Annotated in this window: 60 protein-coding genes and 1 other annotated feature (1 of these 61 running past the window's edge); of the genes, 48 read left to right on the top strand and 12 right to left on the bottom strand. The window is 35.3% G+C overall.

Annotation, left to right across the window (positions count from 1 at the left end):
- The 9 genes from C7P63_RS07895 to dinB form a co-directional block, all read left to right on the top strand.
- Positions 1–299, top strand: partial view of a glycine C-acetyltransferase gene (locus C7P63_RS07895; protein ID WP_243640823.1) — the 3' end only. 907 nt of this gene lie to the left of the window's left edge; 299 of the gene's 1,206 nt are visible here — the last part of the coding sequence; its start codon lies beyond the left edge, outside the window; it ends in the stop codon at positions 297–299.
- Between the two features lie 28 nt (positions 300–327).
- Positions 328–1,278: an L-threonine 3-dehydrogenase gene (locus C7P63_RS07890; RefSeq protein WP_125943630.1), complete on the top strand. Its 951-nt coding sequence runs from the start codon at positions 328–330 to the stop codon at positions 1,276–1,278.
- A gap of 128 nt (positions 1,279–1,406) precedes the next feature.
- Entirely contained in the window at positions 1,407–2,816 is a 1,410-nt protein-coding gene (gene pepV, locus C7P63_RS07885) for a dipeptidase PepV (protein ID WP_125943629.1), read from the top strand.
- Positions 2,817–2,904: 88 nt separating this feature from the next.
- Positions 2,905–4,833 (top strand): OPT family oligopeptide transporter, encoded by a 1,929-nt coding sequence (locus C7P63_RS07880; RefSeq protein WP_125943628.1) that lies wholly within the window; start codon positions 2,905–2,907, stop codon positions 4,831–4,833.
- Complete coding sequence (locus C7P63_RS07875; RefSeq protein WP_243640822.1) at positions 4,817–5,191, top strand: PqqD family protein; 375 nt, start codon at positions 4,817–4,819, stop codon at positions 5,189–5,191. Before C7P63_RS07880 ends, C7P63_RS07875 begins: the two co-directional genes overlap by 17 nt.
- Before the next feature lie 38 nt (positions 5,192–5,229).
- A complete protein-coding gene (locus C7P63_RS07870) occupies positions 5,230–6,087 on the top strand; it encodes a YitT family protein (protein ID WP_125943626.1) in 858 nt (285 codons plus the stop codon).
- A gap of 89 nt (positions 6,088–6,176) precedes the next feature.
- Complete coding sequence (gene yjeM / locus C7P63_RS07865; protein ID WP_125943625.1) at positions 6,177–7,688, top strand: glutamate/gamma-aminobutyrate family transporter YjeM; 1,512 nt, start codon at positions 6,177–6,179, stop codon at positions 7,686–7,688.
- 152 nt (positions 7,689–7,840) lie between these two features.
- Complete coding sequence (udk, locus tag C7P63_RS07860) at positions 7,841–8,509, top strand: uridine kinase (RefSeq protein WP_125943624.1); 669 nt, start codon at positions 7,841–7,843, stop codon at positions 8,507–8,509.
- Positions 8,510–8,570: 61 nt separating this feature from the next.
- Positions 8,571–9,677 (top strand): DNA polymerase IV, encoded by a 1,107-nt coding sequence (gene dinB / locus C7P63_RS07855; protein ID WP_125943623.1) that lies wholly within the window; start codon positions 8,571–8,573, stop codon positions 9,675–9,677.
- A 35-nt stretch (positions 9,678–9,712) separates the two neighbouring features.
- Here dinB and C7P63_RS07850 read toward each other — a convergent pair whose 3' ends face one another.
- The 5 genes from C7P63_RS07850 to yjeM (C7P63_RS07830) form a co-directional block, all read right to left on the bottom strand.
- Entirely contained in the window at positions 9,713–10,114 is a 402-nt protein-coding gene (locus C7P63_RS07850) for a hypothetical protein (protein ID WP_125943622.1), read from the bottom strand.
- 1 nt (position 10,115) lies between these two features.
- Positions 10,116–10,604, bottom strand: coding sequence for a YueI family protein (locus C7P63_RS07845; protein WP_125943621.1), 489 nt, complete (start codon positions 10,602–10,604; stop codon positions 10,116–10,118).
- A gap of 12 nt (positions 10,605–10,616) precedes the next feature.
- Positions 10,617–11,330 (bottom strand): beta/alpha barrel domain-containing protein, encoded by a 714-nt coding sequence (locus C7P63_RS07840; RefSeq protein WP_207853015.1) that lies wholly within the window; start codon positions 11,328–11,330, stop codon positions 10,617–10,619.
- 135 nt (positions 11,331–11,465) lie between these two features.
- Positions 11,466–12,701, bottom strand: coding sequence for an aminopeptidase (locus C7P63_RS07835; protein WP_165863803.1), 1,236 nt, complete (start codon positions 12,699–12,701; stop codon positions 11,466–11,468).
- Positions 12,702–12,740: 39 nt separating this feature from the next.
- Positions 12,741–14,246 carry a glutamate/gamma-aminobutyrate family transporter YjeM gene (yjeM, locus tag C7P63_RS07830; protein WP_125943620.1) on the bottom strand — a complete coding sequence of 502 codons (1,506 nt, stop codon included), beginning with the start codon at positions 14,244–14,246 and terminating at the stop codon, positions 12,741–12,743.
- Between the two features lie 310 nt (positions 14,247–14,556).
- Between yjeM (C7P63_RS07830) and C7P63_RS07825 the strand changes: the two genes are divergently transcribed.
- From C7P63_RS07825 to C7P63_RS07815, 3 genes are all read left to right on the top strand, one after another.
- Positions 14,557–15,573 carry a class I SAM-dependent methyltransferase gene (locus C7P63_RS07825; RefSeq protein WP_125943619.1) on the top strand — a complete coding sequence of 339 codons (1,017 nt, stop codon included), beginning with the start codon at positions 14,557–14,559 and terminating at the stop codon, positions 15,571–15,573.
- 29 nt (positions 15,574–15,602) lie between these two features.
- Complete coding sequence (locus C7P63_RS07820) at positions 15,603–16,784, top strand: acetate/propionate family kinase (RefSeq protein ID WP_125943618.1); 1,182 nt, start codon at positions 15,603–15,605, stop codon at positions 16,782–16,784.
- A 148-nt stretch (positions 16,785–16,932) separates the two neighbouring features.
- On the top strand, positions 16,933–17,499 hold the full coding sequence (locus C7P63_RS07815) for a GNAT family N-acetyltransferase (protein WP_125943617.1): 567 nt from the start codon (positions 16,933–16,935) through the stop codon (positions 17,497–17,499).
- Positions 17,500–17,523: 24 nt separating this feature from the next.
- On the opposite strand, the gene C7P63_RS07810 is transcribed toward C7P63_RS07815, so the two are convergent.
- Both C7P63_RS07810 and C7P63_RS07805 read right to left on the bottom strand, forming a co-directional pair.
- Positions 17,524–18,051, bottom strand: coding sequence for an LURP-one-related/scramblase family protein (locus C7P63_RS07810; RefSeq protein ID WP_125943616.1), 528 nt, complete (start codon positions 18,049–18,051; stop codon positions 17,524–17,526).
- Between the two features lie 45 nt (positions 18,052–18,096).
- Positions 18,097–18,975, bottom strand: a complete 879-nt coding sequence (locus C7P63_RS07805) for a Cof-type HAD-IIB family hydrolase (RefSeq protein ID WP_125943615.1) — start codon at positions 18,973–18,975, stop codon at positions 18,097–18,099.
- Between the two features lie 121 nt (positions 18,976–19,096).
- Between C7P63_RS07805 and C7P63_RS07800 the strand changes: the two genes are divergently transcribed.
- From C7P63_RS07800 to C7P63_RS07785, 4 genes are all read left to right on the top strand, one after another.
- Entirely contained in the window at positions 19,097–19,774 is a 678-nt protein-coding gene (locus tag C7P63_RS07800; protein ID WP_125943614.1) for a uracil-DNA glycosylase, read from the top strand.
- A gap of 92 nt (positions 19,775–19,866) precedes the next feature.
- A complete protein-coding gene (gene pta, locus C7P63_RS07795; RefSeq protein WP_125943613.1) occupies positions 19,867–20,850 on the top strand; it encodes a phosphate acetyltransferase in 984 nt (327 codons plus the stop codon).
- 135 nt (positions 20,851–20,985) lie between these two features.
- On the top strand, positions 20,986–21,453 hold the full coding sequence (tsaE, locus tag C7P63_RS07790; protein ID WP_125943612.1) for a tRNA (adenosine(37)-N6)-threonylcarbamoyltransferase complex ATPase subunit type 1 TsaE: 468 nt from the start codon (positions 20,986–20,988) through the stop codon (positions 21,451–21,453).
- Positions 21,454–21,456: 3 nt separating this feature from the next.
- Entirely contained in the window at positions 21,457–21,969 is a 513-nt protein-coding gene (locus tag C7P63_RS07785; RefSeq protein ID WP_125943611.1) for a GNAT family N-acetyltransferase, read from the top strand.
- 69 nt (positions 21,970–22,038) lie between these two features.
- On the opposite strand, the gene C7P63_RS07780 is transcribed toward C7P63_RS07785, so the two are convergent.
- Complete coding sequence (locus C7P63_RS07780) at positions 22,039–22,818, bottom strand: exodeoxyribonuclease III (protein ID WP_125943610.1); 780 nt, start codon at positions 22,816–22,818, stop codon at positions 22,039–22,041.
- Positions 22,819–22,987: 169 nt separating this feature from the next.
- Here C7P63_RS07780 and murB point away from each other — a divergent pair, with 169 nt between their 5' ends.
- The gene (murB, locus tag C7P63_RS07775; RefSeq protein ID WP_125943609.1) at positions 22,988–23,890 is read left to right on the top strand and encodes a UDP-N-acetylmuramate dehydrogenase; all 903 of its coding nucleotides are present in this window, start codon (positions 22,988–22,990) and stop codon (positions 23,888–23,890) included.
- A gap of 112 nt (positions 23,891–24,002) precedes the next feature.
- Positions 24,003–24,551, top strand: a complete 549-nt coding sequence (locus C7P63_RS07770) for an NADPH-dependent FMN reductase (protein ID WP_125943608.1) — start codon at positions 24,003–24,005, stop codon at positions 24,549–24,551.
- A gap of 43 nt (positions 24,552–24,594) precedes the next feature.
- On the opposite strand, the gene C7P63_RS07765 is transcribed toward C7P63_RS07770, so the two are convergent.
- Positions 24,595–25,632, bottom strand: coding sequence for a M42 family metallopeptidase (locus tag C7P63_RS07765; RefSeq protein ID WP_125943607.1), 1,038 nt, complete (start codon positions 25,630–25,632; stop codon positions 24,595–24,597).
- Between the two features lie 181 nt (positions 25,633–25,813).
- Between C7P63_RS07765 and C7P63_RS07760 the strand changes: the two genes are divergently transcribed.
- The 10 genes from C7P63_RS07760 to C7P63_RS07715 all read left to right on the top strand — a co-directional run bounded on the left by C7P63_RS07760 (position 25,814) and on the right by C7P63_RS07715 (position 35,182).
- The gene (locus C7P63_RS07760) at positions 25,814–26,341 is read left to right on the top strand and encodes a dCTP deaminase/dUTPase family protein (protein WP_125943606.1); all 528 of its coding nucleotides are present in this window, start codon (positions 25,814–25,816) and stop codon (positions 26,339–26,341) included.
- 93 nt (positions 26,342–26,434) lie between these two features.
- Positions 26,435–27,808 (top strand): DNA repair protein RadA, encoded by a 1,374-nt coding sequence (gene radA, locus C7P63_RS07755; protein ID WP_125943605.1) that lies wholly within the window; start codon positions 26,435–26,437, stop codon positions 27,806–27,808.
- 17 nt (positions 27,809–27,825) lie between these two features.
- Positions 27,826–28,965 (top strand): PIN/TRAM domain-containing protein, encoded by a 1,140-nt coding sequence (locus tag C7P63_RS07750; RefSeq protein WP_424580149.1) that lies wholly within the window; start codon positions 27,826–27,828, stop codon positions 28,963–28,965.
- A 317-nt stretch (positions 28,966–29,282) separates the two neighbouring features.
- Complete coding sequence (gene gltX, locus C7P63_RS07745; protein WP_125943604.1) at positions 29,283–30,755, top strand: glutamate--tRNA ligase; 1,473 nt, start codon at positions 29,283–29,285, stop codon at positions 30,753–30,755.
- Positions 30,752–30,963: a binding site (T-box leader), on the top strand. (Overlaps the previous gene by 4 nt.)
- Positions 30,964–31,040: 77 nt before the next feature.
- A complete protein-coding gene (gene cysS / locus C7P63_RS07740; protein ID WP_125943603.1) occupies positions 31,041–32,459 on the top strand; it encodes a cysteine--tRNA ligase in 1,419 nt (472 codons plus the stop codon).
- The gene (locus C7P63_RS07735) at positions 32,452–32,856 is read left to right on the top strand and encodes a Mini-ribonuclease 3 (RefSeq protein ID WP_125943602.1); all 405 of its coding nucleotides are present in this window, start codon (positions 32,452–32,454) and stop codon (positions 32,854–32,856) included. The genes cysS and C7P63_RS07735 overlap by 8 nt, the downstream gene beginning before the upstream one ends.
- Entirely contained in the window at positions 32,856–33,698 is an 843-nt protein-coding gene (rlmB, locus tag C7P63_RS07730; protein ID WP_125943601.1) for a 23S rRNA (guanosine(2251)-2'-O)-methyltransferase RlmB, read from the top strand. Before C7P63_RS07735 ends, rlmB begins: the two co-directional genes overlap by 1 nt.
- On the top strand, positions 33,699–34,217 hold the full coding sequence (locus tag C7P63_RS07725) for an NYN domain-containing protein (protein WP_125943600.1): 519 nt from the start codon (positions 33,699–33,701) through the stop codon (positions 34,215–34,217).
- A gap of 102 nt (positions 34,218–34,319) precedes the next feature.
- Positions 34,320–34,895 (top strand): sigma-70 family RNA polymerase sigma factor, encoded by a 576-nt coding sequence (locus tag C7P63_RS07720; RefSeq protein WP_125943599.1) that lies wholly within the window; start codon positions 34,320–34,322, stop codon positions 34,893–34,895.
- Positions 34,896–34,948: 53 nt separating this feature from the next.
- On the top strand, positions 34,949–35,182 hold the full coding sequence (locus C7P63_RS07715) for a Veg family protein (protein ID WP_125943598.1): 234 nt from the start codon (positions 34,949–34,951) through the stop codon (positions 35,180–35,182).
- Positions 35,183–35,365: 183 nt separating this feature from the next.
- On the opposite strand, the gene C7P63_RS07710 is transcribed toward C7P63_RS07715, so the two are convergent.
- A complete protein-coding gene (locus C7P63_RS07710; protein ID WP_125943597.1) occupies positions 35,366–36,133 on the bottom strand; it encodes a class A sortase in 768 nt (255 codons plus the stop codon).
- Between the two features lie 190 nt (positions 36,134–36,323).
- On the opposite strand from C7P63_RS07710, the gene C7P63_RS07705 reads away from it, so the two are divergent.
- The 5 genes from C7P63_RS07705 (at position 36,324) to acpS (ending at position 41,802) form a co-directional block, all read left to right on the top strand.
- Positions 36,324–37,103 (top strand): hypothetical protein, encoded by a 780-nt coding sequence (locus tag C7P63_RS07705; RefSeq protein ID WP_125943596.1) that lies wholly within the window; start codon positions 36,324–36,326, stop codon positions 37,101–37,103.
- A gap of 84 nt (positions 37,104–37,187) precedes the next feature.
- The gene (locus tag C7P63_RS07700; RefSeq protein ID WP_125943595.1) at positions 37,188–38,237 is read left to right on the top strand and encodes a D-alanine--D-alanine ligase; all 1,050 of its coding nucleotides are present in this window, start codon (positions 37,188–37,190) and stop codon (positions 38,235–38,237) included.
- A 92-nt stretch (positions 38,238–38,329) separates the two neighbouring features.
- Complete coding sequence (locus tag C7P63_RS07695) at positions 38,330–39,712, top strand: UDP-N-acetylmuramoyl-tripeptide--D-alanyl-D-alanine ligase (protein ID WP_125943594.1); 1,383 nt, start codon at positions 38,330–38,332, stop codon at positions 39,710–39,712.
- A 120-nt stretch (positions 39,713–39,832) separates the two neighbouring features.
- Complete coding sequence (gene cshA, locus C7P63_RS07690; RefSeq protein ID WP_125943593.1) at positions 39,833–41,368, top strand: degradosome RNA helicase CshA; 1,536 nt, start codon at positions 39,833–39,835, stop codon at positions 41,366–41,368.
- 74 nt (positions 41,369–41,442) lie between these two features.
- The gene (gene acpS, locus C7P63_RS07685; protein ID WP_125943592.1) at positions 41,443–41,802 is read left to right on the top strand and encodes a holo-ACP synthase; all 360 of its coding nucleotides are present in this window, start codon (positions 41,443–41,445) and stop codon (positions 41,800–41,802) included.
- A 35-nt stretch (positions 41,803–41,837) separates the two neighbouring features.
- On the opposite strand, the gene C7P63_RS07680 is transcribed toward acpS, so the two are convergent.
- A complete protein-coding gene (locus C7P63_RS07680; RefSeq protein WP_125943591.1) occupies positions 41,838–42,206 on the bottom strand; it encodes a hypothetical protein in 369 nt (122 codons plus the stop codon).
- A 459-nt stretch (positions 42,207–42,665) separates the two neighbouring features.
- Between C7P63_RS07680 and C7P63_RS07675 the strand changes: the two genes are divergently transcribed.
- The 13 genes from C7P63_RS07675 to C7P63_RS07615 all read left to right on the top strand — a co-directional run bounded on the left by C7P63_RS07675 (position 42,666) and on the right by C7P63_RS07615 (position 55,172).
- The gene (locus tag C7P63_RS07675) at positions 42,666–42,884 is read left to right on the top strand and encodes a YdbC family protein (protein ID WP_125943590.1); all 219 of its coding nucleotides are present in this window, start codon (positions 42,666–42,668) and stop codon (positions 42,882–42,884) included.
- Between the two features lie 19 nt (positions 42,885–42,903).
- Positions 42,904–43,788 carry a YicC/YloC family endoribonuclease gene (locus C7P63_RS07670; RefSeq protein ID WP_125943589.1) on the top strand — a complete coding sequence of 295 codons (885 nt, stop codon included), beginning with the start codon at positions 42,904–42,906 and terminating at the stop codon, positions 43,786–43,788.
- 78 nt (positions 43,789–43,866) lie between these two features.
- The gene (gmk, locus tag C7P63_RS07665; RefSeq protein ID WP_125943588.1) at positions 43,867–44,481 is read left to right on the top strand and encodes a guanylate kinase; all 615 of its coding nucleotides are present in this window, start codon (positions 43,867–43,869) and stop codon (positions 44,479–44,481) included.
- A 4-nt stretch (positions 44,482–44,485) separates the two neighbouring features.
- Positions 44,486–44,785 carry a DNA-directed RNA polymerase subunit omega gene (rpoZ, locus tag C7P63_RS07660; protein WP_125943587.1) on the top strand — a complete coding sequence of 100 codons (300 nt, stop codon included), beginning with the start codon at positions 44,486–44,488 and terminating at the stop codon, positions 44,783–44,785.
- Between the two features lie 137 nt (positions 44,786–44,922).
- Positions 44,923–47,352: a primosomal protein N' gene (gene priA, locus C7P63_RS07655; protein WP_125943586.1), complete on the top strand. Its 2,430-nt coding sequence runs from the start codon at positions 44,923–44,925 to the stop codon at positions 47,350–47,352.
- Positions 47,353–47,364: 12 nt separating this feature from the next.
- The gene (def, locus tag C7P63_RS07650) at positions 47,365–47,859 is read left to right on the top strand and encodes a peptide deformylase (RefSeq protein WP_125943585.1); all 495 of its coding nucleotides are present in this window, start codon (positions 47,365–47,367) and stop codon (positions 47,857–47,859) included.
- The gene (fmt, locus tag C7P63_RS07645) at positions 47,852–48,793 is read left to right on the top strand and encodes a methionyl-tRNA formyltransferase (RefSeq protein WP_125943584.1); all 942 of its coding nucleotides are present in this window, start codon (positions 47,852–47,854) and stop codon (positions 48,791–48,793) included. Before def ends, fmt begins: the two co-directional genes overlap by 8 nt.
- Positions 48,793–50,163: a 16S rRNA (cytosine(967)-C(5))-methyltransferase RsmB gene (rsmB, locus tag C7P63_RS07640; protein ID WP_125943583.1), complete on the top strand. Its 1,371-nt coding sequence runs from the start codon at positions 48,793–48,795 to the stop codon at positions 50,161–50,163. Before fmt ends, rsmB begins: the two co-directional genes overlap by 1 nt.
- A gap of 13 nt (positions 50,164–50,176) precedes the next feature.
- A complete protein-coding gene (locus tag C7P63_RS07635; RefSeq protein WP_125943582.1) occupies positions 50,177–50,929 on the top strand; it encodes a Stp1/IreP family PP2C-type Ser/Thr phosphatase in 753 nt (250 codons plus the stop codon).
- The gene (pknB, locus tag C7P63_RS07630) at positions 50,926–52,833 is read left to right on the top strand and encodes a Stk1 family PASTA domain-containing Ser/Thr kinase (protein WP_125943581.1); all 1,908 of its coding nucleotides are present in this window, start codon (positions 50,926–50,928) and stop codon (positions 52,831–52,833) included. Before C7P63_RS07635 ends, pknB begins: the two co-directional genes overlap by 4 nt.
- A gap of 109 nt (positions 52,834–52,942) precedes the next feature.
- Positions 52,943–53,839 carry a ribosome small subunit-dependent GTPase A gene (gene rsgA / locus C7P63_RS07625; protein WP_125943580.1) on the top strand — a complete coding sequence of 299 codons (897 nt, stop codon included), beginning with the start codon at positions 52,943–52,945 and terminating at the stop codon, positions 53,837–53,839.
- 27 nt (positions 53,840–53,866) lie between these two features.
- Positions 53,867–54,517: a ribulose-phosphate 3-epimerase gene (gene rpe, locus C7P63_RS07620; RefSeq protein ID WP_125943579.1), complete on the top strand. Its 651-nt coding sequence runs from the start codon at positions 53,867–53,869 to the stop codon at positions 54,515–54,517.
- Positions 54,501–55,172, top strand: coding sequence for a thiamine diphosphokinase (locus C7P63_RS07615; RefSeq protein WP_424580148.1), 672 nt, complete (start codon positions 54,501–54,503; stop codon positions 55,170–55,172). Before rpe ends, C7P63_RS07615 begins: the two co-directional genes overlap by 17 nt.
- An 83-nt stretch (positions 55,173–55,255) precedes the next feature.
- Here the strand turns inward: C7P63_RS07615 and rpmB are convergent, their stop codons facing one another.
- Complete coding sequence (gene rpmB / locus C7P63_RS07610) at positions 55,256–55,444, bottom strand: 50S ribosomal protein L28 (protein ID WP_125943577.1); 189 nt, start codon at positions 55,442–55,444, stop codon at positions 55,256–55,258.
- 263 nt (positions 55,445–55,707) lie between these two features.
- On the opposite strand from rpmB, the gene C7P63_RS07605 reads away from it, so the two are divergent.
- Positions 55,708–56,070, top strand: coding sequence for an Asp23/Gls24 family envelope stress response protein (locus tag C7P63_RS07605; protein WP_125943576.1), 363 nt, complete (start codon positions 55,708–55,710; stop codon positions 56,068–56,070).
- A gap of 37 nt (positions 56,071–56,107) precedes the next feature.
- Positions 56,108–57,671 (top strand): DAK2 domain-containing protein (locus tag C7P63_RS07600; protein WP_133306826.1); only part of this gene is annotated, 1,564 nt, incomplete at its 3' end.

Genomic DNA, 57,671 nt, shown 5'->3' with positions numbered 1-57,671 from the left:
AAGATTTATGGGATAACGCTAACTACTTTAAAGAAAAATTACAAGCAATTGGCTATGACATTGGTAAATCTGAAACACCAATCACACCAGTTATTTTAGGAGATGAATTATTAGCTCAAAAATTCTCTAAAAAATTAATTGAAAATGGTGTTTATGTAAAACCAATCGTATTCCCTACAGTACCAATGGGAACAGGGCGTGTACGTAATATGCCAAACGCAGCTCATACTAAAGAAATGTTAGATGAAGCCATTGCAATTTATGAAAAAGTTGGTAAAGAACTAGGTATTATCAAATAAACGACGGAATTTTGGAGGGATTTTGGGAATGAAAAAAGTATTAGTAACAGGCTGTTTAGGTCAAATCGGTTCAGAATTAGTTATGCGTTTAAGAAAAGATAATGGTATGGATAGCGTGATTGCAACAGATATTAGAAAAGTAGAAGGCAATCCAGTAGTAGAAGAAGGTATTTTTGAAGTATTAGATGTTTTAGATGCTGATAAAATGCTAGATCTTGCTAAAAAATACGAAGTGGACACAATTGTTCACCTAGCTTCTCTATTATCTTCAGTAGCAGAAGAAAAACCTCAAGTTGCTTGGCATATTAATATGACTGGTTTAGTAAATGCCTTAGAAGTAGCAAGAGAACTTAATCTTAAATTCTTTACACCAAGTTCTATCGGCTGTTTTGGTAAAGGAACTCCTGCTGACAATACACCACAAGATACTATTCAACGTCCGTCAACTATGTACGGTGTAACAAAAGTTTCAGGAGAGTTACTATGTGACTACTACTATACTAAATATGGAGTAGATACAAGAGGAGTTCGTTTCCCAGGACTTATTTCTTACGAAACACTTCCAGGTGGGGGAACGACTGACTACGCTGTTGAAATTTATTACAAAGCGATTGAAAAAGGACACTACACATCACCAATTGGCAAAGGTACTTATATGGATATGATGTATATGCCAGATGCTATTGATGCGATTGTTAAATTAATGAACGCTGATCCAGAAAAACTTGTTCACCGAAATGCTTTTAATATTTCAGGTATGTCATTTGAACCAGAAGAAATCAAAGCATCTATTCAAAAATATATGCCAGATTTTGATATGGATTACGATGTAAGCGAAAAATTACAAGGTATTGCTAATTCATGGCCAAACTCTTTAGACACAACTTGTGCTCAAGAAGAATGGGGATTTGCACCGCAATATGATTTAGATGCAATGACCAAGGACATGTTAGATAAATTAGGTAAAAAATTAGGCTAATTAGGCTAATTTTAAATAGAAGGATATAAGGAGGGTTGGGGCAACATTTATTCCGGTCCGTTTAAAAAGGACATGAACTTATTTCATATTTCATAGCAGTGAAAACTATTTAGAAAGAAGGAAAAGGCATGACAACAATTAATTGGGAAAAGGAAGTTGACTCACGTAAAGATCAATTAATGAAAGACTTAGATGATCTTCTTCGTATCGATAGTGTAAAGGATTTAGCTAATAAATCAGATGAATTTCCAGTTGGACCTGGACCTACAAAAGCATTGCAAAAATTCTTAGAATTTGGTGAACGTGATGGTTTTGTAACTAAAAATATTGAAAATGTTGCTGGACATATTGAATTTGGTGATGGAGATGAAACATTTGGTATTTTAGGACACGTTGACGTTGTTCCTGTTGGCGATGGCTGGGAAACTGACCCATTTGTTCCAGTTATTAAAGATGGTAAACTTTATGCTCGTGGTTCAAGCGATGATAAAGGGCCTGTTATGGCAGCTTATTATGGTCTTAAAATTATTAAAGAATTAGGCTTACCAGTTTCTAAAAAAGTGCGCTTTATTGTAGGTGCTGATGAAGAAAGTGGTTGGTATTGTATGGATCGTTACCGTGCTAGCGAAACAATGCCAGATTTTGGTTTCTCACCAGATGCTCAGTTCCCAATCATTAACGGTGAAAAAGGAATTGCTTCTTATATTCTTTCATTCCCAGATGTTCCTAAAAAAGATGGGGATTATGTTTTAGAAGAAATGAACTCAGGTATTGCAGCTAACATGGTACCTGGTGACGCAACAGTGAAAGTAACTGTTAAAAATGGCGACATCAATGAGATGAAAGCAGCTTTTGAAAAATATATTGCAGACAATAAATTAGGCGGCGAAGCTCAAATCGATGGACAAGTTATCACTATTAAATTAGTTGGTAAACAAGCTCACGCTCAAAATCCAAAAGCAGGTATTAACTCTGCTACTCATTTATGCAACTTCCTATCTGACTATGCTTTTGATGGAAAAGATGCAGCATATATTAACAATACAGCTAAATTCTTACATGATGATTACCAAGGTAAAAAAGTAGGAATTGACCATGTAGATGAAACAATGGGAGAATTAACTTCAAGTCCTAACATGTTCCGTTACGGTTTAGGCGATGAACCAACAATTTTAACTAACGTTCGTTTCCCTAAAGGATCAGGTGTAGATAAAATTGTTGAGCAAGTTAAAGCTCATGTAACAGAAGCTCATGTTGAAGCAGCTCCTGGTGCTCAAGATCCACACTACACACCAGTTACAGATCCAATGGTTAAAACATTCTTAGACACTTATGAAAAATACACAGGTGAAAAAGGAGTAGAAAAAACAATTGGTGGCGGTACTTACGCTCGCTTATTCGAACGTGGTTGTGCTTACGGCGCGTTATTCCCAGGACGCGAAGATGTTATGCACCAAGCAAATGAATATATGTATGTAGAAGATATTTATAAAGCAGCTGTTATTTATGCAGATGCAATCTATCAATTAATCAAATAATAAAATACATAGGAATGGTTGGGGCACTTTAAAAGTCAGTGTCCCAATTCGTTCTTATGATAACTGATTAAAAATGGAGGAAAAAAACATGAAGAAATTGTCGAAAGATGCCTACGGTGGTGTAGACGGAAAAGATTACGTTCCTTATGTTCCTGATGGTAAACACCAGAAGAGTGGTGGAACCCTTGTTCTTATTTTTGGGATTTTATTAGCTATTATATTTGCGGCTTCAACAGCTTACTCTGGTATGAAAGTAGGGTTAACTGTTGCAGCAGGAATTCCTGGTTCAATTATTGGTTCTGGTTTAGTAGCAATGTTTGTTAAGTCAAAAAGTATTTTAAGTAAAAACATTTTATCAGGGATGTCAACCGGTGGCGAGTCGATTGCTAGTGGGATGATTTTCGTATTACCTGCTGTTATTTTAATTGGTGGTCATGTGAATTTTATTCATGGGGTCATTATTGGGATAGCTGCGGTACTATTCAGTATTGGTGCAACAACATTAGTTCAAGACTACTTGTTGGTTCAAGAACATGGTCGCTTAGTATATCCTGAAGCTATGGCTATTTCTGAATCATTAGTTGCATCAGATGCTGGAGGAGATTCTCTTAAAAATATGGGAATCGGTTTTGCAATTAGTGGGGTATTAACTTCTTTAACTGGTTCAGTTTTCGGTGTAGTGAATAACGTAGTAAGTTATGTAAGTAATGGTTTTTATAAATGTAAAATGGAAATTGAAGCTAACCCAATGCTTTCAGGGATTGGCTTTATTGTAGGGTTAAAAGTAGCAGTAACAATGTTTGCTGGATCTATTTTAACTAACTTTGCTATTATCCCATTGATTGGTTACTTTACAGAATTAGCTAATGCTAATGCAACTGTTTGGGATTCTGCTAATTTATTAGTAAGTGAAGTAACTGTTAATGAAATTTCTGGCTCTTATACAAAATATATTGGGGCAGGTATGATGATTAGTGGTGGATTAATTGGAGCTATTCAATTGATTCCAACTATTTATACATCTATCTCTCAAACTTTAAAATCAAGAGATAAAGATGGCGATAGTGATGCATCTAGTATTATTGTTCTTTTAGCAGGGATTGTATTAACTTTTGTAGGTGGCTTCATTATTTCAGGAAGTGCATCTGTAGCTATTGTTGGAGCTATTTTATCAATTGTTTTAAGTATGTTATTTGCAATTGTATCTGGTCGTTTAACTGGGGTTATCGGTACTTCTAACTTACCAGTATCCGGTATGACTATTGCATCTTTAGTTATTATGACGCTTGTTTTCTTAGTAATGGGTTGGACAACAGATGCTCATAACGTTACATTGTTAATGTTTGGAACATTTGTTGTAGTAGTAATTGCCGTTGCTGGTAGTTACATGCAATCACAAAAAGCAACCTTTATCATGGGTGGTAGCTCTAAAGAAATGAGAAAATATTTCATGATTTCAGGTATTGTTGGTGTGGTAGTAGTTATTGGAATTATCCAATTATTAGCACCACAAATTGCTATTACTGGTGAAGAAGCACCATTTGCAGTGCCACAAGCTAACTTAATTGCTACATTAACTTCAGGTATTATGCAAGGTAAATTACCATGGCTAATGGTTATTGTGGGAATTGTGTTAGGAATTGTTTTCTTCTTACTAGACTTATCTGTTATGAGTTTAGCAGTAGGAGCTTATCTTCCAATTTCAACTACTTCTATTATTTTAATTGGGGCACTTGTTCGTGTCTTAGTTGAAAAAATTAGTAAAGATGATGCAGTTCGTGAAGAACGCGTTACTAACGGAATTAGTTTATCTTCAGGATTGATCGCTGGAGGTTCTATCATTGGGTTAATTGGTATTATCTTACAAGTTTCTAAAGTGATTACACCAGGAACTCCTTCAGGATTCTTAGGTGGAAATAGTGGTGCCTACTTACTATTAGTTCTTTTAGTAGTGTTAAGTATTTTACCAATACTGAAAACACGAAATGAGGGAACTTCTAGTGAAAGTGACAAATAAAAAGCCTAAAGTGTATGATGCAACAGAGGATCCTTATCTTAATTTGATTTTTATGAAAAATCCAAACATAAACTATCAAAAAAAAGAAGGCCAGATTGTTGTGACAAAAAAACAAAATCATTGGACGCAGCGTTTTTTTAGAAAATTATATTTTAAAATTCCTGAACAAACTTATATTACTCTAGATAAATATAGTAGTTTTGTCTTTGAACAAGTAGATGGTTCTAAGACGGTTCGGGAAATAGGTCAAGAGTTAGCAGCTCAGTATGATGAAGCTAGTGCTCAGTTATATGACCGTCTCATTTTATATCTGAATTATTTGGATAAAGAAGAAAATTGGATTCAATTAGTTAAATAAAAATTTCTGATAATTTTATAGTAAGGCAAGGTGATCGAATGAAAGATTCGAAAACATTCAACATGCTATATCGCTTTGTCATTGCTAGTTTATACGGTATTTTGTCGGCAGTAGGATTGAACTTTTTCCTGCTGCCGGCAAAAACTTATTCTAGCGGTATTACAGGTATAGCGCAATTAATCACGTCATTTATGAAGAATATGGGATTTGCAACAGATGTTGCCACTTTTGTTTTGTTACTTAATATTCCATTAATTATTGTTGCTTGGTTTAAACTAGGAAAATCCTATACTTTTTTTAGTATTTTAGCCGTAGCTACCAATGTTATTGCTTTAAAAGTAGTTCCTATTCAACAAATTGTTGGAGAAAGATTTACAGCTGCAGCCTTTGGGGGAGCTATGCTTGGTACAGGGGTAGGATTGTGTTTTAGAAATGGTTTTTCAACTGGTGGTACGGATATTATTGTGATGTTAATCCGTCAAAAAACAGGGCAAAAAGTAGGATTTATCAATAATATTATCAATGGAAGTATTTTAGTTGTAGCAGGTATCGCTTTTGGTTGGAGTTCTGCTTTATATAGTGTTATTGCTATTTTTACGGCTAGCTTCATGATTGATTATTTTTATATTCAACAACAGCGAATTACTGTGACAATTTTCTCTAAACATCCAGAAAGATTTATGGAGGCTTTAAAACATTTCTTACACGGAGCAACGGTTTGGAATGGAACAGGACTTCATACGGGAGAAGACACCTCGGTGATAACAACTGTTATTTCTAAATACGATTTAAATGAATTAGAGCGAATTATTCACTTAACTGATCCAGAAGCATTTGTTAATATTCAGCCCACTTCATCTCTTTTGGGGCGCTTTCAATCAAGTGATGATTTTTAATGAAACACTCATTCTTTATTAATGAACATTTGTTATGATTAACTATGTATAAAAATACAAAAAAAGGTTTTTAAGAAAGGTGGTTAATCATGTCAAAAGAAACTAAAAAGCTGACGCTAATTGGCTTAATATTAATGATTTTTACATCAGTTTTTGGTTTTGCTAATGCCCCGGTTGCTTTTTATCGTATGGGATATGCTGCGATACCTTGGTATATTTTTGCAGCTTTAGCATTTTTTATTCCTTATGCGTTAATGATGGCAGAATACGGAGCAGCCTTTAAACATGAAAAAGGTGGAATTTATTCATGGATGGAACAATCAGTTGGACCATTGTATGCATTTATTGGAACTTTTATGTGGTTTACGTCTTACATTATCTGGATGGTGGGGATTTCTTCTAAAGTATGGATTCCTTTCACAACTCTTATTTTTGGAGCAGATAAGACGCAAGATTTCGCATTTTTCGGTTTAAATGCAACTCAAAGCTTAGGAATTTTAGCTATGCTATGGATGGTTTTAGTAACTTTCTTTGCTTCTAAAGGCATGAATCAAATTGCTAAAATCACATCAATTGGTGGGATTGCAGTAACAGCATTAAACGTTGTGTTATTAGTTGCCAGTGTAGTTATTTGGGGACTAAATCATGGTGAAATGGCTGAACCTATTCATGGGGTTCAAAGTTTTATCCAATCACCTAACGCAGAGTTTGGAAATGCTTTTTCTATTTTAGGCTTTGTTATTTTTGCTATTTTTGCTTACGGTGGCTTGGAAGCGGTTGGCGGATTAGTAGATGAAACAGAAAATGCTGAAAAGAATTTCCCTAAAGGTATTATTGTGTCTGCTTTAATTATTTCAGTTGGATATGCTTTAAGTTTACTATTATGGGGTGTTTCAACAAACTGGGAATCTGTTTTATCAGGAGATAAAGTTAACCTAGGAAACATCACTTATGTCTTAATGGATAATTTAGGTCTTGAATTAGGAAAAGCTTTAGGTATGAGTGCTGGAGGAGCAGCTAGTCTTGGTATGTGGTTTGCCCGTATTACAGGATTATCTATGTTCTTAGCTTATACAGGTGCTTTCTTTACATTAATTTATTCACCACTTAAAACGATTATCCAAGGAACACCAAAAGGCATTTGGCCAGAAAAATTAACTAAGCTAAATGAAAATGGTATGCCTCAAGTGGCTATGTGGGTACAAGCTGGTATGGTTGTTGTCATTATCGCTTTAGTTTCTTTCGGTGGTAAAGGAGCTCAAGAATTTTACAACGTACTAACTTTAATGACTAACGTAGCGATGACTTTACCTTATCTATTCTTAGCAGCAGCATTCCCTGCCTTTAAGAAAAAAGATAATCTGGATCATTCTTTTGAAATCTTCAAAACAGAAAAAAGCACTAAATTGGTAACAGGTGTAGTTGTGTTTGTCGTTGGTTTTGCTAACGTGTTTACTATTATTGAACCAATGTTACGTGCTCAAAATGCGAATGTTTCAGAAACTATTTGGATGCTAGGTGGACCAATCATCTTCTCACTAATTGCGTATACGTTGTATAAACGCTATGAAAAGAGATCAAGCCAAGCAGAAACAAAATAAAAATTAATGATACTTACAGTGAAGGCTTGTCCTTCACTGTATTTTTCTATTCTCCGATTATTTATCAATTCTTGATAAATAGATTGAAAGCTCAAGGAATATAGATTACTATATAGAAAGAAAATAGAAGAGATGAAAGAGGTATCGGACGTATGCAAACGACAGACAGACCCATTGTTATTGGTGTAACGGGAGGTTCTGGGAGTGGTAAAACAAGTGTTAGTCGAGCTATTTTAAAAGAATTTTCCAATCATTCAGTAATGCTTTTTGAGCAAGATTCTTATTATAAAGATCAAAGCCACTTGAGTTTTGAACAACGACTTAATACAAATTATGATCATCCTTTGGCTTTTGATACAGACTTGTTAATTGCCCAGTTAAATGATTTATTACACTATGAAACGATTGATCAACCAGTATATGACTATGAGGCACATACTAGAAGTTCAGAAACGGTTCATCAAGAGCCAAAAGAGGTTATTATTTTAGAAGGTATTTTAATTTTAGAAGATGAACGTTTGCGAGATCTAATGGATATTAAGGTTTATGTGGATACTGAAGATGATATTCGGATTATTCGCCGAATTAAACGGGACATGGAAGAAAGAGGACGTTCTTTAGACTCTGTGATCAATCAGTATTTATCCGTTGTTAAACCGATGCACCATCAATTTATCGAACCAACGAAAAAGTATGCAGATATCATTATCCCAGAAGGTGGAGAAAATCAAGTAGCCATTGACTTAATGACAACTAAAATTGCTCATATTCTTGATGAGAAAGGGCAACTACACCAAGATAAACCCTCTGTTTTTCGTTAATGTCACTAAAAGGATGTCTGAGACATTCTTTTTTGTTTGATTTTTTTTAAGGAGAATCAACATGCCAGAATTACAATTCCCATTAAAAAATGATTTATCTCGTAAAATTTTACATATCGACATGGATGCTTTTTATGCCTCTGTCGAAGAAAGGGATCATCCAGAATTAGTCGGAAAACCTTTAGTGATTGCAAGGCATCCAAAAGAAACCCATGGTAGAGGAGTCGTAACAACTGCTAATTACCTAGCAAGAGAGTACGGTATTCATTCTGCTATGAGTGCGAAAAAAGCTTATGAACTGTGTCCTAGTGCTAATTTTGTACCAGGTAATCACGACTATTACCGAGAAGTGTCTCGAGCTATTCATAACATTTTTCATCAGTATACAGATTTAGTTGAACCAGTTGCTTTAGATGAAGCCTATCTAGATGTAACTCAGAATAAAAAAGAAATTAAAAGTGGTATTAAGCTAGCTAGAATGATTCAGTATCAAATTTGGGAAGAGCTACAATTAACTTGTTCTGCTGGAGTGAGCTATAACAAGTTTTTAGCTAAACTAGCCTCTGACTATGAAAAACCACGAGGACTGACGGTAATTACACCTGACCAAGCTATTCTATTTTTGAGACAATTACCGATTGAAAAGTTTCATGGAGTAGGTAAAAAAACCGTACCTAGAATGCATGAATTAGGTATTTTTACTGGAGAAGATTTGTATCAAAAAAATGAAATGTGGTTAATCCAAGAATTTGGTAAGATGGGATATTCTTTGTACCGGAAAGTTCGGGGAGTGGATAATGCACCGGTATTAGCTAATAGGGAGCGTAAGTCAGTGGGAAAAGAGCGGACATTTTCGACGCCTTTGGTTCAAGAAACTGATATTATTATGACCTTGCGAAAATTAGCTCATGAGGTGGCCTTAGCTTTAAAAAAAGCTGACAAACAAGGGAAAACAGTTGTGTTAAAAATTAGGACTTCTGTATTTGATACGATTACTCGGCGGAAAACATTAGAAACATATGTTAGCCAGGAAGAAGTTATTTACTTTTATGCTTATGAGATATGGGAAGAACTAAACTTGTTAGGGACAGAAATTCGCCTGTTAGGTATTACTTTAACCAATTTAGTTCCGACTACATATGAGCCGATTGTTTTACCAATCAAATAACTCACCTAAACGTGATTTAGGTGAGTTATTTTAGGTTATAGTTTCATAGTTTGTTTGGTTTCATCTACTTGTAAACCAGTAAGTTCTTCCCACCATTGATTGATTTCTTTTTCATAGTGAGTAGGGAAAGGCTGTAATAAATCAAGTAACTTAGTTCCATAAATTTGCGTTTGTGGATAAGCTAACTGTAAGGAACGTTTTAATTCAGCCAAGAGATTATAATATTGGAAAATCGCAAAGTACAGTTCTTCTGTGTCATCTTGAATCAATAAGTTAGGAATTCTTTCTAGGATAAAGCCGAAGCGGTGCATGGTAAATAGCAGACCTTCTACTGCATCAGAATCGATTTGTTGAATGTGCCGTAATAGTTGAATGTGGCAAGTTAGAGCTTCTGCCAATTCTTTTTTGATAGACTCTCTAGCAACAGGGTAAGACATGTTATTCCTCCTTTTTAAAAATTCGTTTTAGCAGAAGTGGCGCTCTAGATTCAGAGACTTTTTCTGTTTTTTCAGTTTCGACCATAGAATGAGATTTAGAAGTGGACTTAGAATATTTTTCTGATAGACTAATCATCTCTTGATTAATAGCCTCATCAGCGGCATAAACTAAACCTAACGGATTATCTGGTTCTTGTTGTTTGGTTTCTACAACGGTAAATGAGCAATTACATTTTTGAGCGACGCTAATGAAATTTAACTGATCCTCCATATCTACATTGCCGTTGATTAATACATGGTAGTCAGGCTGTTTTTTAAGTTCTTGTTCAAAATATTTGACATGTTTTTGTTCCTTCATTTCGTTAATAGTTAACGCTAAAAAGACCCGTTCTCTAAAAGTGCCTAGGTATTTTCTTTGTTCATCTGGTTTAATTTGAGGAGCACCGTACATGCCTTTGTCTAAATAATCTTGAATGTCTTTTTCTGCCACTAACCTTCCTCCTTATTTTGTTGAATGATGAATTTTTTCATAGTTTTCTTTTTCAAGTACTCGGTATTTATCCATTTTTTGGCTAAATAAAGCCCCGTTTGTAGGTGGGGTATAAGTAATCGCATTGGCACCAGCTTCAATTGTTGCTTGGATAGAGGCTTCTGTTGGACCACCTGTGGCAATAATAGGTACTTCTGGGAATGATTGGCGAATATCTTGAACAATTTGTGCCGTATGTTTTCCGCCGCTAACATTTAAAATAGCTACACCAGCTTCAAGTTTCGCTTCAATATCTGCATAAATAGATGTGACTGTTCCAACAATAGGAATAGCGATCACATCATGAATGTCTTTAATGGTACTCATAGGAGTAGGGGAGTTGACTACTACGCCAATAGCTCCCTGGGACTCTGCAAACATACTCATATGTACAGATCTTTTTCCCTGGGTTAGACCACCACCTACGCCGCTAAAAACAGGAATATCCGCTGCTTCAGTAATACATTTCGTAATAGTTGGATGAGGGGTGAAAGGATAAACCGCAATCACAGCATCTGCATTGATATTTCGGATAATGGCAATATCTGTTGAGTATACAATCGATTTAATTTTTTTGCCAAAAATTTTAATGCCACTACAACTTCGTATTACTTCTGGTAGTTGGATGGTATCCTGTCTAAGAGTTGTGTTGATTTCTGGAACCTGCAATTGTTTCTTTTCTTCCAATCAAGTCACCTACTTTTCAAAAAAATAAATGTTACATCTAACTCTAATTATAGCATTTACCTATTTTTTTACCTAATTTTGCGAAAAACATTGATAAAAAAAGGATAAGCCTAATGACTTATCCTTTTTTAGTTATTATGCCCAATCACCTTGTCTGAAAATTGGAACGCGAGTACCGTCTTCACGGATACCATCAATGTCCATTTGATTTGAACCAATCATAAAATCAACGTGGTTAATACTACGATTTAGGCCAATAGCTTCTAATTCTTCTTCTGACATGTTTGTGCCGTTTTCAATATTAAAGGCATAACCATTTCCAAAAGCTAAGTGATTAGAGGCATTTTCATCAAACAAAGTGTTGTAGAAAGTAATACCTGATTGAGAAATAGGGGATGGATCTGGAACAAGCGCTACCTCACCTAAACGTTTAGAACCAGGATCACTGTTAAGTAAGCTTTTAAGAACGGATTCCCCTTGGTCTGCTGATGCTTCAACAACCTCTCCGTCTTTAAAGGTAAATTGCATGCCTGTAATAGTTGTTCCAGCATAGCTAAGTGGTTTTGTACTACTAACAGTTCCCTCTGCATGTCTAAAGTCTGGAGCTGTAAAGACTTCTTCTGTTGGCATATTCGCCATAAACTCTTCACCGCGGCTATTAATGCTTCTAGAGCTATCCCAAACATGATTGTCAGGTAAACCAACTGTAAAATCTGTTCCAGGTGCTTGATAGTGAAGTGCTTTAAATTGCGCTTTATTTAACATAGCTGCTTTTTCTGCTAAAATAGCTTCGTGTTTTTTCCAAGAAGCAATTGGATCTTCGTCATAAATATGCGTAGCTTTAAAGATTTGATCCCATAAAGCTGAAACTTGTTCTTCTTCTGAAGCTAATTCAGGGAATACAAGTTTAGCCCATTCAGTACCAGCAGCAGCAATAACTGTCCAACTGATTTTATTAGCTTGTCCTGCTTGACGTAAATTGAATAAGAATTTGCGGTCAAAACGTTGATAAGCAGCTACTCTTTCAGAATCTACACCTGCTAGTGCTCCTGGATCTTGTGACACGATACTAATCCGAGAAGCTCCTTTTTCAACCCAGTCATCTACTTCTGCTAGACGATAATCTGGTACATGTTCTAATACATCAATATCCGTATGAGCAACATGCTGTCTTAAAATGAAATCATCGTTCCAACGAAGGATAACTTCTTTAGCTCCTAATTCATAAGCTTTTTTCACAACTAAACGAGCTAGTGGTGCTTGGGTGACAGATACTTCTAGTAAAACAGTGTGGTTTTGTTGGACGTTCACTCCTGTTTTTACAATTAATTCAGCGTACTTTTCCAAACATTTATCAAAATCTTTAATCAAGTCATTCAGATCCCTTCTATTAATGGTTGTTCAGGTTGATTAATCAATCTTGTTGTAAGAAGTTGCTTCCATTTTTTTTGTGTAACGAGAGAATAAGATTAAAGCAACGACAGCGAAGAATAATGGTCCAGCAACAGACCAGATAGATTCTTTTGGATTACCATCTAAAGCTGGTTTAATAATAGTAAAGACGTTAGCGAAACCAACCACAAATGTTACAACGTAAACAGCGATTTTAGCTGTTTTCTTAGATTTATACATTAAGAATGGTTTAGTAATTTCATCTTTTTCTTTAAAGCCAATAAATGCCATAGCTAAGAACATGTATGGTAATGTCATACTTACGTTTGTCATAGCAATTAGGATATCAAAGAAAGCTTTAGCACTGTCCCCACCAAATGATACAAGGGCAATGATTACTACAACGATACCTGCTTGAACCCACATAGCATAAGTTGGCATACCATTTTTAGTGCGTGTTAATTTTTCAGGCCAAATTTCTTTAGGAGTTCCTTCAATCAATTGTTTCAATGGAGAGAAAATTAAAGTAAAGAATGCTCCAGTTAAAGCTAAGAACATAGATAGACCCATATAGCGGCTAATCCAGTTACCTAAAGTTACGCTTGCTGCTTCAGAAAGACTTAACGCATGTCCTAATTGATAGCCCATGTTGTTCATAGCAATATAAGACACGTTACCCATTGTTACTTCAACATCACCAAATTGAGTGAAAGCAAATGTCCAGTTAGTGAAAGCTCCCATAATGAAGATACCAACTGCATAACCTACTGCAATAACAATAGCTGAAATAGTAATACCTTTAGGGAAAGTCACTTCTGCATTTTCAGTTTCATCAACTAATCCACCAACTACTTCTAGTCCACCATAAGCGAAGATTGCGAATACTAAGAAACTAAAGACTTGAATCATATTTTGGTAGCCAGGGTTAGGTGAATGAGTGAAAGCTTCAACAGATAAAGGCTCTGCCATGCCACCGTTTAAGACTAAAATTAAAATTCCACCAACAAATAGTAAAATATTAATCAATGCAACAGCTGTACCACCGATTGACGTTACTTTTTTTACTTTGTCTAACCCTTTAGATGATACTAGGGTAATGAAAATAATCCAGATAATCGCTAGAACACCTAATGTTTGAACGCCGTTTAATCCAAATAGACTCCATTCTTGTGTTTTATCTACACCGAAAATAGCATTAGATAAAGGAATCCAGATACCAGAACCAACGTTTACCATCCAAATAATATAAGATGCATACCACATAAATGTTCCCACAAAGGCAAACTTAGGACTAGCAGACTCAGCCATCCAGGAATAAATCCCACCTTTATGATCTTTAAAAGCTGCCCCGTATTCTGCTAACATGAAAGCAAAGGGAATAAAGAAACAAAGTGCGGCTAATACATACCAAATAATGGATGAGTAGCCCATCAAGTAGAAGGCTTTGGTAATATTAGTGAAGCCAAATACTGATGTGAAAATCATGAGGATGAGTGCTTTGAGCGTCAATTTTTTCTTAGACATACAACAAGCTCCTTTTCTTTTTTTTACTTAATAGTTTTTATTAAGTGATGTTTTTCAATCTTTATTATAGGTTTTAACAAGAGTCTATGTAAACACTTACAAAGTCCTCTTCACGTAACTATTAGCTATTTTTCATTTTATTTTAACCTAGAGAAAAATAACTAATGTATTAGAAGTGAGTACATACTAATAAATTCATGAGAAAAAATTAGCTCATCATCTAAGATAGGAAAAATACTTGAATATCCCTATATTTTTGTTAAAATTAAACAGTATGTACAGATTTTATTAAAAAGAAAGAGGTGAGAAGATGCCTCAAACAAAAGTTGAACAAGGTTTTTATTTACTACAAACAAGTATCAATCAATTAGTTCAAACCTTAGAGATTAATTTTTATGATGCTTACATAGAAACCTTAGATAATATAGGAGATCATAATCAGGTTCGGGTGATTGAGGGACAACCAAGTCCAGATGTGGTAAAAAAAGTAGAAGCCTCTTATAAAGAGTTAGAAGAGTTGGAACTGCTGCCTGAAGAAAAAAGAAAAATAACACAATTAGTCTTGTTAGATGGTATGAGAAAAGAACCGATTCAGCAAAATCATCAATTAACACCAGATGCTATTGGTTTTTTATTTGTTTATTTAATCGAACAACTAGCACCTAAGAAAAAAAATCCTCTCCTATCTATTCATGATTTAACAGTAGGTATGGGAAATCTTTTATTCACGGTGTTGACTAATTTAACTTTAGCAGAGTATCAATTGACAAGTACAGGGATTGATATTGATGATACCTTGCTTAGTATTGCTGCTTCAACAGCTGATTGGCTCAACTTACCTGTTACTTTATATCATCAAGATAGTTTAGAGCCATTACTCCTTGATCCAAGTGATATCGCTATTGGGGATTTACCGATTGGTTATTATGGTTTAGAAGAAAAATCCAATCAGTTTCGAATGCAAGTAGAAGAAGGCCATAGTTATGCTCATCATTTATTACTAGAGCAAAGTATGAAGTATGTGAAAGAAAATGGTTTTGGAATCTTTTTACTACCTTCTAATTTTATGACAACAGAGCAAGCAGATAAATTGAAAGAATGGATAGCAGAAGATGTCTATTTACAAGGTATTATTCAATTACCTAGCTCGCTATTTAAAAATGAACAGTCTCAAAAATCAATTGTGATTGTTCAAAACAAAGGAAAGCGTAGCCGTCAAGCTAAAGAAATTTTAGTGACAGCGTTACCTTCTTTAAAAGATCCACAACACCTTCAGTTGTTCTTTAACCAATTTCAAGATTGGTGTGAAGATAATATTATTAACTAAAATATGGATAAAAGAAAAGGGAGAGTTTTATGTCAAAAACAATCGCAATCAATGCTGGTAGTTCAAGTTTAAAATGGCAATTATTTGAAATGCCAGAAGAAAAAGTTATTGCAAAAGGAATCGTAGAACGCATTGGCTTAAAAGATTCTATTTTTACTATTAAATATGGCGAAGGTCAAAAATATAATGATGTCTTAGACATTAATGACCATGAATTTGCTATTCATATGTTATTAGAAAAAATGACAGAATTACATATTATTGAAAGTTTTGACGAAATTGAAGGAGCAGGCCATCGTATTGTAGCTGGTGGGGAATTCTTTAAAACATCAGCTAAAATTGATGAAGAGGCTATTCAAAAAATTGAAGCCTTAGCAGAATTTGCTCCATTACATAACCCTGCTGAAGCAAAAGTTATTCGCGTGTTTGAAAAATTATTACCAAAAACAACTAACGTAGCTGTTTTTGATACATCATTCCATACAACTATGCCAGCTGTTAACTATTTATACAGTATTCCAATGGAGTATTATGAAAAACATAAAGCACGTAAATATGGTGCTCATGGAACAAGTCATCGTTATGTTTCTGAACGTGCAGCAGACATGTTAGGTAAACCAATTGAAGAATTAAAAATTGTTACTTGTCACTTAGGGAACGGTGCATCTATTACTGCAGTAGACGGAGGTAAGTCAATTGACACGTCTATGGGCTTTACACCACTTGCTGGAGTAACTATGGGAACTCGTTCTGGAGATATTGATGCTTCTGTTTTACCATATATTATGGATAAAGAAGGCATTACAGATATTAAAGAAATGGTCAACATTTTAAATAAAAAATCTGGTCTACTAGGTATTTCTGGTATTTCTAGTGACATGCGTGAAGTAGAGTCAGCTGATACAGAAGAAGCTAAATTAGCAGTTGAAATTTTTAACAACCGAGTTCAAAAATATATTGGAAGCTATGTTGCTGCAATGAACGGCGTAGATGCTATTGTCTTTACAGCAGGAATTGGTGAAAATGCTATTGAAACTCGCCGAGACATTATTAATGGTATTTCTTGGTTTGGTTGTGAAATCGATGATGAAAAAAATAATGTTCGCGGAGAAGAACGTGTGATTTCAACAGATGATTCTAAAGTGAAAGTATTACTTATTCCAACTGATGAAGAAGTTATGATTGCTCGGGATGTTGAGGAATTAAAATAATTTAAGTATTTGCAAATTGTAAACAAACGTGATATGCTCCTCTTTGGATGTTTCTTTAAACATCGAAGAGGAGTTTTTTGTGAGATTTTTTTTAAACAAAAAATTCGCATAAGGTATTTATTATGAACGAAATCAGGAGGGAATTAGTTTGATACGAAAAGCAACTCAAAAAGACGCTGACCATATTTTACCGTTAATTATGGTGATTTTAGAAGATATGGAGTTAGATTTTCTTAAAAAATATGGAAAAGAAACAGTGATGGATGTACTGCAAGAAGGTTATTTAAACGAAACTTTCCGTTATGGCTATAAAAGAGCGTTGGTTTTTGAAGATAAAAATGAAGTAGTTGGAACAGCCTTTGGTTACCATGAAGAAGATGAAGCGATTATTGATCAGCCTTTATCTAGTATTTTTAAAGAGTTAAAAATTCCAACTCATGAACAAATGTTTACAGATAAAGAAGCGTTTCAACATGAATGGTATTTAGATAGTATTGCTGTTCGTTCAGATCAACGAGGTAAAGGTGTTGGAGCTAAGCTTTTAAGAGCTTTGCCAACTTTTGCTAAAGAACAAGGTTCTAATATTTTAGGCCTAAATGTGGATGAAGTAAATCCTAGAGCTAAAAAATTATACACTAAAGAAGGCTTTAAGGACGTAGGCAAAGTAACCATTGGCGGTCACTTATATGACCATATGCAAAAAATCATCGACTAAGCGATTGCTTAGTTGATGATTTTTTTAATTGGTCGAAATGTTAGGTAAGAAATTTTTGAATTTTTCTTTAGAGGTTTTTCGGTTTAACAACCAGTAATCTAGTACTGCAGCAATACAAATGCAAAGAGGGGCATCTTCTTCTTTATCAATCATTAAGCAGTAATAATCTCCGTAAATGGTAGAGGCTTTTGTCATTTGCATGATTTGCTGATTGTAGTGTTGGATAGTATATCTATGATTAGGAATGTCCCCAATCACCACCCAACCTAACCCGTGAACAATGTAAAAATCTCGTTGAAAAGAGAGAACCCGCTGTAAAGAGCCAACTTTTTCAAAATGCAAGTATAAATCAAAGCGGGAGCCAATTTTAAGGGCAAAGGTGGCTTGTTTAATTTTAGCAATGAGTTGTCCACTCATATCGTATAAGGATAAAACATCTCCCCTTGTTCCCCAACGACCGATTAACAAGAAAAGAGGTTTGCCTGTTTTATCTTTTACAATAGTTCGGCTATTGCTGGCTAGTAAATTTTGCCGAATATAGTATTCTGACAATCCCCCTCACATCCTTTCCTGTTCTGATGGAATTTATTTAATAGGTTAAAGATTTTCTTCAATGGCGCGGTAAATAGCTTTAGCTACTCCTGCCTCAGTATGATCGATTGTGGTATATTTTGCTTGTTGTTTCACTTCTTCTTCTGCATTTCCCATAGCAAAACTTACACCTGCTACTTGTAGCATGCTAATATCATTGAAGTTGTCTCCAATTGTCATGACTTGATCTAAAGGAATCCCCATTTTTTCGGCTACATGTTTGACTGCAATTCCTTTTTGGGCATTTTTGTGGTTAACTTCAATATTTGTTGGAGAAGATGAGGTGATAACAATCTCTTCTGTTTGAGTCAGTTTAGTTAGGTCTTCTCTTACAGGATTTAATACAGCCCCTGCTTCTTGAGACATGGTAATAAATTTTAAAATCTTAATATCAGGATGGTCTAATAATTTGTGATAATCTTCTATGTAATTGACTGCTAGTAAATCTAAGTAGGCTGAAGCCATTGCAATGGCCATTTTAAAGGTCAAATGAGGAATTTTATTGGCTAACATCATGGCAATATTTTCAATTCGACGTGGTCGACTATTGGAAAAGACGCCTTGTGTGGTAGCCACTTCAAAATAAACTCCATGCTGATAAAAGATATCCATAATTTTTTTAGAAGTTTGATTAGGAATATCAATGGTAAAAATTTCTTGATGATTTTCATCAAAAGCTTGAGCTCCGTTTACGGTAATTAAAGGACAGTGTAAACCTGCCTCTTTTAAGGGAGGGATAGCTTCTGTAATTCCTCGGCCAGTAGCAGCCATAAAGGTAATTCCCTGTTTTTCTGCAAAGCGAATTGCTTTGACATTTTCTTCTAGAACTTCCATTTTGGTACCTAATAATGTGCCATCCATATCAGATGCGATTAAACGAATCATATGTTTTCCTCCTTCAGTCTCTTCTTTTATAGTTTACCATGTTTTTTAGATTTCATCATATTTAAACTAGTTGAGGAAATTCATTTAGTTTAGTATGCTAAAAATTGAAGGAAGTGATTAGATGCACACAGTTATTCATAATAGTTGGCAACCTATCTTAGAAGAAGAGTTTGCAGCAGATTATTACCAACAGTTGCGAGTCTTTTTAAAAGAAGAGTATCAAACTCAAAAAATTTATCCAGATATGTTTCATATTTTTGAGGCTTTTGAGTGGACCCCTTATGAAAAGGTCAAAGTAGTTATTCTAGGACAAGATCCTTATCACGGGCCGAATCAAGCTCATGGTCTTAGTTTTTCGGTTCAACCAGGAGTAAAAATTCCTCCCTCATTAAGAAATATTTACAAAGAATTAGAAGCAGATTTAGGATATCCACCTGTCAATCATGGCTATTTAGAAAAGTGGGCGAAACAAGGGGTTTTATTGTTAAACACAGTCTTAACTGTTAGAAACGGAGAGGCTTATTCTCACCGTGGAAAAGGATGGGAACAGTTGACAGATGCTGTTATACAAAAATTAAGTGAACGAGAGGATCCGATTATTTTTATTTTGTGGGGAAAACCTGCACAAGGAAAAGAAAAAATGATTGATACAAGTCGGCATATTATTTTGAAAGCACCTCATCCAAGCCCGTTATCTGCCCATCGAGGCTTCTTTGGTTCACGACCTTTTTCTAAAACAAATGAATTATTACTGGCTTTAGATAAAGAGCCAATTGATTGGAAATTAGAAAATATTTAGAAAGATTTCTAGAATAAAACAGGGTAAAAACTGTTAATTTTTTTCGTTTCGTTGTATCATAAATAAGTAACTAAACTTTTGGAGGTATATCTGTGGATATTTTTGAAGGATTAAAACAAAAAATTAAGGGACAAAAAATTAAAATCGTTTTCCCAGAAGGAACAGAGATTCGTGTACTTGGAGCAGCAGTTCGTTTAGGTGCAGAAGGACTAGTGGATCCAATTGTGATTGGTAACGTAGATGAAGTGACTGGCGTTGCAGATAAAAATGGCTTAAAAACAGATGGACTAACTATTTTAGACCCAGCAACTTATCCAGAATTTGATCAAATGGTCGCAGCTTTTGTTGAACGTCGTAAAGGCAAAGCAACTGAAGACCAAGCGCGAGAAATTCTAAAAGATGCTAACTATTTTGGAACTATGTTAACTTACATGGATTTAGCAGATGGTATGGTAAGTGGAGCGGTTCACTCAACAGGGGATACCGTTCGTCCTGCTTTACAAATTATTAAAACTAAACCAGGCGTTAGCCGTACTAGTGGAGCATTCTTAATGGTTCGTGGTAATGGTCAAGAAAAATATATTTTCTCTGACTGTGCGATTAACATTAATCCAGGTGCTCAAGAATTAGCTGAAATTGCAGTGGAAACAGCTAAAACTGCTGAAATGTTTGGCATTGATCCAAAAGTTGCTTTATTAAGCTTCTCAACAAAAGGATCAGCTAAATCAGATGAAGTAGCTAAAGTAGCTGAAGCAACTAAAATTGCTCAAGAATTAGCCCCTCAATATGAAATTGATGGAGAATTACAATTTGACGCTGCTTATGTTTCAACTGTTGCGAAACAAAAAGCACCTGACTCTAAGGTAGCAGGTCAAGCTAATGTCTTTGTTTTCCCTGAAATCCAATCAGGTAACATTGGTTATAAAATTGCTCAACGTTTTGGTAACTTTGAAGCGATTGGACCTGTTTTACAAGGTTTAAATAAACCAGTTTCTGATTTATCTCGTGGCTGTAATGAAGAAGATGTGTATAAATTATCTATTATCACAGCTGGCCAAGCTATCATGGGTAAATAAAAATAAAATGAGTGTAAAGGCAAGGTATCTATATGGGATATCTTGCTTTTTTTATGGCTGAAGCCAACTAAGGTGGAGGCTAGTTTTTTATCTAAGTTATAGGTATACTTAGAAAAAGAAAGAGAGGAATAATCAATGAAAATACTTAACTTATATACACCTGAAGAAACACAAGCTTTAGCTAAAAAAATAGGAACAGAATTAATTTCTGGTGATTGTTTAGTTTTAGTTGGAGAATTAGGTGCAGGTAAAACAACTTTTACTAAAGGATTAGCTGAAAGTTTAGGTATTACACAGATGATTAAAAGCCCAACCTATACGTTGGTAAGAGAATATAGAAAAGGCCGTCTTCCTTTATTCCATATGGATGTGTATCGTTTAAGTGATGATTTAGGGGACACAGGGTTAGAGGAATATTTTTATGAAGAGGGAGTAACCGTTGTGGAATGGGGAGATTTGATTCCTTCTACTTTACCTGAAACCTACCTTGAAATTAACATGAGTTATGGACAAGAAACAGCAGATCATCGTGTGTTTTCCTTTAAAGCTGTTGGCCCTAAAGGTGAAGAGATGTTAGCTCGGTTATTAAAGGACGTGAAATAAGGAATGGATGTCATTATCCGGGAAGTGGGTTCACAAGATGCTAGCCAACTGTTAACTGTTTTAAAACAAATGGACCAAGAGTCAGACTATATGATCTTAGATGAACATATTTACGAAAGAACCACCGATCAGCTGACTCATTATTTGACTCAGTTAATAACCTCTTCTCATTATTTATTACTTGTGGCTTGCTATCAAGATCAATTAATTGGAGTAGCTAGTGTTAAAGGATTTGATGAGCCAGCTTTAGCTCATATTGGAGAAGTAGGGATCGGTTTGTTAGCAGAGTTTCAACATATGGGACTAGGGACAGCTCTACTTGAAGAAGTCTTAATCTGGGCAGAAGAGATGGGGACTATTAAACGTTTAGAACTAAGAGTACATGTGGACAACCTGCCAGCTATTAAGTTATATCAAAAAATTGGCTTTAAATCAGAGGCTAGATTAACTTATGGTATGGGGATGAAAAATGGCAAATTGGCAGATGTTTGGCAGATGAGTTATTTGCTAGCATAGTCCACCTGAAACTAGTTAGCTAATTAAAAATATTCCAGTTCCTTTCACAAGAAAAGAACTGGAATATTTTTAGTTTATTGAGTCACTTTTATCAGCAAGGTTAAAGGTAAGTTGTACAGGACAATGATCACTGCCTAATACATCTGTTAAAATCTGTGCGTCTTCTAAATATTCTACAAAGTCATTTGAGGTTAAAAAGTAGTCAATACGCCATCCAGCGTTGTTTTTTCGAGCGTTAAATCGGTAACTCCACCAAGAGTAAACACCGGTTACGTCTGGATAGAAATGACGGAAAGTGTCAGTAAAACCTGAATTTAAAAGGTCAGTCATTTTTTGACGTTCTTCATCAGAGAAACCGGCATTTTTTCGGTTGGTTTTCCAATTTTTTAAATCTATTTCTTTATGAGCTACATTTAAATCCCCACATATAATCACTGATTTAGTTAAAGATAGTTCATTGACATAATCTCTAAAGTCATCTTCCCATTTCATGCGGTAGTCTAGTCGTTTAAGTTCACTTTGGGAGTTAGGGGTATAACAAGTGATAAAATAAAAATCATCATATTCTAACGTAATCAATCGTCCTTCTTGATCATGTTCATCAATTCCCATGCCAAGTTGAACATTTAAGGCAGGATGTTTAGTGAAAATAGCTGTCCCTGAATACCCTTTTTTTTCAGCGTAATTCCAGTATTGATAGTAGCCTGGTAGGTCTAATTCGATTTGACCTGCTTGGAGTTTCGTTTCTTGTAAACAAAAGAAGTCTGCATCTAATTCGTTGAAAATATCAACAAATCCTTTTTTAACAATGGCTCTTAACCCATTAACATTCCATGAAATACATTTCATTTTAACACCTCATTTAATTGTTCTTAGCTCATTGTAGCGAATTATTTCAGATTGTGCGACTTTAAATGACTGAATGGTAAGAAAAGCCATAAGAAAATTAGTAGGACTAGTCAAGAGGAATAGAGGCATGCTAGAATGTAAAAGATAATAAAAAGTGAGGGAAGACATTGTGGATAAAGAGAAAATAGAACAAGTATTACCTAGAATTAAAAAATTATATCAAGAACCATTATCTCATTTTACTTTTACTCAAACAGGTGGTCCGGCAGATTGTTTATTATTTCCTAAAACAAGTGCAGAAGTAAAAGATATTATTTTATTTTGTCAAAAAGAAAACATCCCCTGGACAGTCTTAGGCAATGCTAGTAATTTAATTGTAAGAGATGGCGGAATGAGCGGCTTTGTAGTGATGCTAGAAGAGATGGATCAAGTACAAGTATCTGGTTCTACTATTACAGCCAGTGCAGGTGCTAAGTTAATTGATACAACTTTAGTGGCAAAAGAGGCTCATTTGACTGGTTTAGAGTTTGCTTGCGGCATCCCAGGAAGTATTGGGGGAGCTGTTTATATGAATGCAGGTGCTTACGGCGGTGAAGTAAAAGATGTGATTCAATCTGTTGAGATTGTGTGGGAAGATGGTCGCTTTGAAACATTAACCAACAAAGAGATGAATTTCAGTTATCGTCACAGTGTTTTACAAGAAAAAAAAGGAGTCGTATTATCAGTTACTTTTGCTCTTGAGCAAGGAGATCATTCAGCTATTTCTAGCCGAATGGCTGAACTAACTGAATTAAGAGAGTCGAAACAGCCCTTAGAATATCCGTCTTGTGGGAGTGTTTTTAAACGTCCAGAAGGCCATTATACAGGTAAGTTAATCCAAGATGCTGGGTTACAAGGTCTGAAATGGGGCGGAGCACAAATTTCTGAAAAACATGCTGGTTTTATTGTTAACATTGATCAAGCTACAGCTACAGATTATATTGAACTGATTCAACATATTCAAGCTGTTATCTTTCAGCAATTTGGGGTTCGTTTAGAAACAGAAGTTCGGATTATTGGACGAGAAAAATAAAGGAAAAAAGCTAGCAGACAGGGTGAATCTGTCTGCTAGCTTTTCTTAATAGTATTCTTTTTTCAAGAAATAACTTATAATAATAGTAGGTTATAAGAAAGGAAGAAGATAGATGGTTAAAAAAATTGGTTTTTTAGTAGGAAGTTTAAGAAAAGATTCTTATAGTCAATTAGTAGCTGATACACTGAATCAATTATTACCAGAAGGATTAGAAGGAGAAATGATCCTCATTGGAGATTTGCCTTTTTACAATGAAGATTTAGAAACAGATACTCCTCCAGCAGCTTGGGTTAGATTTCGACAAGAAATTTCCCGTTTAGATGGGGTTATTTTTGTTACACCAGAATACAATCGTTCTGTGCCTGCTGTTTTAAAAAATGCGATAGATGTTGGTTCTAGACCTTATGGCTTTAACTGTTGGGATAAAAAACCTGCGGCAGTGGTCAGTCAATCGATTGGGGCAATTAGTGGCTTTGGAGCTAACCATCATTTAAGACAGTCGTTAGTGTTTGTTAATATGCCAACCCTTCCTCAACCTGAAGTCTATTTGGCTTCTATTCAAAATTTATTAGATGAAACAGGAAAGATCAATCCAAATACTCAAGGATTTTTAAGTCAATTTTTACAAAGTTTTGCTACTTGGCTTAATTATTTTCAATAAAAAACTTGCGGCTCCTTTAAAATAGGTAGCCGCAAGTATTTTTTTATTCGGAAAGAGAACTCCAAAGGTAAGCAGTAACTAATTGTTTAGTAGCTTGAACAGAGTCATTATGAGTTCTTTCGTAAGCATGACTAGACTCAATTCCTGCTCCAAACAAACCATGTCTAACATCTGCCCCAGAACGCATAGCAGCAGAAGCATCACTACCATAATAAGGATAGATATCTAATTTGTAAGGAATGCTTTCATTGTCACATAATTGGACAAAATGACGACGTAAACCTAAGTGATAAGGGCCACTTGCATCTTTTACGCAAATAGATACAGTGTACTCATCAGTTTGTTGGTCATCTCCCATTGCTCCCATGTCTACAGCCACATATTCAACCACTTCTTGTGGAATGTTTGAGTTGCCACCATAACCAATTTCTTCATTGTTTGAGAAGAAAAAGTGAGTAGTATAAGGTAAAAGTTTTTCTGTTTTAGCTAACTCTTCTAAAAATTCAATTAAAATCCCTGCACTAGCTTTGTCATCTAGGTGACGAGATTTGATAAAGCCAGTTTCTGTGATTTCAGTTCTAGGATCAAAACTAATAAAATCTCCTACTTGAATACCTAAAGCTTCTGTTTCTTTTTGACAGGTAACTTTTTCGTCAATCCGTACTTCCATATTGTCTTGATTTCTTTCAGCTGTTCCAGCATCTTTATAAACGTGAACACTAGTTTGATGCATTAAAATAGTTCCGCTATAGTTTTTGCCTGATTGAGTGTGGATAGTACAGTATTCTCCTTCAATCGCATTAAATTTAAACCCTCCGACTAAATCCAGTTTTAACCGGCCATCTGGTTTAATCGCTTTAACCATTGCACCTAAAGTATCCACATGGGCAGTGATGAAGCGTTGTTGTTCTGTGTTTTGTCCAGGTACTGTGACAATCAGACTCCCTTTCCGGTTGAAAACAGGGGTATAACCAGATTGAGATAAGCGATCTTGAATAAAAGTCATCACTTCTTTTGTTTGACCAGTTGGAGAAGGGATCTGAGTTAACATTTGAATCAATTCTAGCGTTGTTTCTGACATAGCTGTCACTCCTTTAATTGTAATTATCTTTATCATACCCAATCCCTTTAGAGAAAGATATGAGAATCTTAATAATTCATAAAAATCATAGAGAAATCTTTTGATTTCCTTATTTAGGTTTACAACAATTTGACTTATCAAGTACACTTAGTAGAAAGCAAAAAAAGAAAGAGGTTATTGTGTGAAAATAAGAGGATTTGAAACTATTAAAGAATATCAAGGGAAAGTTAATTTACCTGTTCGGGCAACAGAAGCCGCCGCCGGTTATGATTTTGAAGCAGCAGAAACGATAGTGATTCCAAGTATTTGGAAACAAGGGATTGGGAATGTATTAAAAGCCGCTTTAAGCCATGAAAAGTTAACGTTAGAAGAAAAATTATTAAATCAGTTAAAACCAACGTTAGTTCCAACAGGGATTAAAGCTTATATGCCTGATAATGAGTACTTACAATTGTGCAATCGTTCTAGCAATCCTATGAAACATTTTTTAATCATGAGTAACGGTGTAGGTGTGATTGACAGTGATTACTATAATAATGAAAAAAATGAAGGACACATCATGTTTCAATTTTTAAATATTGGCTTGATGGACAAAACGATTAAACAAGGAGAAAGAATTGGTCAAGGCATCTTTTTAGAGTTTTTAAAAGCAGATCAAGATGTAACCGGTGGAAAACGGGTAGGGGGCTTTGGTTCATCTGGTAATTAATAAGAAAAAAGAAAGATAGCACATGTTTTTTTTATTCGAGAATGAAGTATGTTAAAATAAAACAAGGTTTGATGATAGAGAGGATGGCAAATGGTGGCTAAAAAAGTTAAAACACATTTTGAATGTCAAGCGTGTGGCTATATTTCTCCCAAGTATCTTGGAAAATGTCCTAATTGTGGGGCTTGGAATGAAATGATGGAAGTGAAAGAACAACCTGAAGTCGCCTCACCTCATGCTAGAGTGAGTTTATCTGGTAAACGAGCTACTCCTCAAAAATTAAGTCAAGTCAAAACAAGTGACGAACCACGAGTTAAAACTCAGTTAGATGAATTTAATAGAGTTTTAGGCGGTGGGGTTGTTCCAGGCTCTTTAGTGTTAATCGGAGGAGATCCTGGGATTGGCAAATCGACTTTGTTATTACAAGTTTCTCAGCAACTTCATTTAACAGGTGGAACAGTTTTATATATTTCAGGTGAAGAAAGCACAGAACAAATAAAACTACGAGCAGAGAGGCTTAGTTTAACTGGTAATGAGTTTTACGTCTATGCAGAAACAGATATGAGTGCGATTAGACAAGTGATTGAAGAGATTCATCCAGATTTTGTGATTATTGATTCGATTCAAACGATGATTCAACCAGAAGTATCCAGTGTGGCAGGTAGTGTTAGTCAAGTCCGTGAAAATACAGCAGAGCTGATGCAGATTGCTAAGACCAATCAAATGGCTATTTTTATTGTAGGTCATGTTACTAAAGATGGTTCTTTAGCAGGTCCAAGAATGCTAGAGCATATGGTGGATACAGTTCTTTATTTTGAAGGAGATAGACATCATACTTTTAGAATTTTAAGAGCAGTTAAAAACAGGTTTGGTTCTACCAACGAGATTGGTATTTTTGAAATGAAAGAGCAAGGTTTAGTGGAAGTGATTAACCCTTCTGAAGTATTTTTGGAAGAACGATTAGACGGAGCGACTGGTTCTTCTATTGTAGTAGCTATGGAAGGAACTAGACCAATACTAGTTGAAATTCAAGCACTTGTTACGCCTTCTTTGTTTGGGAATGCCAAACGAACAGCCACAGGTCTTGACTACAACCGAGTATCTTTAATTATGGCTGTGCTGGAAAAAAGAGCAGGTTTAATGCTTCAAAATCAAGACGCTTATTTAAAAGCAGCTGGTGGTGTCAAATTAGATGAACCAGCTATCGATTTAGCTATTGCAGTAAGTATTGCCTCTAGTTATAAAGACAAAGGCACTTCTGCTACTGAATGTTTTATTGGCGAGCTAGGTTTAACTGGAGAAATTCGCCGAGTAAACCGAATCGAACAACGGGTTTCTGAAGCGAAGAAATTAGGATTTACTAAGGTTTATGTTCCTAAAAACAATTTATACCACTGGGAACCACCTAAAGGAATTGAGGTCATCGGTGTTGCGACCATCGGTGAAGCTTTACGTGTCGCATTTCGTTAATGAAAGGAGGAACTTTTTTGGAAAAGAAATTTTATGTTTTTTTTATGACCCTGATTGGGTTAAGTTTAGGGATGACTTTCCTACCAACTTTGTGGGATTCCATTCCAATTGAGCAGTCATTTTTATCTGTGTTAAATAATAATTTCGGTAATGGACTTATTGGTGCTATTATTTTTCTTATTCTTTCCCTACTTACCGAAAAGTATGTAAGTCTTGGAGTTGCTAGGTTAGAAAAAATAATCAACACGAAAAGTTTAGGTTATCTACTTTTTGGAACAATTGGGACGATTATCGGTTTATTGATTGGGGTATTAATTTCAGTCCCTCTATTTAATTCTAATTTAGCCGTGTTAAGTAATATCATTCCAACTATTGTGATGATTTTATTAGGTTATTTAGGATTTCGAGTAGGAACAACACGAACCGAAGAATGGCGTAAAATTTTTGCCCCTAAGAAACAAAAACAAGCAGAAGAAGTGCTAGAACGCCGAGTAGATGAGAGTTTTCGTAAGTATAAAATATTAGATACCAGTGTGATTATCGATGGACGTATTTACGATATTGCTAATACAGGATTTGTAGAAGGTGTGATTTTAATTCCTAATTTTGTCTTGTATGAACTACAATACATTGCAGATTCTGGAGATAGTTTAAAACGAGTTAGAGGACGTCGTGGTTTAGATATTTTAAATGCGTTACAAAAGGAAAGTTCTGTTCAAGTGGAAATGTATGAAGGGGATTTTGAAGATATTGCTGAAGTAGATAGCAAGCTAATTAAATTAGCCAAACTATTAGACGGAGTAGTGGTCACTAATGACTTTAACTTGAATAAAGTATGTGAATTTCAAAATGTACCTGTCCTAAATATTAATGCGTTAGCCAATGCAGTTAAGCCTGTGGTAATTCCTGGTGAAACGATGCATGTGTTGGTAGTTAAAGATGGAACTGAAAGACAACAAGGGGTTGCTTATCTAGATGATGGAACCATGGTTGTAGTTGAAGATGGTCAATACTATATGAATCAAGAGTTAGATGTGGTGGTTACTAGTGCGTTACAAACTGCAGCTGGTCGAATGATTTTTGCCAAACCTCTTCATGCACAACGAGGAATTAAAGAACAAAATCCAGGAAATGATAACAATCATAAATCTAAATAAGAAATAAACAGTCAAGTTAGCCTATTAGTTATTTTCTGTAGTGAAAAAAGTCTAATAATGAGGCTATATCTTGACTTTTTTTCTTTTTTTTGATAAAAAAGGCAGAAAAGCTAAAAGAATAGGTAAGAAAGCTTTACAGTCTGACTTAATGATTGTACAATTTTAGGGAGAACCCTAAATTGCAGCCCATGTTACTTTTGATACACAAATGGGATGAAGACATGCTATGACTGATGAACAAGTAACATGATGTTTATTTTATATAAAAAAGATTAGGTTGTGGCTTAGAAAACAAGAAAAAGAAAGAGGCAATGGATATGACAAAAAAAGTACGCGTACGTTATGCACCAAGTCCAACTGGGCATTTGCACATTGGAAATGCGAGAACCGCATTGTTTAACTACTTATACGCCCGTCATCATAAAGGTGATTTTATTATTCGAATTGAAGATACTGACTTGAAGCGAAATATTGCAGATGGTGAAAAAAGTCAATTAGAAAACTTAGAATGGTTAAATATTGACTGGGATGAATCTCCAGGGAACCCAGGCCAATTTGGTCCATACCGTCAGTCTGAACGTAAAGAAATTTACTTGCCTTTAATCGATCAACTGTTAGCAAGTAATTTAGCTTATAAAGCTTACGAAACAGAAGAAGAATTAGAAGCTGAACGTGAAGCGCAAAAAGCTCGTGGACAAATTCCTCGTTATAACGGAAAATGTGCTAATTTAACTGCTGAAGAACAAGCAGCTTATGAAGCTGAAGGAAGAGAACATGTGGTTCGTTTCCGCGTGCCTAAAAATAAATCTTATACGTTTAACGATATGGTTAAAGGTGATATCACTTTTGAATCTGACAGTGTAGGTGGAGATTTCGTTATTTTAAAACGTGACGGTATGCCAACTTACAACTTTGCAGTAGCAGTAGATGATCATATGATGGAAATCACTCATGTGTTACGTGGGGATGATCATATTGCTAACACGCCTAAACAATTAATGGTCTATGAAGCATTTGGCTGGACTCCTCCAGAATTTGGACATATGACTTTAATTATCAATACAGAAACCGGTAAAAAATTAAGTAAACGGGATGAAACTATTTTACAATTCATCGAACAATACCGTGAACTAGGCTACTTACCAGAAGCTATGTTTAACTTTATTGCTTTACTAGGTTGGTCACCAGTTGGAGAAGACGAAATTTTCTCTCAAGAAACATTAGTAGATATCTTTGATGAAAATCGTTTAGGTAAATCTCCAGCTGCTTTCGATGCTAAAAAACTAGAATGGATTAACAACCAATACATGAAAGAAATGGATACAGATAAGTTAACCGAGATGTGTGTACCTTTCTTCGTGAAAGCTGGTCGTGTGGAAGAAAATCCATCAGAAGAAGCATTGGCTCACATTAAAAAATTAGTAGCATTATATCAACCACAAATGAGTTATGCTGCACAAATTATCGACTTATCTAGTTTGTTCTTTGAAGAACATCCTGTTTTAGATGAAGCTGCTAAAGAAATTTTAGCAGGAGAAACTGTGCCAACTGTTTTAGCTCAGTTTAAGGAAGAAATTACAGCTTTAGAAGAATTTACTGTAGCGAACATTAAAGCTTCCATTAAAGCTGTTCAAAAAGCAACAGGTGTTAAAGGTAAAAACCTATTTATGCCTATCCGTGTAGCTGTTTCTGGTCAAATGCATGGTCCAGAATTAGGAGATACGATTGAATTATTAGGAAAAGAAAAAACCATTGCTCATCTAAATAAAGTATTGAGCGACATAAACTAAACACAATGAAAAGAAAAGTAAAAAAATGTGAAGGTCAAAAAGAGAGCTTATGGTTGGTGCGAATAAGCTATTCCATTTTTTGAAGTGCCTCTTGAAGTGGATACAGTGAAATAAGTAGCTGGATACGTTGGGACACACGTTAGTTGCCTAAAGGTGCTAATTTATTTAGCATAAATAAAAGTGGAACCACGTTTAAAACGTCTTTTGGATAAGTCTAAAAGACGTTTTTTTATTCAGAAAAATTAACAAGTAAGAACTATCGTAATTGATTAAAGGAGTGATTAGATGATTCAAATTTATAATACTTTGACTCGGAAAAAAGAAGATTTTCAACCTATTAACCCTGAACAAGTAACTATGTATGTATGTGGACCAACAGTTTATAACTATATTCATATAGGTAATGCTAGAAGTAGCGTGGCTTTTGATACTGTTCGTAAATATTTAGAGTACCGTGGCTATAATGTTCACTACGTTTCTAACTTTACCGATGTAGATGATAAGATTATACGAGCAGCAAAAGAACAAAAAATGACCCCGAAAGAATTAGCGGATTATTATATTGAAGCCTTTAAAAAAGATACAGGGGCGTTGAATATTAAAGAAGCTTGTGAACACCCTCGAGTAGTTGAACATATGGATGATATTATAGCCTTTATTGAGGATCTGATTGAAAAAGACTACGCTTATGCGTCTAGGGGAGATGTGTATTACCGAACTCGCCGCTTTAAAAAATATGGTCAACTAAGTGATCAATCTATTGATGAATTAGAAGTTGGAGCTAGTCAACGAACAGGAGTGGAACAAGCTAAAAAAGAAGATCCCCTTGATTTTGCTTTGTGGAAATCAGCGAAACCAGAGGAAATTTTCTGGGAATCTCCTTGGGGACAAGGTCGCCCTGGTTGGCATATTGAGTGTTCCGTGATGGCTACGAAACATTTAGGTAATACCATTGATATTCACGGAGGCGGACAAGATTTAGAGTTTCCTCACCATGAAAATGAAATTGCGCAAAGTGAAGCTAAAACAGATCAAACTTTTGCTAACTACTGGATGCATAATGGTTATGTAACTGTAGGCGAGGGCGGAGAAAAGATGAGTAAATCTCTTGGAAACTTTGTGACTGTCCATGAATTGATTAAGCAAGTTGATCCTGAAGTTATTCGGTTTGCTTTATCCACTACTCAGTATCGTCGGCCTATTCCATTTAATGAACAAACACTGCAAGATGCTAAAACTAATTTAGATAAAATTAGAATGAGTTTCCAAAATCTATTATTTAGAAGCCAAAGTAGTGTAGAAAGCTTAGCTACAGATTCAGAGAATTTAGCCACTTTAGCTACTTTTGAAGAAAAATTCCAAATAGAGATGGATGATGACTTTAATACAGCTAATGGCATAACTGTTGTCTATGAAGTAGTTAAATGGTTAAATCATTACTTAGAACAAGCAGAAGTATCTACTAAAGTTTGTCTAGCTGTTAAAGAGCTATTACAAACGTGGCTACATATCTTTGGAATTGAACTAGTGGAAGAAGCTGGCTCGTTAGATGAAAAAGTTGAGGCGTTAATTGCCGAGAGAAATCAAGCTCGTCAAGATAAAAACTTTGCTAGAAGTGATGAAATTCGCGATTTACTGAAAGAAGAGGGCATTGTGTTAGAAGATACTGCCCAAGGAACAAGATGGAGAAGATTGAATGACTAAACAAAATTTTGAGCTTTTAAACGGGTTAGCATTAGCTTATGTAGGTGATGCTATTTATGAAATTTATATTCGGGACTATTTGGTTCGGCAAGGTTTAACCAAGCCTAACCGTCTACACAAACAAGCTACTCACTATGTTTCAGCTAAAGCTCAATGCTTGCTTATGCAACATATGTTAGAAGAAGACATATTAACTGATAAAGAAGTGACTATTTATAAGCGTGGTCGAAATGCTAAAAGCCATACTTCTGCTAAAAATGCAGACATTACTACTTACCGAATTTCTACAGGTTTTGAAGCATTATTTGGCTATTTGCATTTAACAGATCAAAAAAATCGCTTAGAAGAATTAATCAGTTGGTGTATCGCCTATATAGACGATGGAGGACAAAATTAATGAAAAAACCACAGCAGCGTTATCGAGGAAAAAAAGAAAAAAAACAAGGACTTAAATTAGCACATTCTGCTGAATTTAAAGAAGAAACGGACGAGCTAATTGAAGTTGTTTATGGTCGCCATGCAGCTATTGAAGCTATTCAAAAGCGTCGCGGAAATAAGCTGTTTTTATTACAAGAATTAGAAGCTAAAAAAGCCGAAGAGTTAAAAGAATTAGCCCAAGAAAATCAAATTCCTGTTAAATGGGTGCCTCGTCAAAAATTAGACCAATTAACAGATGGAGCAGTACATCAAGGGATTGTTTTAACTGTTACACCTTATGAATATTTGACTGTGACAGACTTGATTCAAGAAAGTTTAGCCAAAACGGAAGCCCCTGTTTTACTTATTTTAGATAGTATTGAAGATCCACATAATTTTGGATCTATGTTAAGAACAGCAGATGCAACAGGAATCGACGGGGTAATTATTCCTAAACATCGTTCTGTTGGGGTCACGTCTACTGTGACAAAAACTTCTACAGGTGCAGTAGAATATATTCCTATTGCTCGCACCACTAATTTAACTCAAGCTGTTGAACAGTTAAAAGAAGCAGGCTTTTGGATTTTTGGCACAGATATGGCAGGGACAGATTACCGAGAGTGGAATGTAGCCGGTCCGATTGCTTTAATTATTGGAAATGAAGGCAAGGGCGTTTCTCCTAAACTAAAAAAACAAGTGGATGAAATGATTACTATTCCAATGACTGGTCATGTTCAAAGTCTAAATGCAGGAGTTGCAGCAGGACTATTAATGTATGAAGTGTACCGTAAACGTCAGCCTATCTCGAAAGGAAAAGCTTAAGTGAAACGCTCAATATTAGTGGTGGATGGGTATAACATGATCGGCGCTTGGCCGGAACTTGTCCGCTTGAAAAAGCATGAACGTTTGGCAGATGCTAGAGATCGGTTGCTGTTTGAATTATCTAATTACGGTAAGTATAAAAACATTGAAATTATTGTAGTGTTTGACGCTCAGTTTGTACCTGGTATTCAAAAAGAATATACCTTACATCAACTTCAAGTTGTTTTTACAAAGTCAGATGAAACTGCGGACTCATATATTGAAAAATTAACCGGAAATTTATTAACTCCTTTGACAATTATTACCGTAGCTACTAGTGACTTGGCTGAACAGTGGACAGTTTTTTCTAGAGGAGCTTTAAGAAAATCTGCTTATGAATTATATCGAGATGTGGAAAAGACAAAAGAAGAGATTACTCAAGACACATTAAAGTATCGCTATGAACAATTGCACAAAAACGTTCCTTGGAGTCTAGAACAATTAGCTGATTTAGAAAATTTACGAGATAATTTAAAATAAAAATAAAATAATATTTTCTATTTATTTATTTAGTGCTATTCTGAATTTAATATAAACGGATTAGTAAAAAAATAAATATAATATAGAAAAGAGGATGTTAAAATGAAGTTAGTCCTAAGTGAATGTATCAACCGAGTAAAAGAAAATGATTCTGATGCGCTAGTCGACCTGTATCACCAGTACAAACCGATTGTCTTTGTGTTAATGAACAAGTACAGAATTCAAGAGTTTGATCGAAATGATTGGTTACAAGAAGGGCTAATTTGTTGCTATTTATCGGCCTCAAGTTATGAGGCTGATAAAGGCATCTCATTTGGATATTATTTTAAACTGAATTTTATCCGTAGAATCTTTTCTGTATTAAGAAGCCAATATGCTAAAAAAAGAAATGAAAGTCAGCCAGTGGAATCCTTGGATAGTTATTTAGAAACCCATTATGAATTACCTGTCGTTTTTTTAAAGCGTTCTCAAAACTTAGTTTTAGAAAACCAACTTATTTTAAAAGACGAATTAGAAGCAACTCTTGAGCAGTTCTCTCCCTTTGAATTAGATGTATTTGTGAAGTACCTAGAAGGAAAAGAAAATGAGGATATTGGTAGTGAGTTAGAGTGCTCTGTTAAGCAAGTTAAAAATGCTTTCGATCGAATTAGCCAAAAGACGAAGATTTACCGCATGTAAGGAGAGTTTCATTATTTAAAAAAATGTGTTATAATATAAAATGAGGTGAGACTATGCCAACGACTATTGCGCAAATTAAAGAGAAGATGGAAGATCAGATTGGAAGTAAAATTACCTTAGTAGCACAAACAGGTAGAAAAAGACAAACCGAACATACAGGTGTTTTATCTGAACTTTATCCAGCTGTTTTTGTAGTAGATTTAGAAGATGCAGATCATTCATTTGACCGGGTATCTTACAGTTATACAGATATTTTAACACATACAGTAGAGGTGGAATTTCTATAACTTTTATCTGAATGTTTATTTTAGGTAAGGTTTGTAGTGGGGAGCAAAGGGACTAGTTAGGCGTGTACACTAATTTAGAACATGTGGGAATTGGTACACTAATGACAAGTGATAGAGATAACACGAACCAATTAGTATGAAGTAAACATAAAGACTTTGTCTAAACAATTAGACAAAGTCTTTTTAAGTATTCTTTTCTAAATCAAAGGCTTGAATCATTTCCTCTGAGGCATTTTTAGTGGATTTGATTTTAGTTAATTTTCCTTGAACAATTAGCCGCTGAGCGCCTGTAATGTCACAAGTAACTAAAGTTAACAGTTCTTTTTTCGGAACGTCATCAATTAATTCTGTTCTGGTAGGTGCCACGTATTCTTTATAAGTAATTTCGTATTCATAAATATGCTCTAAATCGGTTAAAAACATTTTTTGCCCTAATTGGCTGTTGATTAGCGGACCAAATAAAATAGATTCATCTAACATGTGGTGACTTGCTAGAGCATAGTTTTTTTTACCCATTTGTTGATCAGGTTTCATTGTGCCAGCACCGACGACTAAGGCGTAGTTAGAGAGGCCTTTATAAATAGGTAAATTAATATGAACGTCTGGAATGGAAATGCCACCAATAACATACAATTGATCTTGATATAATCTGGATTTTACGACTGTTTCAAAATCAAGAGAATTAACCTTATCAAAATCAAAGGAAACTTTTTTCTTTTCGTTTTCTTTTATATCTTGTTTAGAGACATTGGCGATTTGATTTTGTTTAACGGATTGTCTAACTAACCAATCTTTGATTTGATTGTTAAAGACTAGAGCTAGTCCAATGATTAGCAATAAAGCAATGAATATATTAGTTAAGACACGCTTTTTTTTAGAGGTGGGGTTTGAGTTGGAAGAGGGGGATGTCTGACGTTTTTTACGACGTTTCTTTTTTTTAGATTCTGACATAAAGCGACCTCCTTTTTTCTTTATCATAGCACATTTAGACAAAGGATAAAACAAAGTTGTCCATTGTTACAAACTTGTATCTAGCGGTGCTAGCCCTTTCTATATTGTAATAAAAATTTAAACTAAAATTAGACTTTTTTAGTCAAAAATAAGTTAGAATAGAGATGAGTATAGAAAGAGGTGAGGATTGGTGACACAAAACTATTTGTATGTTCATTTAGATACAATCAGTAATTCTGTTTTATTTAAAGGAATTACCCTTGAAAATTTCTATCAAAGTATTGCGAGAAAACCACAGAATTTGTTATTGCTCGATCCCCATAGCAAGGACGGGGAATACGATTTACATACAGGTTTTAGAATTATTAGAAATGCTGAAAATGTTGATAGTTTTTTTGCAAGTCAATCCAGCCAACGAATATCTGAATTAAAATGGATTGATTTTCATGATGTTCATTTTTTACAACAATTAACTCCGATGGAGATTGCTGAGCTTTTATATTTTGGACATGTTGGAACTCAGTTGCACTCTCCATTTTTTTATAAGCTACAAAATAATTTTGTTTACTTTGAAAAAGGTAATCAAATGATTAAAATCTATTTTAGACATTTAGATGAATTTTATCAGTTATTAGGAAATAAAATTCAAGGGATTCTATCCGATAAATTGAATGAGCGTCGTTCTTTTTTTAGACGACCAATTGCCGTTGAACCACTGTCAGAAGATTTTTTAAAAGGATTGAAAGAAATTTATGTTGAAGGAGTGGTGTTTGATTTCAGTCAGTTAGATGCTAACAATAAATTTTGTCAAATTCCGATTTATGTAGTAGAAGACCAAGTAAGATATTTGGATAAACAAATTTATTTAGATGAGATGAAAATTGGCACGTTAACCTATGATCACCCTACAAGACAGTGGGAAGTAAAAAAAGAAGCCTGGGATAGTTTAGGAAGCTTTGGACAAGTCTAGTCTATCTAGACTTGTTTTTTAGTTTAAAGAATTGCTATAATAAGTAAAGAATTTTTAAGGTATTCCATAAGGGAGGACATGATTGTGAAAATCATTGCATTGTATGGAGGGAAAAGTGCGGAACATGATATCTCTATTTTATCTGCCTATTCCATTTTAAACGCGATTTATTATGACTACTATGAGGTACAGCTTGTATACATTACTAAAGAAGGTACTTGGTTAAAAGGACCATTACTAACTGAAAAACCTAGTGATCAGTCAGTTCTAGAAATTAAACAGGATGAGGCTCAGGTTATTTCTCCTTGTGAGATTAAAGAACCAGACAGTATTGTATTTCCGATTTTACATGGACCTAACGGAGAAGATGGGACAATTCAAGGGTTATTTGAAGTGCTAAACATTCCATATGTAGGAGCAGGAGTACTAGCTAGTGCTTGTGGTATGGATAAAATTATGACCAAACATATCTTACAACAAATAGGGATTCCTCAAGTACCTTATGTAGCAGTGGGTAAGATTGATTGGAATGAAGAACCTATGACTATTTTTAATGTATGTGAAGGAACTCTGGTTTATCCAATGTTTGTTAAACCTGCTAATATGGGGTCAAGTGTTGGGGTTAGCCGAGCTGAGACAAGAGAAGAGTTGCAACAAGCAATAGAAGTTGCTTTTAAATATGACCAGCGAGTGATTGTAGAGCAAGGCATTGATGCAAGAGAAATTGAAATAGCGGTATTAGGTAATGAAGAAGTTCGCACTACCCAAGCAGGAGAAATCGTCAAAGAAGTTGCTTTTTATGATTATGAATCTAAATATCTTGATAACACGGTTGAGCTAAAAATACCTGCAGATATTCCAGAAGAAATACATGAAAAAGCTCGTTTTTATGCGAAAAAAGCTTATATGGCTTTAGATGGCAGTGGTCTTAGCCGCTGTGACTTTTTCTTAACAAGCAATCAAGAACTGTTTTTAAATGAATTAAATACAATGCCTGGTTTTACTGAATTTAGTATGTATCCACTTCTTTGGGAAAACATGGGATTAAAATATGGGGATTTAATTGAAGAGTTAATCCAATTAGGTCTGATGAGACATAAACAAAAGCAAGGGTTATTTATTAGTCGAGATTAAACTAGATAAAGTTACCAGTACTTGAAATGAAAAAAATATTAATTAGCTGAACAATATGTTCAGCTTTTATTCATATAGAAGGGTGAGTTTAGATGAAGCTAAGGATTCAAGAAGTTGTGAAAGTGACAGGTGGAACGCTTAAAGGAACTAGCCAAGTAACAGAAATTACAGGAGTTGAGTTTGATTCTCGTAAAGTCGCATCAGGTGAACTATTTGTTCCTTTAGAAGGCAATCGTGATGGACATGAATTTTTAACACAAGCAAAAGAGTCAGGAGCCGTTGCGACTCTTTGCCGACCTGAGTTCTTTGATGAAAAATTGGCAGAAGATTGGTTAGTGTTGCTTGTTCCTAATCCTTTAGAAGCTATGCAAAAGTTAGCTAGTTACTACCGAGCAAAAATCAATCCAACAGTGATTGCTATTACAGGAAGTAACGGAAAAACAACCACTAAAGATATGGTGGCTTCAGTTTTAAGTACGACTTATTTAACTTATAAAACTCAAGGAAATTATAACAATGATATTGGGTTACCTTATACTATTTTACATATGCCTGAACAGACTCAAATGTTGGTGCTAGAAATGGGTATGAATCATAAAGATGAAATTACTGAACTATCTAAAATGGGCTTGCCGGATATAGCAGCTATTACGTTAGTCGGAGAATCTCATATTGAATATTTAGGTTCAAGACAAGGAATTGCTGAAGCTAAAATGGAAATTGTGGATGGCTTAAATCCAGATGGGGCTTTAATTGTCCCAGTCGATGAACCACTTCTTCCTCCTTTATATGATGGACTGCCTCAAAGAATAGAAACATTTGGTTTGGATCAACGTGAGGCAACTATTTCTGCTACTTTGACCAAAGAAGCAGCGACATCTACAGAATTTAAAGTCCAAGATGTCATGTATCACATTCCTGTATTAGGAAGTTACAATGTAAAAAATGCATTGATTGCTATTAAGGTAGGAGAATTATGTCAGGTGCCAACACCAGCCATTCAACAAGGATTATCTCAATTAATCTTGACTCAAAACCGTTCTGAATGGGTTGAAGCGAAAAACGGGGCTCAGTTACTAAGTGATGTTTATAACGCTAACCCAACAGCTATGAGTTTAGTGTTAGATACATTTGCAAAATTAACTTTACCTAAAGGCGGCAGAAGAATTGCTGTTTTAGCAGATATGGGAGAGTTAGGAGAGCATTCACAGGAACTTCATCTTCAAGTGGGTGAACATTTATTACCAGAAAATTATGATGTTATCTTTTTATACGGAGAATGGATGAAAGAAGTTTATAATCAACTGCAAGAAGATTTCGCTGAACAAGCTCTCTATCACTATTCTTTAACTGAAAAAGAAGAATTACTAGAACAGTTAAATCAAACCATTCAATCAAATGATTTAGTTTTATTAAAGGGAAGCAATAGTATGAATTTGGCAGAAATTGTAAGAAAACTTTCTGAAAAGGACTAATATTATTTGTATATCTAGCCAGCATGTGTTAATCTATGAAAGATGCAGAGATATATGCATAGAATGATATTCTATTAGATAAGTAGAAACATTTAGTAGAAATTACTAGGAGGACAACATTTGAAATTTAATGAATTAGGATTAGAATCGGCATTGCTTAAAGCAGTTAAACGTTCAGGGTTTGAGGAAGCAACACCGATTCAGGCGGAGACAATTCCGCTAGCTTTAGAAGGAAAAGATGTAATTGGTCAAGCACAAACTGGAACGGGTAAGACAGCCGCTTTTGGTCTTCCAATGCTCCAAAAAATTGATGCCACAGAACCTGTGTTGCAAGGGTTAGTGATTGCCCCTACACGTGAATTAGCCATTCAAACACAAGAAGAATTATACCGTTTAGGTAAAGACAAACGTGTACGTGTACAGGCTGTTTATGGCGGAGCTGATATTGGTCGACAAATTCGCTCATTAAAAGATCGTCCCCATATCGTGGTAGGAACACCTGGTCGTTTATTAGACCATATTAACCGCCATACTTTAAAATTAGGAACTGTTCAAACATTAGTTCTAGATGAAGCAGACGAAATGCTTAACATGGGCTTTTTAGAAGATATTGAACGTATTATCGAAAAAGTACCAACAGAACGTCAGACTTTATTATTCTCAGCAACTATGCCAAAAAGTATCAAACAAATTGGGGTTAAATTTATGAAAGACCCTCATCACGTTGCGATTAAAGCAAAAGAGATGACTGCTAATTTGATTGATCAATACTATGTACGTTGTAAAGAATATGAAAAATTTGATACTATGACTCGTTTATTTGATGTACAAGCACCAGAATTAACGATTGTCTTTGGTCGAACTAAACGCCGGGTAGATGAATTAGCTCGAGGTTTAGAGATGAGAGGCTACCGTGCAGCAGGTATTCATGGTGATTTGACTCAACAACGTCGTTTGCGGGTATTAAAAGCTTTTAAAAATGGCGAATTAGATATTCTAGTTGCTACAGATGTGGCTGCTCGGGGATTAGATATTTCTGGGGTAACACATGTTTATAACTTTGATATTCCTCAAGATCCTGAAAGCTATGTTCACCGTATTGGCCGAACTGGTCGTGCAGGAAAAGAAGGAATGTCTATTACTTTTGTGACTCCAAATGAAATGGGTTATTTACACGTTATTGAGAATTTAACGAAAAAACAAATGTCACCTTTACGTCCACCAACTCCAACAGAAGCTTTCCAAGGTCAATTAGATGCAGCAGTAGAAGAAATTGCTCAGTTAGTTGATGAAAATCACTTGGAACGTTACCAAAAAACAGCAGATCGTTTATTAGAAACATATACACCTGCTGAATTAGCTGCTTTGTTGTTGAAAACAGTGACAAAAGATGATGCTACAGAAGTACCTGTTAAGATTACTCCAGAACGTCCTTTACCAAATCGACATTCTAAAGATAATCGAAAAGGTGGCGGTAAACGTCGTGGTTCTAATCGTCGACGTGATAACAACAGTAATTATTCTCGTGATCGTAAAAACAAACGGGATAATTACAGTAAAGACCGTAAAAATAATAAAAATAATAGTAACAGTAGTAACAAATCAGGCAACAAAAACAACAAGCGTGATTTCGTTATTCGCACTAAGAAAAAATAAAAAAAAGCCGCTTTCGGCTTTTTTTTATTTTTTTGTTATAATAGGGGAAGATTTTAAAGAAAAGAGGAACCTCTATGATTGTAGGGATTGGTCTAGATGTAGTAGAGATGCCTAGAATGGCAGAGATTGTGGCTACTAAACCTAACTTTATTAAGCGAATTCTTACCCCACAAGAGTGGCAAGTCTTTAATTCCCGCAAAGGACAAAGACAAATCGAGTTTATAGCCGGTCGTTTTGCTTGTAAAGAAGCGTTTTCTAAGGCTTATGGTACTGGGATTGGTAGAGAAGTAAGCTTTCAAGATATTGAAGTGTTAACTAATGCTAAAGGAGCTCCTGTGGTTACTCAAAGTCCTTTTACAGGTTCTGTTTTTGTAAGTATTACCCACACAAAAGAAATAGCAGTAGCTCAAATTATTTTGGAAAAAAAGGATTAAAAAAAGTCCTTACAGGCTAGTAAGGACTTTTGGAATTATTCTGCAAGAATTCGTTTAGAATCTTTTGTTTGAATAAAGCTAATCTTTTTTATGTGATCCATGGGAATCATTTTAATTTCATTGGTTTTATCTAAGGTCAAGAGCACCATATTTTGGTTGAAGTTATTTTGACGTAGTTTGCCAGAGACGGTTTCAAAAGACATAGTACCATCGATTTCTTCTTGAATTTGCAACACAACAAAGCGATTTTGAGACATAGCTAAGCGAACTTGTTCCAATATTTTTTGTTTTTCTTGTTGAATTTTTAGCTCATCATTAAAGAAAGAAGACAAAAATTTTTGGGAAGAATCCGTTAACCTTTGAGAGAATGTTTTCATGCTATTTTTTTTCTTCTCACTATCCATATCTCAATCACCTCCAGGAAGTTTTGTTAGTAACATTATACAGAGTGAAGGAAGAAAAAGTCAAATATTGCTGATTTTCATTCTGTGTAAAAAACAGTCCTTTTATGAGGTGTTTGCTAGGCTAAAGGAGTAATCGGTTATTATTAAATAATAGAACTTGATTGATGGAAGCTTAGATAAAGTTGTGGAGACAGCTAAGGGAACATGTGTTCTCTTGGTTAGTTGTTTGTGTTGTGTACATTCTGTTTTAAATTATTTAGTGACTTAAATTGATATGATATAATTATTAATAAAGTCTTTTTTAGTTATTTTATTAAAAGTAAAAAACAGGTTAAATTTTTATCATAAATCTCCTTATTTATAAAATAAAAGCTGAATGATAAAGGGTGTTTTTTAGAACAGGGAGAAAAAGCTATTTAAGGATGGACATACTTAGTTAAAATGAGAAGGAGGATTCAAATGGCACAAGCATTTAGCTATGAAATCATTGAAGAAATTGCTGTTTTATCAGAAAATAATAAAGGATGGCGGAAAGAATTGAATTTAGTTAGTTGGAATGAACGAGCTCCTAAATTTGATTTAAGGGATTGGGCACCTAACCATGAAAAAATGGGAAAAGGCATTACCCTTTCTAATGAAGAATTTTCTGAATTGAAAAAAATATTGCAAGATATGTAGATAGGTGGATGAAAATCTAATGAAAAGCATGACAGGATTTGGAAAAAGTTTGATCAGTACCGATGATTATCACATCGAATTAGAGCTAAAAACGGTAAATAATCGTTTTTTAGATGTGCAATTTAGAATGCCTAGAGAATATCAAGAGTATGAGCTGCTACTTAGAAATGAACTGAAAAAACAACTAGGCCGAGGCCGAGTTGAATGTCATATTCGAGTTCATAATGAAGGAGAAAAAAATAGTCAATTAACGATTCAGTGGCATTTATTAGATCAATTATTAACACAATTAGATACAGCCAATCAGGAAAGATATCAACAGGCTACATTGCCAGTTAAAGAAATGATGACAGGTTTAGTGAATCATCCTGACTTTTTTGAAATTAAAGAACTTGAGAAAAATGATGAAACCATGAAGGATAGTTTGTTACAGGCTTTAAATGCCGCCTTAGTTCATCTAGAGCACTCTAGACAAATAGAGGGTGATAGCATCCAATCAGTTTTAGTTAGCTATCTAGCGGAGTTTGAAGGCTGTGTAGCTGAGGTCAGCCGGCTCTCTGATGAAATCGAAGAAGATTACGGAGAAAGACTGGCATTAAAGTTAGCCGAGTTAGTCGGAGATGCAGTGGATCAAACTCGTCTTTTAACAGAAGTGGCTCTTTTAATTGAAAAAGGAGATATCCATGAAGAGTTAGATAGGTTAACAATTCATATAGAAAAAATGCAAGAATTACTTCAAGCTAAAACCCCAGTTGGCCGAGAGTTAGATTTTGTGATTCAAGAAATGAACCGAGAAGTTAATACAACAGGATCTAAATCAACTAATATGCAAATTAAAGATCGTGTGGTTCAAATGAAAACAATCCTTGAGAAAATACGTGAACAAGTACAAAATGTGGAATAAACTTGCAAATTTCCTTGAACAAATAGATAATATAGAATAAACTATAAGGAATGAAACGTGAACGAAAGGGAAGAGACCATGCCAGAAAGAGGATTATTAATTGTATTATCTGGACCCTCTGGTGTCGGAAAAGGAACTGTCCGCAAAGCTATTTTTGAATCACCTGACAATGATTTTGAATATTCAGTTTCAATGACCACACGCCAAAAACGTCCAGGGGAAGTAGAAGGAGTAGACTATTACTACCGAACACGGGAAGAATTTGAAGCTCTGATTGCTGAAGGAAAAATGTTAGAATATGCTGAGTATGTAGGTAATTACTATGGTACTCCTTTAGACTATGTTAACCAAACCCTAGATGAAGGAAAAGATGTGTTCTTAGAGATTGAGGTTCAAGGGGCCAAAAAAGTTAAAGAACAGGTACCAGATGGTGTATTTATTTTTTTAACACCACCAGATTTAACCGAATTGAAGTCAAGAATTGTTGGTCGTGGAACTGACCAGTTAGATGTGATTGAAAAACGGATGGAAATTGCTAAAAAAGAAATCGAAATGATGACACTGTATGACTACGCTGTGGTCAATGATAGTGTCCCCTTAGCTGTTGAAAAAATTAAACAAATTATTAAGAGTGAACATTTACGTGTTGACCGTGTGATTGATTCATATTTAAAAATGTTAAAGGAGTTGTAGTATTATGATGTTAAAACCTTCCATTGATTCCTTACTTGAAAAAGTGGATTCAAAATATTCATTAGTGATTTTATCTAGTAAACGTGCCCACGAATTAGAAGCAGGTGCTACCCCTATGTTAGATGAGTTTGAATCTGTTAAACCAGTAGGACAAGCCCTAGAAGAAATTGACTCAGGAGATATCATTATTGATCCAAATCCTGAATTAAAACGTGCGATGATTGAGCAACGTAAAAAAGAACAACAAATGATGCAAGAACAAGAAAAAGCGGCTTTAGAAGAAAAAATTCGTCGCAACCATTAATAAGAATTTTATATTCACTAAACAGAACAAGTGACTGCTTGTTCTGTTTTTTACTGTAAGAAATTTAATGAATAAGCTAAGACAAACAGATAAAAATTTAGTAAAATAAGCGGTAAGTCATAAAGGAAGTGAGTAACATGACTAAAATAGCCCAAGTAATTGTAGATGTTCCGACAATGCAAACAGATACCCCTTTTACTTACTTAATTCCCTTATCTTTAGCAGAAACAGTTCAAACTGGGATGAGAGTAGTTGTGCCTTTTGGAGGTGGTAACCGAAAAGTGCAAGGATTTGTTTTACAAGTGCTTGAAAAAACTGAAGAAGAATTAACTGCTTTAGGGCAATTAAAAACAATCAGTGAAGTCATGGATTTATCTCCTGTATTAAACGGAGAATTACTTGATTTAGCTGAGATGATGAAACAAACAACGTTTTCTTTTAAGATTACTTGTTTACAAACGATGCTCCCTAGAGTGATGCGAGCTGACTATGAAAAATGGTTGGTAATAGTTGATGAGATACCTGAAGATATTTACGAGCAGGTCTTTCACTGTTTAGATGAAATTCCTTTCCAAGAAGCTGTTTCATCTGAGAGAGTGGGAGAGTTAAAAAAATTAAAACGAGAGAATAAGTTAGAAGTTAGATACGAAGTAAAAGCTCGGAATAAGAAAAAAATGGTTCAAGGGTTCCGCTCGCTACTTTCTTTTGAACAAGCTGAAGAGGCTAAAGAAGATTTGAGAAAAACTGCTCATAAGCAAAGAAAACTCTTAGCACTTTTACAACAGTTAGAAGATAAGGTTTGTACCTTAGTGGACGCTAATAAAAAATATCAAGTTAGCCGCGGAGTTATTCAAAAAGGTGAGGAAAATGGTTGGTTAGAACTTGTGGAAGTGGAAGTGAAACGAGATCCTTATGCTTATCACACCTTTAAGCCAAGTCAGCCTCTTGTACTAAATGATGAACAACAAGCAGCCTGTCAAGCTATTACCACTCACATTCACCAACAGCAACATAAAACTTTCTTACTTCAAGGGGTAACGGGTAGTGGTAAAACAGAAGTGTATTTGCAGGGAATTGCAGAGGCGCTTAAACTAGGGAAGACAGCTATTATGTTAGTACCAGAGATTGCTTTAACCCCACAAACTGTCCACCGTTTTAAAAGTCGATTTGGCAATCAAGTAGCAGTTCTCCACAGTGCTTTATCTGAGGGAGAAAAATACGATGAATGGCGTAAAATTGAGAAGAAAGAAGCCCAAGTAGTAGTAGGAGCTAGATCCGCTATTTTTGCTCCTTTAGAAAATATAGGCTTAATTATTTTAGATGAAGAACATGAAACGAGCTATAAACAAGAAGACACTCCTCGTTATCATGCAAGAAACATAGCTATTTGGCGAGGGAAGTATCATCAGTGTCCAGTGGTGTTAGGAAGTGCCACTCCCTCTTTAGAATCTAGAGCTAGAGCCCACAAACAAGTGTATCAGTTGTTACCTTTAACTAAGCGAGCTAATACTAAAGCTACTTTACCTAGTGTTAATGTGGTGGATATGCGAGAGGAAATCACTAAAGGGTCGATGCAAAGTTTTTCAGAAACGTTATTAGAAAAAGTCCAACATCGTTTAGACCGAAAAGAACAAGTGGTTTTAATGCTTAACCGAAGAGGTTACTCTTCATTTGTGATGTGCCGAGATTGTGGCTATGTTTTACCATGTCCTAATTGTGATATTTCACTAACCCTTCATATGGATAACTTGAAAATGAAATGTCATTATTGTGGGCATGAAGAGAACATTCCTAAAGAGTGTCCGATTTGTCAAAGTCATAAAATCAGATATTACGGTACAGGTACTCAAAAGGTAGAGGAAGAATTACAACAGCTATTTCCTACTGCTAGTATTTTAAGGATGGATGTGGATACTACTAGGAGAAAAGGGGCTCATGAGCGTTTGTTGAAAAAATTTGGGGAAAGAAAGGCAGATATTTTATTAGGGACTCAAATGATTGCTAAAGGATTGGATTTTCCTAATGTGACTTTAGTAGGAGTTTTGAATGCAGATACGGCACTTAATTTACCTGACTTTCGTGCTAGTGAAAAAACTTTTCAACTATTAACCCAAGTTAGCGGACGAGCAGGAAGAGGGGATAAGCCTGGGGAAGTGATTATTCAGACCTTTAATCCGACTCACTATGCGATTGAGTACGCTAAAAATCAGGACTATGAACTTTTTTATAGACATGAGATGCAGATGAGGCATTTAGGTAACTATCCTCCTTATTTTTTTACAGTTCAAATTGTAGCTAGTCATGAACAAGAAGAAGTCGCTGCCAGAAAATCTTTTGAGTTAGTTCGTTATTTAAAACAACAGTTAACTCCCCAAGCAATTGTTTTAGGACCAACTCCTAAAGCTATTTTACGTATTAAAAATCGTTATTATTATCAATTAGTAATCAAATATAAACAGGAACCAGAGCTAGCAAATGCTCTTCGGACTATTCTTGAGACTAGCCAAAAAGATTACCGGCAAGGTCTTAAAATAACTATCGATATTGAGCCAAATAGCTTTATTTAAGAGAGGAAAAATATGAAATATCCAGTTGTTATCTACCCAAATAAATTGTTAGAAACTAAAACACAAGAAGTGACCATGATCACAGATGAACTCATTACCTTGTTAGATGATATGAGAGAGACTATGATTGCCCATGATGGTATTGGTTTAGCTGCTCCTCAAATTGGTAAAAATTTAAGAGTAGCTGTGATTGAAATAGATGAAGAAAGTGGTTTGTTTGAACTAATTAATCCTGAAATTATTAGTCAATCAGGCAGCAGCATTGATGTGGAAGGTTGCTTGAGTTTTCCTGAAGTCTACGGAACAGTAGAACGTGCCTCAGAAGTAACGGTTCGTTACTTTGACCGAGAAGGAGAGGAATACGAAGTGACTGCAACAGACTACTTAGCTAGAGCTTTCCAACACGAAATAGAACATTTAGAAGGAAAATTATTTACAGATAAAATTATTGAGTCGATTAAACCAGAAGACTTAGAGAGCTATCAGGAGGAACATATGTATGACTAAACTTATTTTTATGGGAACACCGGATTTTTCTGTGCCAATTTTAGATGGACTAATTGAAGAGGGGTATGAAGTGTTGGCTGTTGTTACACAACCAGATCGCCCTGTCGGTAGAAAGCGAAAATTAACACCACCACCTGTTAAAGTAGCAGCAGAAAAACATGGACTCCTTGTTTTACAACCAGAAAAATTAAAAGATTCTAAGGAACTACAACAATTAATGAGTTTAACACCAGACTTAATCGTTACGGCAGCTTTTGGCCAATTTTTACCTAGTTGCTTATTAGCATTGCCTAAAAAGGGCGCTATTAATGTGCATGCTTCTTTACTACCTAAATATCGGGGAGGAGCACCTGTTCATTACGCTGTGATGAACGGAGACAAAGAAACTGGGGTAACCATTATGGAGATGGTGCAAAAAATGGACGCTGGGGATATTCTTAGTCAAAGAGCCATTCCGATTAAACCAGAAGATAATGTAGGCACAATGTTTGAACAGTTAAGTTTATTAGGTAAAGAGTTATTATTAGAGATGTTACCAGACTACTTACAGGGGAAAATAACTCCTAAACCACAAGAAGAGTCTCTGGTTTCTTTTTCACCGAATATTTCTAGGGAGCAAGAAAAAATAGATTGGCATCAATCTGCTACCGACATTCATAACCAAATTCGGGGACTATATCCTTGGCCGGTGGCATATACTACCTACCAAGAGGTTCGTTGGAAATTGATTGGAAGTGAAGTTTCTGAAGAAGTTACGACAGAACAACCAGGTACTTTGATAGAAGTAGGTAAAAAAGAGTTGAAAGTCGCTTGCGGAGAAGGTACTGTCCTTTCTCTAATTAAAATTAAGCCAGCAGGCAAAGGGGAATTAGCTATTCATGAATTTCTGAATGGTGTAGGCAGAACTTTAGAAGTGGGAGAAAAATTAAATTAATGAAACCTAAAAAAATAGCAAAACATATCCAAAAAAATCCAAGATATCAAGCAATGGCATTATTAACACGTGTAGAAGGGGAGCAAGCTTATTCTAATCTGTTAGTGAATCAAGTGATTGAAGAAAATAACTGGTCACCAGAAGATGCTGGCTTATTTACAGAGTTAGTTTATGGAACCCTTAGCCGAAAAATAACTTTAGAGTACTACTTACGCTCATTTCTTAAACCTGATCAATCCGTTGAAGACTGGGTATTCCAACTATTATTAATTTCTCTTTATCAATTAGAATACTTGGACAGAGTACCAGCTTATGGCATTATTAATGATGCAGTTGACATTGGAAAAGCAAAAGGACATGGTGGGATTGGTAAATTCATTAACGGAGTTCTGAGAAATGTGCAAAGACAAGGCGTACCAGATACTAGTTTAATTTCAGATGAGCTTCAAAGAATGAGTATTGAACTTAGTCTACCTAAATGGTTACTAAAACGTCTAATTGCCAGTATCGGAAAAGAAGAAACTGTGGCATTAGGTTTGTCTTTATTTGAACCTAGTAAAGTGAGTGCCCGAGTTAATACAGACGTGATGACGAGAGAACAAGCTTTAACTGCTCTAAAAGAAGAAGGATTTGACGTTGAGTCAAGTGCTATTTCCCCAGTTGGAATTGTTGGTAAAAAAGGGTTCTTAGCCGGCAGTCATCTATTTGAAACTGGAGCGTTAACTATTCAAGATGAAAGTTCCATGTTAGTAGCTCCTAGTTTAAGACTTGAAGCTAACCATCAAGTGTTAGATGCTTGTGCTGCTCCTGGAGGCAAAACCACTCATATCGCTACTTATATCGATGCTCATCAAGGTCAAGTTCATGCCCTTGATATATATGAGCACAAAACTAAATTGATTAAAGAAAATGCTAAACGTCTACAAGTAGAGCAAAAAATAACCACTCATATTAGCGATGCTCGTGACTTGGAACAAGCTTTTCCATCACGTGATACTAAGTTTGACCGTATCTTAGTAGATGCTCCTTGTTCAGGTTTTGGTTTAATGCGCCGCAAACCAGATATTAAATATAGTAAAAATCCTAAAGATTTTGAAAAATTACCAGAATTACAGTATGAAATTTTAGAAGCCGCTGCAAAAAAAATAAAACAATGGGGTATAATAGTTTATAGTACATGTACGATTTTGGAAGAAGAGAATCAACAAGTGATTGACCGCTTTTTAGCTAACCATCCAGACTTTGAAACAATTGATGTTCTAGGAAGTCAGATGGTGCCTAAAGCAGTAAAAAATCAGTCTGTTTCTCTTTATCCTCATCAATACATGACAGATGGCTTTTTCATTTGTTGTCTAAAGCAAAAAGGATAAAAGAGGTGTAAGCATGCAAATCAAATATCGCACAGATATTGGTAAACGTAGACAAAGTAATCAAGATGCAGTTGCAGTTTTTTCTAACCAGAAAAACTTGCATTTAGCAATTGTAGCTGATGGCATGGGCGGACATCAAGCGGGAGATGTAGCCAGTCATTTGATTATTTCCGGCTTAGGAGAAGATTGGCAAAAAACAGAGTTAGAAACATCCCAAGAAATTATTCAGTGGTTACTCCAACATATTCAAAGAGAAAATGATGATATTTTTGAAAAAGGACGACAAAACCCAACTCAAATTGGGATGGGGACTACTATTGTTGCTGTAGTTACCTTAGAAAAATCAGTGGTTCTTTCTCACGTAGGAGACAGTCGGTGTTACTTAATTAGACAAGGACAGATCAAACAAGTTACCGACGATCATTCGTTAGTTAATGAGTTAGTTAAAACAGGAGAAATTACTCCTGAGATGGCTAATCATCATCCAAGAAAAAATATATTGGTCCGCTCAATTGGAGTTCCTGGTACGGTAGAAACAGATGTAACTGAGCTAGAGATTGAACCAGGAGATAAATTACTTCTTTGTTCAGATGGTTTGTCCAATATGTTAACTGATGATCAAATCTTACATATTATTGAAACTAGTTCCGATTTAGAAGTTGCTTTAGATCAACTGGTTCAACAAGCAAATCAAGCAGGTGGCTTTGATAATATTACTGCTTTAATTTGTGATTATTCAGCAGAGAAAGAGAGGGGCGGGGCATGATAGAAATTGGCTCACTAATAAATGAGCGCTATAAAATCATTGGTAACATCGGTAGCGGTGGTATGGCAAATGTGTTTTTAGCTCATGATTTAATATTAGACCGAGATGTTGCTGTAAAGGTCTTACGTTTTGACTTTCAAGACGATCAAGCAGCAATTAGGCGATTTCAACGTGAAGCACTAGCCTCTTCTGAGCTAGTTCATCCCAATATTGTCAGTGTTTATGATGTTGGCGAAGAAAATGGCATGCAGTACTTGGTTATGGAATATGTTAAAGGAACTGACTTGAAAAAATTTATCAAGCATCACGTTCCTATTCCTCATGAACAAGTTGTGACTATTATGCGGCAAATTTTATCAGCGATTTCTCTGGCTCATCAGCACCGAATTATTCACCGAGATTTAAAACCCCAAAATATTTTGATGGATGAATATGGCAATGTGAAAATTGCTGATTTTGGGATTGCGATTGCTTTATCTGAAACATCTTTAACCCAAACTAATACCTTATTAGGCTCTGTTCATTACTTGTCTCCTGAACAAGCCAGAGGCAGTATGGCTACGAAACAGTCAGATATCTATGCTTTAGGGATTATTTTGTATGAATTGTTAACAGGTGGAGTTCCTTTTGAAGGAGAGTCAGCTGTTTCAATTGCTTTAAAACATTTCCAAAATGAGATTCCTTCTGTTACACAGGTAGATCCAAGTATTCCTCAAGCTTTAGAAAACGTGGTGCTAAAAGCAACGGCTAAAGAACCTATGGATAGATACCGGTCTGCAGAAGAAATGTCAGAGGACATCAGTACAGCTCTTTCACCAGCTAGATACGGAGAACCTTTGTTTACTCCGCAAACTATGTTAGCTGAAACCAAAATTTTAGAACCAATCTCTAATAGTGATGTAGGAGAAATGGATGAGTATCTATCTCAACAGACGGAAGAGCCTTTAACTAAATCAGCTGATCGTCCTAAAGAAGATCAACCGACTCCATCTGAAGAGCCAGAAACACCACCTAAAAAAAGTCCTTGGAAAAAAGTGTTAGTTGGTGCTTTATTAGGAGCTTTAGCGATTGTCTTGTTTTTAATCTTTGCACCAAAAAGAGTGGTAGTTCCAGATGTTTCTGGTTTAACAACGGAAGCTGCAATAGAGGAGCTACAAAGTAAAAAACTAATCGTTAAAGATGATGTAAAAGAAGTACCAAGTGATCGGATTGAAAAAGGTAAGGTAGTTAAAACGGACCCAGAAGCGAATCACCGCACAAAAGAAAAAGCAGAAGTCACCTTGTACGTAAGTACTGGTTCCAATAAAATTGTGATGAAAGATTACACAGAATATAAATATACAGATGCGGTTAATCAATTGCTAAGTCAAGGATTTAAACGGCGTAATATTACTAAACGTGAAAAAAATAGTGAAGATATCCCTGAAGGAGCAGTTATCTCTCAAAGCATTCATCCAGGAGAAGAAATTGATCCTGAAAGTGCGACTGTCGAACTAGTAGTTAGTAAAGGGGTTAAAACAGTTAAGTTACGCAATTTGATGAATTACCGTAAACCAGACGTTCAGTCTTATTTTGAAAAGCATGGATTAATTTTAGTAGAATCTTATGAGTTTAGTGATAATGTAGCAGAAGGATTAGTATTAGCTCAAAGTCCTGGACCAGATGTAGAAGTGGAAGCTGGTAGCCAAATTACAGTGACTTTTTCTAAAGGACCAAAACCAGTTCAGCCAGAGCCACCTACAGAGGAACCTGACAAGCCAGAAGAAACAAAAGAACCAGAAGAATCTTCTACGGATAAAGAATCTACAGATACTTCTACTTCTGAAACTACTCCACCAAAACCAGAAGAGTCCTCTAAACCAGAAGAAAATACTCCAGCTCTAGAAAATAATTCTAATCCATAATCAGTTAAAAGTAGCTAGTTAATCTAGCTGCTTTTTTTGTGATAATTTATCGACTAACGAGATGATTATTGGTATGATGAACAAGTGAGAGAGAAAAGGAGGTGCATGTGTGAAAGGACAAATTAGAAAAGCATTAAGTGGCTTTTACTATGTGTACAAAGAAGGACAAACTTATCAAACTAGAGCCAGAGGTAATTTTAGAAAACATAAAATTACTCCTTTAGTGGGAGATTTTGTAGAATTTGAAAGTGACAATTTAACAGAAGGATATATTTTAAAAGTATTTCCTCGTAAAAATGAATTAGTCAGACCTCCAATTGCTAATATTGATCAAGGGGTTATTGTGATGAGTTGTGTAGAGCCCCAATTTTCTACTAATTTATTAGATAGGTTTTTAGTTACTTTAGAATATGAAAAGATTCAACCTTTAATTTATTTAACTAAAACCGATTTACTAACAGAAGAGGCTTATCTTAGTATGCAGCAGCAACAAGCACATTATGAAGCAATCGGTTACCAAGTTTTTTTACCTGATAGAAAAATGGAGACACAAAGTTTGCATCAACTATCTAATTGTTTCAAAGATAAGGTAACAGTGTTTATAGGACAATCTGGGGTAGGAAAGTCTACCTTACTTAATAAATTATCCCCAGAATTAGGACTGAAAACAGGCGAAATATCTGATGCTTTAGGAAGAGGTCGTCATACTACCCGTCATGTAGAATTAATTCCAGTTGCTAAAGGGTTGGTAGGAGATACCCCAGGCTTTAGTTCTTTAGATTTTCAAAAAATTGAACCAGTTGAGTTATCCAAGCAATTTCCAGAATTAAATGAAGCATCTAAACAGTGTAAATTTAGAGAGTGTCTACATGTGCATGAACCTCATTGCCAAGTGAAAAAGTTAGTAGAAACAGGTGAGATTGTTCAAAGCCGTTACGATCATTATTTACAGTTTTTAGAGGAAATAGAAAATCGCAAGCCAATGTATGGCCGAAATAAAAAATAAAGAGATGAATTAAAGGAGACGAGTTACGTGAAATTATCCCCATCGATTTTAAGTGCTGATTTTGCCAATTTAGAAAGAGACGTTAAGTTAGTTGAAGACGCTGGTGTTGACTACATTCATGTGGATGTTATGGATGGTCAGTTTGTTCCAAATATTACTTTAGGACCTAATGTGGTAAAAGCTATTCGACCTACTACTAAACTACCTTTAGATGTCCATTTAATGATTGTAGAACCAGAACGTTTTATTGAGGATTTTGCTAAAGCTGGAGCAGACATTATTGCTGTTCATCAAGAAAGTACGCCTCATATTCACCGAGCGTTACAAATGATTCGTTCTTTTGATGTGAAAGCTGGTGTGGTGATTAATCCAGGAACTCCTGTTGAAGCAATTAAACATGTGCTACCTTTAGCTGATTTAGTCTTAGTCATGACAGTTAATCCAGGTTTTGGTGGCCAAAGTTTTATTCCAGAGTGTTTAGATAAAATTGCAGAATTGGCTCGTCTAAAAAAAGAGCATAACTATTCATATGAAATCGAAGTGGACGGAGGTATCGTGCCAGAAACAGCGATTCTTTGTGCGAAAGCTGGAGCAGATGTGTTTGTGGCAGGTTCTTACATTTATAATGCACCAGCCCCTCATGAAAGAATTGAAAAGTTACGTGAAGCTCTTGAATAATCAACCTCAAGTAGTGATTGCAGCAGGAAGTGATCCTGATTTGTGGCCAGACATCACGGCTTATCCAATAGATACTAAGTGGATAGGGGTAGACCGTGGCACCTATTATTTATGGCAAAAGGGAATTCAACCTACTTTAGGAGTAGGGGATTTTGATTCTCTTAATAAAAGTGAATTATCCCAACTGGAACAAGTAGTGGCTAATATGCACTATGCTAAACCTGAAAAAGATGATACCGATACACAGCTAGCATTAGCTTTGGCTTTAGAAAAATATCCTACAAGTAGAGTGCAACTCATTGGCACAACAGGTGGCCGCTTAGATCATTTTTTATCTAATCTTTGGTTGCCTCTAGAGCCGAGGTTTCAGCCTTATCTAAGACAAATTTCTTTAGCTGACAAACAAAATACCATTCATTATTATCAGCCAGGCTCTTATCAAGTTGAAAAAGAAAGAGATAAAAAATATTTAGGTTTTATTTGTCTAACCCCAGTTGAAGCATTAACTATCCAAGATGCTAAGTATACCTTGAACCGATATACAGCTAATTATCCGATTAGTTTTGCTAGTAATGAATTTGTGGGAGAAGAAGTGCATTTTTCTTTTTCTAGTGGGATTGTTGCAGTCATTCAAAGTAAAGATAATAAAAAATAAGCTAGGAAACAATACGTTTCCTAGCTTATTTTTGACAGTAAAAAAATGACACTTTCGTATCATTTTCTAATCTCGTTTATAAATTAAACACGCTCAATTTTGCCTGATTTCAAAGCACGAGTTGAAACCCATACTTTTTTAGGTTTTCCGTCTACTAAAATACGAACTTTATGTAGATTTGCTTTCCAAGTACGTTTTGATGCGTTCAGTGCGTGAGAACGAGCATTTCCACTTCTAGACTTACGTCCAGTAAAATAACATTCTTTTGCCATGTTTCTTCCTCCTTTGCTTTGATATTCGAGCGGTTACTTCTAGCTCATACCAAATTAATTTACCATAAATCAAGGGATAATTCAAGATTAGTTTTTATTTTTTTAATCTAAAAAAAGTGACAAAACAATTCTATTCGAGTATTGTATCAAAATAATCAAAGATAGCCAAGAAAAAAATGATTTCTCTTTAAAATAAATAGCGGCTATGATAAAATAAAATGAGACAAATTGGGTATTTTTACTCAAAAGGAGGCTAGATCTATATGGCTGTGAAAATTAAAACACAAGCAGGAACCATTGAAATTAGCAATGAAGTGATCGCAACAGTAGTCGGAGGAGCAGCGACCGATATTTATGGAATTGTCGGAATGGCTAGCAAAAATCAAATTAAAGATAATTTAAATGAAATATTACGAAAAGAAAATTATTCAAAAGGTGTCGTCGTCAGACAAGAAGAAAACGGCGTGGCGATTGATGTGTATACGATTGTTAGTTATGGAACAAAGATTTCTGAAGTAAGTCGTAATGTGCAAGAAAAAGTTAAGTTTAACTTAGAAACGATGCTTGGAATTACGGCAAATTCTGTGAACGTGTATGTTCAAGGTGTCCGTGTACTGCCTGACTAAAATATCGTGATGTCTATAATCTAAGGAGGATTTATCAGTGAAAGTTACTAAAATCAACAATAGTCAGTTCCAGTCCATGGTACAAGCCGGTGCAAATCGTTTAAATGCAAATGCAGAATATGTCAACTCATTAAATGTTTTCCCTGTACCAGATGGTGATACTGGAACTAATATGAATTTATCTATGACTAGTGGAGCAAAAGCTGTTTCTACTAGCGTATCTGAACATGTAGGAGAATTAGCTCAAGCTTTATCTAAAGGGCTATTAATGGGAGCTAGGGGTAACTCTGGAGTTATTCTATCTCAATTATTCCGTGGCTTTGGTAAAAAGGTTGTAGAATTTGAAGAGTTGGATGCTAGACAGTTAGCTCAAGCATTTACTCATGGGGTAGAGACAGCCTATCATGCAGTGATGAAACCTGTTGAAGGAACCATCCTAACCGTTGCTAGAGAAGCAGCTCGTGCTGGTGAAAATAAAGCAAAACAAACCGATGATTGTGTTGCAGTGATGGAGGCTGTTTTAGAAGGCGGTAAAAAAGCCTTAGCTAAGACACCTGACTTATTACCTGTGTTAAAAGAAGTAGGAGTAGTAGATAGTGGTGGCCAAGGCCTAGTCTTCATTTATGAAGGTTTTTACGAATCATTATCTGGTAAAGAAGTAGTTAGTTTAGTTCATCAACCTAATGTGGCTGAAATGGACGAACTAGTTAACGCTGAACATCATCGTAGTGTAGCTGGTCATGTGGCTACTAAAGACATTAAGTTTGGCTATTGTACAGAAATTATGGTACGTATTGGAGAAGGTCCTACTGTTGAAAAAGAATTTGATTACGATGAATTTCGTAATTATCTAAATGAACTTGGGGACTCTTTATTAGTAGTAGCTGATGATGAAATTATAAAAGTTCATGTACATACAGAAAATCCTGGTAATGTGTTGAATTATGGACAAAAATTTGGTTCTTTAATCAAAATTAAAGTAGATAATATGCGTCTGCAGCACGATACTATTTTAGAAGCAGAAACACAAGCGACTAAGAAAGAAAAAATCCCTTATGGAGTGATTGCGATTGCTGCAGGGGAAGGGGTTCAAAAATTATTTACTAGCCTAGGAGCTAATTATGTTATTAGCGGTGGCCAAACGATGAATCCAAGTACAGAAGATATTGTTAAAGCGATTGATGAAGTCAATGCAGAAAAAATCATCATCTTACCTAATAATAAAAATATCTTTATGGCAGCGGATCAAGCTAAAGAAGTCGCAGAAGTTCCAGTAGTGGTTATTCCCTCTAAGACTATTTCTCAAGGAATGACAGCTATGTTAGGCTTTAACGACCAATTATCTCTTGAAGAAAATGAATCTGCTATGATAGATATGTTGTCAGAAGTGAAAAGTGGTCAAATTACGACAGCGATTAGAGATACAACGATTGATCATGTCGTAATTAAAACAGATGACTTTATTGGTATGGTTGAGGGCAAAATTGTTGTGTCAGAACCAGACCGATTTGATGCTTCTATGACAACTTTAAAAGCTATGGTTGATGAAGACAGTGAAATTGTCACATTAATTGTAGGAGAAGAAGGTCAACTAGAAGAAG

The organism is Vagococcus humatus, from assembly GCF_003950325.1.
GTDB lineage: Bacteria > Bacillota > Bacilli > Lactobacillales > Vagococcaceae > Vagococcus_C > Vagococcus_C humatus.
The sequence above is the reverse complement of the archived record's forward strand: the minus strand, read 5'-3'. Positions and strand labels throughout refer to the sequence as shown.

What these genes read in the sequence shown, in the direction of transcription:
- C7P63_RS07890 (WP_125943630.1), top strand. Translation starts at nt 328, where the DNA reads ATGAAAAAAGTATTAGTAACAGGCTGTTTAGGTCAAATCGGTTCAGAA.
- pepV (WP_125943629.1), top strand. Translation starts at nt 1,407, where the DNA reads ATGACAACAATTAATTGGGAAAAGGAAGTTGACTCACGTAAAGATCAA.
- C7P63_RS07880 (WP_125943628.1), top strand. Translation starts at nt 2,905, where the DNA reads ATGAAGAAATTGTCGAAAGATGCCTACGGTGGTGTAGACGGAAAAGAT.
- C7P63_RS07870 (WP_125943626.1), top strand. Translation starts at nt 5,230, where the DNA reads ATGAAAGATTCGAAAACATTCAACATGCTATATCGCTTTGTCATTGCT.
- yjeM (WP_125943625.1), top strand. Translation starts at nt 6,177, where the DNA reads ATGTCAAAAGAAACTAAAAAGCTGACGCTAATTGGCTTAATATTAATG.
- udk (WP_125943624.1), top strand. Translation starts at nt 7,841, where the DNA reads ATGCAAACGACAGACAGACCCATTGTTATTGGTGTAACGGGAGGTTCT.
- dinB (WP_125943623.1), top strand. Translation starts at nt 8,571, where the DNA reads ATGCCAGAATTACAATTCCCATTAAAAAATGATTTATCTCGTAAAATT.
- C7P63_RS07850 (WP_125943622.1), bottom strand. Translation starts at nt 10,114, where the DNA reads ATGTCTTACCCTGTTGCTAGAGAGTCTATCAAAAAAGAATTGGCAGAA.
- yjeM (WP_125943620.1), bottom strand. Translation starts at nt 14,246, where the DNA reads ATGTCTAAGAAAAAATTGACGCTCAAAGCACTCATCCTCATGATTTTC.
- C7P63_RS07825 (WP_125943619.1), top strand. Translation starts at nt 14,557, where the DNA reads ATGCCTCAAACAAAAGTTGAACAAGGTTTTTATTTACTACAAACAAGT.
- C7P63_RS07820 (WP_125943618.1), top strand. Translation starts at nt 15,603, where the DNA reads ATGTCAAAAACAATCGCAATCAATGCTGGTAGTTCAAGTTTAAAATGG.
- C7P63_RS07805 (WP_125943615.1), bottom strand. Translation starts at nt 18,975, where the DNA reads ATGATTCGTTTAATCGCATCTGATATGGATGGCACATTATTAGGTACC.
- C7P63_RS07800 (WP_125943614.1), top strand. Translation starts at nt 19,097, where the DNA reads ATGCACACAGTTATTCATAATAGTTGGCAACCTATCTTAGAAGAAGAG.
- tsaE (WP_125943612.1), top strand. Translation starts at nt 20,986, where the DNA reads ATGAAAATACTTAACTTATATACACCTGAAGAAACACAAGCTTTAGCT.
- C7P63_RS07785 (WP_125943611.1), top strand. Translation starts at nt 21,457, where the DNA reads ATGGATGTCATTATCCGGGAAGTGGGTTCACAAGATGCTAGCCAACTG.
- C7P63_RS07780 (WP_125943610.1), bottom strand. Translation starts at nt 22,818, where the DNA reads ATGAAATGTATTTCATGGAATGTTAATGGGTTAAGAGCCATTGTTAAA.
- C7P63_RS07770 (WP_125943608.1), top strand. Translation starts at nt 24,003, where the DNA reads ATGGTTAAAAAAATTGGTTTTTTAGTAGGAAGTTTAAGAAAAGATTCT.
- C7P63_RS07765 (WP_125943607.1), bottom strand. Translation starts at nt 25,632, where the DNA reads ATGTCAGAAACAACGCTAGAATTGATTCAAATGTTAACTCAGATCCCT.
- gltX (WP_125943604.1), top strand. Translation starts at nt 29,283, where the DNA reads ATGACAAAAAAAGTACGCGTACGTTATGCACCAAGTCCAACTGGGCAT.
- cysS (WP_125943603.1), top strand. Translation starts at nt 31,041, where the DNA reads ATGATTCAAATTTATAATACTTTGACTCGGAAAAAAGAAGATTTTCAA.
- C7P63_RS07735 (WP_125943602.1), top strand. Translation starts at nt 32,452, where the DNA reads ATGACTAAACAAAATTTTGAGCTTTTAAACGGGTTAGCATTAGCTTAT.
- rlmB (WP_125943601.1), top strand. Translation starts at nt 32,856, where the DNA reads ATGAAAAAACCACAGCAGCGTTATCGAGGAAAAAAAGAAAAAAAACAA.
- C7P63_RS07720 (WP_125943599.1), top strand. Translation starts at nt 34,320, where the DNA reads ATGAAGTTAGTCCTAAGTGAATGTATCAACCGAGTAAAAGAAAATGAT.
- C7P63_RS07715 (WP_125943598.1), top strand. Translation starts at nt 34,949, where the DNA reads ATGCCAACGACTATTGCGCAAATTAAAGAGAAGATGGAAGATCAGATT.
- C7P63_RS07710 (WP_125943597.1), bottom strand. Translation starts at nt 36,133, where the DNA reads ATGTCAGAATCTAAAAAAAAGAAACGTCGTAAAAAACGTCAGACATCC.
- C7P63_RS07695 (WP_125943594.1), top strand. Translation starts at nt 38,330, where the DNA reads ATGAAGCTAAGGATTCAAGAAGTTGTGAAAGTGACAGGTGGAACGCTT.
- acpS (WP_125943592.1), top strand. Translation starts at nt 41,443, where the DNA reads ATGATTGTAGGGATTGGTCTAGATGTAGTAGAGATGCCTAGAATGGCA.
- C7P63_RS07680 (WP_125943591.1), bottom strand. Translation starts at nt 42,206, where the DNA reads ATGGATAGTGAGAAGAAAAAAAATAGCATGAAAACATTCTCTCAAAGG.
- C7P63_RS07675 (WP_125943590.1), top strand. Translation starts at nt 42,666, where the DNA reads ATGGCACAAGCATTTAGCTATGAAATCATTGAAGAAATTGCTGTTTTA.
- C7P63_RS07670 (WP_125943589.1), top strand. Translation starts at nt 42,904, where the DNA reads ATGAAAAGCATGACAGGATTTGGAAAAAGTTTGATCAGTACCGATGAT.
- gmk (WP_125943588.1), top strand. Translation starts at nt 43,867, where the DNA reads ATGCCAGAAAGAGGATTATTAATTGTATTATCTGGACCCTCTGGTGTC.
- rpoZ (WP_125943587.1), top strand. Translation starts at nt 44,486, where the DNA reads ATGATGTTAAAACCTTCCATTGATTCCTTACTTGAAAAAGTGGATTCA.
- priA (WP_125943586.1), top strand. Translation starts at nt 44,923, where the DNA reads ATGACTAAAATAGCCCAAGTAATTGTAGATGTTCCGACAATGCAAACA.
- def (WP_125943585.1), top strand. Translation starts at nt 47,365, where the DNA reads ATGAAATATCCAGTTGTTATCTACCCAAATAAATTGTTAGAAACTAAA.
- fmt (WP_125943584.1), top strand. Translation starts at nt 47,852, where the DNA reads ATGACTAAACTTATTTTTATGGGAACACCGGATTTTTCTGTGCCAATT.
- rsmB (WP_125943583.1), top strand. Translation starts at nt 48,793, where the DNA reads ATGAAACCTAAAAAAATAGCAAAACATATCCAAAAAAATCCAAGATAT.
- C7P63_RS07635 (WP_125943582.1), top strand. Translation starts at nt 50,177, where the DNA reads ATGCAAATCAAATATCGCACAGATATTGGTAAACGTAGACAAAGTAAT.
- pknB (WP_125943581.1), top strand. Translation starts at nt 50,926, where the DNA reads ATGATAGAAATTGGCTCACTAATAAATGAGCGCTATAAAATCATTGGT.
- rpmB (WP_125943577.1), bottom strand. Translation starts at nt 55,444, where the DNA reads ATGGCAAAAGAATGTTATTTTACTGGACGTAAGTCTAGAAGTGGAAAT.
- C7P63_RS07605 (WP_125943576.1), top strand. Translation starts at nt 55,708, where the DNA reads ATGGCTGTGAAAATTAAAACACAAGCAGGAACCATTGAAATTAGCAAT.